This window comes from bacterium (genome assembly GCA_023150945.1).
Lineage (GTDB): Bacteria > Zhuqueibacterota > Zhuqueibacteria > Zhuqueibacterales > Zhuqueibacteraceae > Coneutiohabitans.
Genome location: JAKLJX010000001.1, coordinates 346,028 through 403,698, shown reverse-complemented (window position 1 = coordinate 403,698; position 57,671 = coordinate 346,028). Strand labels below are relative to the sequence as shown.

Here is a 57,671-nt window from a genome sequence, read left to right as displayed (position 1 = left end):
GGTTTGCACGACTTCGACAAACAGTGGCGTTGCGCCGACGGTGATGCGCTGGCGGCCTTCCGGGATCTGCGCCTCGGCTCCGGTTGCAGGCTTTGCTTCGGGTTGTTGTTTGCAGCCCAACCCGCCCAGCAGGCAGATCAGGCCACTGATGATGCTGGTGTAGAAAAATGCTGTGCTGGAATTTCTCACGTACGACTCCGCTCGCTGGAGGATTTCGTGTCGATCATTTCTGGCTGTGAAGCTAACCAGTGTCGGTCCGAAGATGTTGTCGCACAAGCTTCCGGCTTGCCGCCGTTGGCAGGTTGGTGGCCGGCGCTACGATCTGCGGGCGCGATATTGTTCGATGAACTCTTCCGGCTTGACGATTTCCACTTCGTGAAATTTCTTCAAAACCAACAAGTCCTTATCGCGAGAGATTAAGTAGCGGGCTTGGGCAAAAACAGCCGTTGCCAGGAAGGGATTGTCTGAGGGGTCACGGAGCTCGGGATAATGCGGCAAGTGAATGTGTACCGCGCTGATGAGAGCCGGGTGGGTGAGCCATTTCTGCCATCGTGACAGCACACTTTGATTCAAGAATTGACTTAGAACTTCGAGATACTCTTTCCGAATGTCCTCATTCAAGAAGAGCTGCAAATGGCCGTTTTTCCAGAGGCGGATGATCCTTCCCGGCGCGCTCGCCGGCCACAAGACGCCGCTCAAAAAGACGTTGGTGTCCAGCACGACACGCCAGTGCAGCAACCGGCTTTTCTTGCGGCTGCGCGGACTCATCACGCCTTGTGCTGTTTGGGTGAATTGCGCCTGCGACGCGTGGCCTGCACCAGTTGCTCGGCGTCCTCCGGAGTTTTGATGCCGGCACGACTGGCAGCTCGCCGCGTATCGCGCAGAAGCTTTTTGAAAGCGGGATCGGAGAAATCGCTCATCTCATCGAGCCAGCGGTCCAATCGCGCACGGCGCAACCGCCATTCCCCGGCGATTCTTGCGGCTGGAATCTCACCTGCACGCACTTTGCTCAGTACCACGTCGGAATCGAGCTGCAGATAGCGCGCCGCTTGTTGAATGGTGAAGACTTCGGAAATCATGGTGAACTCACTCCTCATCAAATCGAGCAGGCGACACAATTGCTTGCGATGATAGCGGTGCCTGCACCGCTATGATAGCAAAGCGCCGTGGAAAAGGCAACAATGGTTTTGTCCGCCGTTGCGGAGCTGAATCCTTCCGCGAACAGCGCGATCGTTGTCTTTCCAAGAAACGCAACCACCGAGGCGGCGCTTCTCAAGTTCTCGTTGCGCGCCATCACGCTGTAACGGCAGCACCTCATCGAAATCGATTCTGAAAACCACCGGGAATGAAACCGCGCGGTTTCGACGTTCATACGAGTGATTGCAATCCGGTTGGCACAAATCTCAGCGGAGAACACATGCAGGCTCGCATTCGTCTTCTGTTGTGCGGCTGGTGTGCGGCGCTGTTGCTGCCGCTCGCGCTCCGGCCGCAAAGTTGGCAACAAATGACCCCGGCTTCCGGCACCGCGCCCGTGCCGCGCCGCAATGCCGCCGCAGTTTATGATACCACCGGCCACCGCCTGATCATCTTCGGCGGCCGCACCACTGCAGGTGATCGCAACGACGTCTGGGCGTTGCATCTCACCACCAACACCTGGACGGAGCTAACGCCGGCAACCGGCCCTGCGCCAGCGCCCCGCTTCACGGCCAATGGCGTTTATGATTCGGCGCAGCAGTTGATGCTCATTTGGTCGGGCCAGGGCGCAGGCTTCTTCAATGATGTGTGGGCCTTCTCTCTAAAAGACCATTCTTGGTCACAATTCACCCCGCCTGATCCCAAACCCAATGTTCGTTACGGCACGGCCGCGGTGTTCGATCCCCGCCGCCGCGAGCTGGTGACGTTTGCGGGCTTCACCGATCAAGGCCGCTTCGATGACACCTGGCGCTTCAAGCCCGCGGAAAACGCCTGGCAGCAGCTCGGCCTGGCGATTCATCCTGAAAAGCGCTGCTTGCACACTGCCTGCTACGACAGCCGCGATCATCGCATGATCATCTACGGCGGCCAAACCAACGGGCCCCGCGGCGATATTTGGGCATTTGATTTGGATCAAAACCAGTGGCTGGATTTGACGCCGGCAGCAAGTCCGGCGGGGCGATGGTTTCCTGCGAGCATCTACGACAGCCGCAATCATCGCGTCATCAACTTTGGCGGCAATCTGGGCGCCAGTCAGACCAATGAGCTTTGGGCCTTTGCTTTGGAAAGCAGCCGGTGGCAACAATTGCATGCCGCCGGCGTTGCGCCCGCGAGCCGGGAAGGCGCGGCCGCCATCTATCTGCCGGATGAGGATCGCATGGTGATCTTCGGCGGGCGCGGCGGCGCAACTGATTTCAACGACGTGTGGTTTCTGAATGATCTCTCCGCGGCAACTTCGGTTGAGCAGGACGGCGGAACGAGTACTGCCCCACGTTCTCTGCGCCTGTTGGGCAACTATCCCAATCCTTTCAATCCGGAAACAGTGATTGTGTATGAATTGCCGCAACCGCAAGCCGTGACGCTGGAAATCTACAATGCCCTCGGCCAACGCACACGGCGTTTGGTGAATCAAACTCTGCCCGCCGGACGACATCGGGTGCATTGGGATGGCAAAGATGAAATGGGCAGAAAAGCAGCGCCGGGAGTCTATTTCTGCGTTTTGCGCTCGGGCAAGCTCTCTACGGCACGAAAAATGGTTTTGCTCGAATAGCGCGGCCAGGGCGCTGGATTTTCGACAGGATCAACAGGATTGACAGGACTCGAGGCTTATCCTGTCGATCCTGTTGCGACAGCGTCGAGCCGGGCACCACCCTGCATTTGTCACCCTGCAAGGGACTTTCCCAGCACTTGGCACGAGTGGTCTGTTACCTTAGTTCGTGGAAGTGATCTTTCGATATGTCATTCAGACGAATCTTGTGAAATACTCGGGACCGTGACAAAGTTGAGCCATCACTCCCACCGCAATGAGTTTGGGGAGTTGCCCGGCATTCGCCCCATCATCCTAATTCACAACTCCCGCGCCACCGGATACAGATTCGCTTCCTGATCGTAAAACGGCGTGCGTTGATAGAACCACTGCAGCCGTTGCTGGGGATTCTTCGCGAACAGCGAATCGCTCTGCAGCTTTGCCTCGAAGGCGGCTTTGAGCTGCGGCTCCGCGGCCAGCATGGCTTCAGCCATCGGCTGCATCACATAGTCTTCGACGTATTCCGTGGGCGCCAGACTCTCCAGAAAAAATCCCCACTGAAAAAACGAATCGCCGCAGGCCGGCTCCAGCAAGATGACGGCAAGCTCACCGAGCGGCTGGTCGGTGGAAACGCGCACCGCGCCCGCCGGAAAACGTCGCATCTTTCTCTCGGCAACGGGCGTGGCACTCACGCCTATGCGGCCTTCATAAGGCCGAGTCGCGAGCTTGACCTTCTCCAGGCGATACACTTCCACTGCGATCTCGCGCGGCGCGGTCAGGCGTTCCATCTCAATGCCGTGCATGGCCAATCGTTCGATCACCTCCTGCCATGCCGGCGGAATCCAGTAAGCTGCCGGCCGGCGTACGCTCAGCGCAGGCTCACTCATCTTGAGCAGCGGAATTTTCGCGGTGTATGGCTGGCCGGTCCACTGCGTGTAGTTGCTGTTCGTGATGGGCGAGAACACCTCGCGTGCTGCCACGCCGAGGAATGCGAGGCTGTCAGCCGGCGGCGGTTGCGGCACGCGCCAGGCGAGCGGCACCTCTTGCACGCGCCGGCGACGATCAGCCGCAATGGCCTCTTGCAACTTGCTGCCGTGCTTTCCGAGGGTGCGCAGCGTGCTCTCCAGCAGCAGATAGGTTCCCAGCACGCGCTGTTTGTAGGGTTTGAGCGAATGATTCTCGACGAGCACGGTGGGCAGGTGGCGCAGGTCGCCGTAGCCGGTGGAGAAGCGCGGCGAAGCAGTCCACTCGACCAGGCCGCTGCGAAAATCTTTGTCGTCTGCCGGGCCGCCGATCAACGGTCCGGGAATGTGACCCATCGCCTGTAAATCGCGATAGACGGCGGGCGTGAGAAACTGATCGAGCCACCTCGCGCTTGCCGGTGAATACGCGTGCGGCCCGTTGTAGCCAAAGGTGATGTCGTATTGATAATCCGCGCCGTCGGTGACGTGAATATCGAAATAAAGATCAGGATCATACTCATTGAGCGCGCGCACCAGGCAGCGCATTTCGACCGCGTCCAACTTGGTGTAATCGCGATTGAGATTGAGATTGCGCGCGGTAGTGCGCCAGCCCATTTCGATCGGGCCGCGTTGATTGATGCGATTGTACCGCGAAAAGCGTTCGTGCGCATCGACGCTGAAGATCGGCAGGAAGAGCAGATTGACGTGATCGAGCAGTTCGCGCTGCTTGCGGCGCACGGTCAGGTCGCGCAGCAGCATCATGCCGGCATCTTTGCCGTCGATCTCACCGGAGTGAATTCCAGCTTGTACGAAAAGGATCGGCTTGCTGCTGGCGCGCAAGGCGGCCGGCGTGAAAGCCTTCTCCTTGGAGGCAATCACCATCCAAATATCGCGGCCTTCGGGACTTTTCCCGAGCGAAACCATTTTCAACTCCGGTGCTGCCGCACAGAGTCTGCGCAGCCACTGCATGGTTTCCTCATAACGCGGCGTGCTCACCAATCCGCTTTTCTCCGCCGGCGTGATCCAGGGATCATCAGGCGCAACGATGAGCGCTTCACTCTTGCCGTGCCACGACAACTCCGGCGGGAGAAGGGGGTGGTGGGAGGGTTGGCCATACAAATAACCCTGCAAGAAGAAAAGGGTTATGACCGTCAGCCGCGGAAGGAGGGCGCACCAGCTCGAAAAAACCTTCTTTTGAATCATGATTCAATCCGTGGATAGTTTTTGATAATAGTGCTTGACATTTTCAGAATTATTCTGCAGAATTTCGCCAGGACAACTCGGTTCAGCGCGCGAGATTTGGACTGTTCTCTCCTTCATCCATTTTTGTTTTTCCAGTCAAACTTAAACTTTCAGAGGATTTTTCGCAAGCAATCGCTTTCGAAAAACTCGTGAACATATTCTTACCTGCCGGCAGTTTTGCCTTCAGCCTGCTGTCGTAGCAATTTTCGTTTTTTGACAACCCGGGAAAAATTGGACAAGCAGCGGTCTAGCATATGTTGACTACCGAGGTGGATCCCAATGGCATCAAATGCAAGTTCTGATGGAAGCAATGGCGAGAAATCACTCCGGCAGGCTGGAACAAAGGTGTATGGTGCATTGAAGCACCTTCCCCTGTGGGGGATCGGGGGCATATATGCCCTGTTCTCCACGCTGTACCTCATCATCAAGCTCTTTCCGATTTCGGAAGTATCCCCCTTTGCGCAGCCTCTATTCGATTGGCAAACTTGCTTTCACCCCCTGCAAGCCTTTCTGGCAAATGCGCGAGCCATTATCTCATCGAGTGATGTCGCCACGCCGGTGAGCTTGTCTCACCTATCCCAAGTTTCCTGGAGCTGGCTGGTTCTTTACGTTCTCTTGGATCTGGTCGCGATCATCACTCTCGCCGCCGGCATCAACGTCATCGCGCAAAAACTTTTTGAGCTCCCCTCGCGCTTCACGCAGGTGCTTCGAAAACTCTTCATCATCAATATCATCGTTTCATTGGTCTTCATCGCTCCGCTCTTTGCGTTCGCCTCAAATGCAACGCAAACGTTCATTCTTGCCGGCCTCGTGGCCTCAGTCTGGCTCGTGATAGAGCTCAAAAGCGTTTATCAGACGGATGTCAAACACGCGGGACTAATCTTTCTGGTAGCGATTCCGCTGTTCCCCTTTGCCGCCTTACTGCTGATCGTCTATGCATTTTTTGAGGTGCCAGGACTAAGACGCTATGCCCCAGCGGTTGAGCGCCATATTCGTACTTGGCTGGAACTCCTGCACACGCCAGCCAGGGCTTTCTACCAGATACCAAATGGCTATTCGACGTTGGCGGCTTTTGCGCTCGCGGCGGTGTTTGGCGCATTCGGCATCTACCTCCTGTCGCGTTGGGCTTTCGTGGCGCAGTTCTATCCCAGCTTCGAAACCTTGTGGTGGGGGTTTTCGGCTTTGTTCCACAAGACCGAGCTGGCAACGATTGCCGCCATGCAGAACTTCGATCTTGGACTTAGAGAATTCACAAGCTTCTCCTTGCCCACCGAACAGTTTTTTTACCTTTATCTTTCTTTTCTGCTTTCATTGCTCATCCAGGCCGGCCTCATCGATTTCACGGCATGGACGCTCCACAAAGAGAACAAGCACTTTGGTTTGACCTTGAATTTCGTCAGCCTCCTGATCGCTATGGCGATGCTGCTCTTTGTCGTTTTCGTGGGACTGGCGTTTCTGGTGCTCAAACTAAGCTCAGTCTCAGCGGGGCAGGGAGATTTGCCGCTGGCAGATTTGCTGGTGGCGCCAGAGTTGTTCAAAGGCCTGGCAGTGACAGCCGCGGTGTTCTGCGGCTTGTGGCTGGTGACCATGCAAATCCGTTCGTTCAAAGTCATTTATGGTTTCGACAACGCACGCAGCATTTTGCTGTGGCTCACCAGTTTGGTCTTTCTGCCCATCTCCCTGCTCGTTGTGCTGTGGAATGCATTGCTGGAAGTGGCGGGCTATTTGATGGCGCCGCTTCGCACCCGCATACTGCAATCGGATGCCGTCAAGCTCAGGGCCATAGAAGAGACGACCCCACCAGATCGCATCAATCATACCATCGATTCGTTCATCCAACACCTGACTGACCGCAACGGGTATAATGTCATTGCCCGGCGCCGCCTCGAGATCAACCCGGCTCTGGAAAATGTCATTCGCCACCAGCCCAAAGTCATGATCAACAATCTGCTGAAGCTGGCGGAAGACAGAAACCCTGATTTGCGGCAGGACGCGCTGCGCTGGCTCGCCGGCCTTTTCATCGGCCCGGCGCCCAGCCACACTCGCCTTTTTTACTACATGCTCGAAGGCCGCATCAGCACGCCGAATGTCGGACGCATGGCCCAACAGCTTCACAATCATCCGATTTGGCCGGAGTTGCTTCAGGGTTATCATGAGCTGCTGGGCGAATCGGCTTTTGGTGAGCAACATCAAAAACTGCTGTTCAATATCTCGGCTCTTTTTCGACAACTTGAAGGCGACGCTCAGGCCAGGGAATTCGCCAGCATCTACTCTATTCTGGGCACCTTGGCGCAACTGCGCAGCATTCGCGAGATTACGCGGTTGGATGAGCTGATCAAACAGCATTTGAAGTTGGAAGGGCTGCAGGAAACCCAGATGCTGGAAATCTTCAAGCTCTTTTTGCGTCTGAATAGCTATCAAGCCTTGTACGAACGCGTGGAGAAAGAGAATAAACAGCCCTTTCTTTCCGCACAATTGGCAATTATCGTGGAAATTCAGCGGGAGCTGGACAGTCTCAAGTATCGCGAGCTTGAGAGACGTATTCTCAAGGCCTACACCACCAAGATTCAAGAATGGGCCATGGCCCAGATCCGCCAGCATCGCGGCGAGATCAAGCTGGTGTTCAGCCTGAAAACGCAGAGCATTCCTCTCAGTGAGGGTGAAAGCACGATCGTAGTCAATCTGCGCAATGAAGGCAGCGGCTTGGCGCAAAACCTGAAGCTAACGCTAGTGCCGCAGCCCGAAGATCGCGATCGCTATGTGCTTGCCGGAACCGCAACCCAAACGACGCCCCTGTTGGAATCCAAGGAGAGCAAAGATTTCGAATTCATGATTCTGCCCCTGCAAGCCTGCTCGCAAAGGCTGCTGTTCCGCGTTGATTATGCCGATATTGAAAACCGGGTCATGGCGCTCGAATACGGCGATGTGCTGCAGTTCACCACCATGACCATCACGGATACGGCCGATCAGCAAGTCGGTGATGTCATCAACCCCTACATCGCCGGCACGGCGGTGGCCGAACCCAGAATGTTTTTCGGCCGCCAGGGAGAGTTTGACAGCATTCGGGCCAATCTGCAGGGCAGATACCAGGACAATATCATTGTCGTTCACGGCCAGCGCCGCACGGGCAAAAGCTCGATCTTGTTGCAGGCGGAAAACCACCTGGGACCGGATCACTATGTGGGCGTCTATATCGATTTACAATCCTTTACCTCCGCCGGCATGCCGGATTTTCTGCATCGCATGGCCACGCTCATTTGCCGGGAACTCGACAAAAAAGGTATAGCTCTTGCCCGGCCAGCATTGCCAGACTTTAGCCGCGACCCGGGCACTTATTTCAGTGATGAGTTTCTCTCTGGCGTCTTCAACCGCATTGGTGATCGCAAGCTCTTACTGCTGCTAGATGAATTTGAAGAACTAGAGATGCGTGTTAAAGAGGGGAAACTCAACCGGGAAATCTTTGCCTACCTCCGGTCATTGATGCAGCACACTCAAAAATTGAGCTTCATCCTGGCGGGCGCGCACCGCCTCCACGAGATGTCGAGCGAATATTGGAGCATGCTGTTCAACATCACGCGCTACGTCAAAGTCGGCTTTCTTGATAAGGCCAGCTCGGAGCGGCTGATTTGCGAGCCGGTGGCGCAACATGTCACTTATGATCCGCTCGCCATCGAGAAAATCTACCGGGTCACCAGCGGCCAGCCTTACTTTATCCAATTGATCTGTCACGAGCTGTTCAACAAATACAAGCGCGACCGGAAAAACTATCTCACCATTCAGGATGTGAATCAGGCCATGCAGCGGATCATCGAGGCCGGCTCCGGCCATCTGGATTACATCTGGAACTTGGCCACGCCACACGAGCGCATCGTGCTCGCCGCAGTCGCAGATGCTGCGGCCTACGACGGCGAACGCGTCACCCTGAGCGGCATCGGCAATCGCCTCAAGAGCCTCTTTTTTAGCTACGACGAGAAGACCGTGCGCGAATCATTGAACCACCTGGTTGACATCGAGATTCTGCAGAGCGACGCAAATTTTGATAATTTCACGTTTCGCGTGGATCTCATGGGCCATTGGCTGCGCGAAGCCCGTCCGTTGGGCAAAGCCATCGAAGAATATAAAACCCTTAGGCGGTGACATTGGATTATGAGACCTGACCTGTTTGTGGACCGGCAGCGCGAAATCGATGAGATCATTACGCGCATCAAATTCCAAACGCAAAGCTCTGCGGTGAGCGGCGACAGCGGCTTGGGCAAAACGGCCTTATTGCGCTACCTCGCCCACCCGCGCACCCTGAAGAAATACCAACTGCCCGGCGAAGAGTTCAAGTGCATATATTTCCGTTGCCCGGACGTGCGGGAGCGGCCGCAGTACGCGCCCATACAATTTTGGCAGGAGATTTTTTCCCGGCTGGCGCGACAAATCACGGATGCCGAGCTGGTCGAGCAAATACGAGGCTTTCAGTCGCTGCCGGCCTTCGATTACTATGCCGTCGAGGAGTTTTTCTATGGCGCCAAACGCAAGCACCTCAGCATCGTTCTTTTGCTCGATGATTTTGACAACTTGCTGAGTAATGCCGCATTTGACAAGTATTTTCTCTGGTCGTTGAAAAACCTGGCGCACAACAATGTTGATTACAGCTTTGGCCTAGTGATCGTCACGCTCCAGCGCCTTTCGGAGTTGTGTCAGGACTTGGGCATGACTTCACCGTTTTTCAATATTTTTTCGAGCCTGCCGTTAGCGCCATTGCCGGCGGCGGAATCAGGAACACTGCTACAGAACATGTGCCGCGTGCAAGGACGGAAGGTCGCCGCTGATCATAAGGAGCAAGAGCAGGCTTACAAACTAGCTGCCGGGATTCCCTTAATGATCAGACTGCTGGGCCAGACTTGCCGTGACACCAGCACGCTGGCGCAGCTTGTGAGCGGCCAGCGGAAGCCTGTCTGGAGAGCCGGCCACCGGCAGATCTTGCGTCGATTTGTGCAGCGTGTATGGGTTTGCTCAGGTGCGGGGGAAAAACAACTGCTGCAATATCTTGCCAAAGCGTGGCATGAAAACAAGGGGAGCCGCCTCAATCACGAGCAGGAAGAAACAATCATGCAGCACCATACTCGCGCCTGGCAGGCCCTGGAAAAACGCGGTCTGATGCAGCAAATGAATTCCGTATTCTCCCTTTTCCCGGATTTGTTTGCGGAATTCGTCCTGAAAGAAACGTTCGTCGTCGCTCCTTCAGGAGCCGGGCGTCTGGTACAGCATGGCGGCTGAAGACACTACTAAAATATGAAAGCTGAGACAACAGGCCGTTAAGAGTGAAATCTTTGCTTGAAAAGCAAAACTTTCACGCAAAGACGCGGCTCGACTGAGCTCGCCGAAGTCAGAGCCGCAAAGGTATCGCAAAGAAAAGCTTTGCGGTTTCTTTGCGTCTTCGCGTCTTTGCGTGAGGCTTTTTCTTTTTGGTTCCGGCTCGTCCGGTTTGGGTTTTCCTTCAAATGAAAAGTCATTGTTCTGGCACCTCAAAATCGGGCATGCTATGAAAAAACTGCTTGCTCAACTCGCCGATTTCTTCGGACACAAGCACCGGGCCACGCTCGTTGTGCTTTTGATTGTCCTCATGGCCTTCATGCCTTTCTATCTGCGCAAAGCCAGGCTGCAAACGGATTTTGCGCGGGCCGCACGCAACGTGGAAATGGCTGAGTTTTACCGAAATCGCAAAGAGAAACAAAAGGCATTATCAGCCATCGAGGACGCCATTCGCCTATACTCACCGGTACTTGCCAGACAGGATTCCGCCCTGGTGAAGGCAAACAGGCTGCGGACCGAAATTGCGCAGCTTCCGTAGGGAGACCTGACATGAAATCATTCGCGCGCCGGACTTCTGCAAATCAGAGCCACAGCGCCTCACGCTTCAATGCTTGGCTGATTTCCTACCAGACAACTGCAGTGGTACTGGCTGTTTTGCTCATTTTGACTTTTGCGCATCAACACTTCAGCTCCCTCAGCGCGTCGCGCAACGCCCGTGCTCGCGAGTTGCTGCAACAGGCCTCGGGATTGCTGCAGTCGCGCCAACTAGCAAATGCCGCGCTGCTTGGCGACAGCGCCCGAGCAACGGGAGGCTATCCTGATTCCACGTCCTATCTGCTGGGCAGGATCGCTCTGGAAAACGATTCGTTGCAGCGTGCTGCTGCCCATTTTCGCGCCGCGTTGCGTGCGAACGAAGATTACGCCGAAGCCTATGCCGGCATGGCGGAGGTGGCCCTGAGGCAAGCTCAAGGCCCAATAGCGCCAGGACAGGCGGAGAAAATCGAGCAGGCGCTGCTGGACTATCGCCGTGCGCTGCAACGCAAACCGAACTTGTTTGCAGCACAGTTCGGCCAAGCCAATGCCCTTTTCCGGCGTGGCAAAGCCGACACCACGCGATACTCTTCATTGATCGATCTGCAGGACGCCAACGGATTCTATGGCGGCCTGAAGAATCGCGCAGAACTCTACCAGTTGCTTACCCTGCAGCAATATCTCGAGCTACTGGACAATCTTGCCGATCTGCAGGAGCTGCCCATTCAAGAAGGCCCGGCGGATGATTCCTATATGCAAAAAGCGCCCATGGCGCGTGAGTTTCGGCGGCGAGTCGGCGACCGGCCCGGAGGCATAGAATTGGTTGAAGCGCAGTATGCCTTGCTGCAAGGGAACCGCACCAACGCCGCAGACTTACTGCAGAAAGCAATTGCCCGAAGCCCGGAAAACGCTGCTGAAGCAGCCCGAATTCAGCGACAGGACAGCCTGATCATGAATTGGCGGGGTCGCACAAGCAATCAGCTTGCCTATGAGCCGCAATTCAGATTCAATCGCTACCGTACTGGCGCGATTAATGGCGACGGCATTGTAATACCAACTACGAAGTGGCGTGTTCGAGTTGGGCAAGTGGGTATGATTTCCCCGGTGGTCTCAGGGAATTTGGTCATTCAAGTCGCCCCAAAATTGGGCGGAATTGCGTTTATAGACCGCGCCACCGGACGCCAAGCGCGACTTCTGCCGAAAGAAGAGGGTTTTACGCAATCGACTCCTGCTGTAAGTGAGGGAAATCTATGGATTGATGCGCCTCGGTCATATGTCTATGTTGTGCCGATGAGAAAGATCCAGACGCTCGGCAGCTTTGAAGCAAGTGATATCAAGAGGAATTTCTTTCAGGAAATCAAAGACAGTTCCCCGCTGGTTGTGGGCGGTCGAATTCTGTTCGGCACGACCAGTGGTCAATTGCGCAGCGCAAGTGTTTCCGGGCAAAGGATTGGCATTTGGAACTGGAGCTCGGCGCTTGGCGGGCAGATTACGGCGCCGGCAGCAGCAGGAGAATCCCTGGCCATGGTCGGCAGCTATGATAGCCGCTTTTACGGCATATCCTATAGAAACGTCGATCCCACAACCTTTGAGTTGAGCACTTCTTGGCTGTTTATCGCAGCGGACACCATCCGCGCCTCTGCTTGTTTTGCCAAAGGCGTCGTCTATTTTGGCGACCAAAGCGGGGTGATTTATGCCCTGCCGGAAAAGCTGGATGAGAGAAGAACGGAACGCGGGCAAAGTGTGCAGAGCGCGATTACGACATTTAGAAGAGCTAGCAGTATCGTTTCTTCACCGGCAATCGATGATTCTCTGGTTTATTTTTGCTCGCTGGATTCCACGATCTATGCGCTTCCGACTTTCGATCTCAAGAACCGAGACACGAAAGACGATGCGCCCGCCGGCGCCTGGCGGCCCAAGTTTGTCTACAAGACGAATGGCGCTATCGTCTCCTCGCCCTGCATCACCGGTGGTGTGCTTTATGTCGGCACAGACGTAGGTGAGATCTTGGCGATTGACCTAAAAAGCCGCGGCAAAAACCGCGAGGAAAACGAACCCGAACGCCTGCTCTGGCGACTCGTGGTTGGCGGTGCAGTGAAATCGTCGCCCGTTGTCATTGACAAAGTACTATATGTGGCGGCGGAAGATGGGTATTTGTATGCGATTCGCAAGTGAGTAGAAAGGAGTGGGAAAATGGATAGTGACATAGACAGCTCAAGTCATTCGGAGTTGAGACCCACAAGAATGGTTGCTATCAAAGTAACCATTGCCATTACCCCTTTGATTCTTGCATTACTTGTTGCACCTGTAAGAAGCTTCATGAATAATAACCCCTATATTTCATGGTCGCTCCTTATATTCTATGGGATTGGAGTCATTGTGTTTCCAGTGGCAAAAAAAATCTGGAAAAAGCTTGAACCCTTAATCGTAGAGGCTATCACGGATTATATCGAACATCATGCACGACTTATATTCTCGAAATTCTATAAACGCTACGTAACCAAACTACGCTCGCAGCATCGTTTCTTCAATGTAAAGGGCATTACCATCCAAAGTACGTTTTCTTTGGAACTGCAAAAGGTCTTTGTCGATCTTCAAATTTCGCCGCCAAGGCCATCCCGCCTGAAGACAGCAAAATCAAGTCTCGAAAGACCCAAAAACATCTGGGAGTTGTTGGAGAGCAAAGATCCAGGTTATCGGATCGTTGCTATCATAGGCAAACCTGGCTCTGGTAAGACGACATTGCTTCAATACGTTACGTTGCTAATTGCGATCAGAAAGGCAACCCGCAGGACCAAGCGCTATATTCCCTTTCATCTGCCTCTGCGAAAGTATGTCAAGGACGTCGTGGCTTCGTCAATTGAAGCACTAGACTTGGCCAGCCTGCTCGAAAGAGATTTACAGGAGTTGAAACCGCCAGTGGGCTGGGTTGAGCACAAACTAAAAAATTACGGTCATCGCTGTGTCGTTCTTCTGGACGGACTCGATGAGGTCGCTGATGCAGATAATCGTAAAAAATTAACAACCTGGGTGGAACACCAAGCAATACACTACGGCGAGACCCGATTTGTTATTACCTCGCGCCCTCATGGTTATGAGCCAAATGCTATTCAAGGCGCAACCGTCTTACATATTGAAGACTTCTCACAAGAGCAAATTTATGATTTCGTACAGAAGTGGTACCATACCACCGAAATAGCTGCAGCCAGCAAAACCGACAAGATGGCAGATATCATACAGCGCGCAGAAGACAATGCCACTGATTTGATACAAAGAATTTTTCAATCTGATATACTTTCAAAGTTGGCGGTCAACCCACTGTTATTGACTATGATCACCATGGTGCACCGCTATGTAGGTAAACTGCCCGAGATGCGCGCGGCGCTGTACGAGGACATCATCAGGGTTTTGTTGGGACGACGTGAAGAGACCTTCATTAAAGGCATTAGGCTGAGCTACTTTCAAAAGCGGGCAATTTTGCAGACATTGGCGCTTGTTCAGATGCAGCAACGCAAACGTGAAATTTCAACGAGCGAGGCCATTGCCATTATTGGACCGGATCTGCAAAGCGTCAATATAAAGCCTGAGGATGGCCCACACTTTTTGGAAACAATGATGAAAGAAAGTGGTCTCCTGATGGAAACCGATCCTGGGTTTATAGCATTTGCCCACCTAACCTATCAGGAGTTTTTGACGGCAGCGGAAATCAAGAACCGCAAAATGGAAGATTCCCTCGTTAATGATCTGGGCGACAGTTGGTGGCATGAGACTATTCTGCTTTACGCCGCCACCTCAGATGCCACCGGCATTGTTCAAGCCTGTTTGAATCAACCACAAAGGTCTCTTGAAAATCTGAAGTTGGCTTATGAGATCTCTCAGGAAGCAATGCAAATCGCACCAAAAGAAAGAAAGAGGCTGGAGGACCTCCTAGTGCTCGAAGCGGACTCTGCCGATCGCGAAGCCCAGCAATTCGCGGCTGATCTAATATTCGAGATTCGCCTAAAAAGAATGGTTCGTCGTGCCCCAAATGTCGACATCGATCGTTTTTTCATCAGTCACCTGGAGTATCAAAGCTTCATTCATAATACCAATCGTCGCCCCGACCACTGGTCGGGGCTACGTTATTCTTTTCGAGAAGGATTGAAGCCAATCGTTGGAGTGCGCAGAGATGATGCCGAAGCCTTTGCCCGATGGTTGACCGTCAGAGCAGCACGAGAATTGGGGCATCGCACCAGCAAATTCCGCTTGCCCACCGAGGAAGAGGCCTCGCTGGTCAAGACTGATCAAGAGGTGCAGGATCAAAATTTCAAACATTTGGCTAACCCAGAAGTGGGTGCTTGGGTCATGCCTGCGAACGTGCTGGTATTCTCCGAAAAAGAGAAAAGCGCGGCCAGTTCCTACTGGTTGCGTATGCGCGTGGTGGGAGAGAGTGAAACGCACCGCGTGGGGGATTATCATAGCTCAATTGATAGTTTGCTTGAAGAACTCGACAAGCAAATCGAAGATTTGCGCAAAGAGCTGCAAGCAGCACAAAAGCGACTGGATGATGCCATTCTGCCGTCAGTGCTTTCAGCCTTGCCAGTGGAAATCGATCGGTACATAGAAAGACTCAACGAAATCAGAAATGCCCTTCGAGATGCAGTCAGCCGCGCTCAGAAAAGAAGCTTTAACCTAACTCTTGACGATGGCATGATCAATGAATTGCCGGCTGATTTGATAGAACTGAATCGCTTGCGCTCAGGTCGAGCAGGTGCTGAAGAGTACCAAGACACCGACGCTGGAAAAATTCGCGGGTTTCTATCTAATGCCAGGGTCCGACTGGAAAGCCTGCGAGGAGTTCTCTATGACCCAGTCAGCCGGGCGCGGCAATGCCAGCAGAATTTGATGAACCTTCTGTCAACGGAGTTAAATAGCTTCGCTGGCAAACCCATTGACCTGGATCAACAACTGGCGTTTCTATCAAAGCTGGGTGACATACGGTTGAGCACGAATGAGATCCAAGCCGTGCTCAGGCGTGAGATTGGCAAGGACTACACCAAAGCTAAGTCGGAACTGTTGGCGCTGGCAGAGTATGCGCTTTATCAAAACAAAACGGAGCTGCTGCGCGAAATCTTGCGCGGTTTCTGGGCGGTGTTCTTCATAGAGCAGCGCGCCAACCGGCAAAACCCGCTGCCCGCCTGGGAAGGCATTCGCCTGGTGCGGGAAATTCGCAGGCCGGACGAAGAAACCACCATCATTTAGATTCCTCCCCTGATTCCTCCAAAAGGCCTCCTCGTGAAACCAACCACCGGCGGTGAAATTATTGCAGCGATGCTGGCCAAAGAAGGCGTGGAAAAAGTCTTTGGCATTATCGATGGCACCTACTTTGGCTTCTATTCCAGCTTGAAGAAATTCGGCATCGCGTTGATCAGTCCGCGGCATGAGGCGTGCGCGCTGCACATGGCGGGCGCCTATGCGCGGCTCACCGGCAAGCTGGGCGTGGCCATGGCGAGCAATGGTCCGGGCGTCGCCAATGCGCTGGCAGGCGTGGCGGTGGAAAACGGCGAGGGCAATCGCGTGCTGCTGATCACCAGCACACGGCGCAGCGGCATCGGCTATCCCGGTCGCGGCGGCACGTATCAATATTTCAACCAAGTCGGCGTGATCAAGCCGATGGCGAAATGGAGCGGCGCCGCGCTTTCGTTCGGCCGGCTGCAGGAGATGATGCGCCGGGCCTTCCGGCTGTCGTATCACGGCCGGCCCGGCGTGGTGCACGTCGATGTGCCGGAAGATTTGATGAACGGCAAAACCGAGGCGCAGCCGCTGCTGGCGCCCGGCCGCTATCGCCGTTTGGAGGCGATTTGCGCCGGCGATGAACAAATCGCCGCGGCAGCGGAGATGCTGGCGGTCGCCAAACTGCCGATGATTCATGCCGGCAGCGGCGTGATTCATGCCGCGGCTTACAGCGAGCTGCAAGCGGTGGCGGAGTTGCTGCACGCACCGGTGACCACGAGTTGGGGAGCACGCAGCGTGCTGCCGGAAACGCATGAGCTGGCGATTCCGATGATTTACATCAAGCTCAACCAGGCGGTGCGCACCAGCGCCGACGTGGTGCTCGCGCTGGGCTCGCGGCTGGGTGAAACCGATTGGTGGGGCAAGCCGCCGTATTGGGCGCCGGCGAGCGCGCAGCAGATGATTCAGGTGGACATCGACGAGGAAATCCTCGGACTCAACAAGCCGGTTGATTTGGCGATTCTCTCCGATCTCAAAGTCTTTCTGGCGCGACTGGCGGAGAAGCTGCGGCCGCGGCAGAACAAAATGCCGCTGGCGGAGCGCCGTAAAGCAGTGAAGAGGTTTCAAAACGCGAGAAGCAAATTCCGGCAAAAGCTCGATGGCGCTTTGAAAGACAACAGCGTGCCGATGAATCCCGCGCACGTGGCGCATGTGTGCCGCCGGGTGTTTGCCGAGGAGGCGATTTGCGTGATCGACGGCGGCAACACCGCGGTGTGGACTCATTTCTATCACGAAGCAACCGTACCCAACACCGTGCTGCACACCGCAAAATTCGGCATGTTGGGCGCAGGCGTAGCGCAGGCGCTGGGCGCGGCGGTGGCGTTTCCCGAACGCCAGGTTTATTGCATCATCGGTGACGGCGCGATGGGATTCAATTTGCAGGAAATCGAAACCGCGGTGCGCAACGATTTGAAGCCGATCTATCTCGTGTGCTGTGACCGGCAGTGGGGCATGGTGAAAATCAACCAGCAATTCGCGCTGAAACCGGTCAAGACGATGGTGAAGAAATCATTGCCGCCGGAGGAGACCATCAATGCGGATTTGGGGGAGATGCAATTCGACAAACTGGCGGAAAGCATGGGGGCGCACGGTGAGCGCGTCGCGGACCCGAAGGATTTGCAGCCGGCGCTGGAGCGCTGCCTGGCCGCGAACAAATGCAGCGTCATTCACGTAGACGTCAATCCGGTCAAGCACATGTGGGCGCCGGGATTGATTCACTTCAAAGCAATGCACCGCGAGCCGAAGGGCAAGTGACGCACCCGCTTGGGACACGCAAGCCAGTGCTGCAACGTTGAGTTGGCAGCCCTGAAGTTGTCGTTGGGGAAGAATCCTGCAAAGGCCTTGGCTCAGCCGAGGCCGAACATTTCCCGCACAGACACCAGGCCAAGTTTTGATCTCAAAGCGAACTCACCGCAACAGCCTCTCCCTGTGGAAGAATCCTGCAGAGGCCTCGGCTCAGCCGAGGCAGAACATTTCCCGGACAGACACCAGGCCAAGTTTTGATCTTAAAGCGAATTCACCGCAACAACCTTTCCCTCTCCTCCATCCCGCGCAGGGCGGCGAACAAGAGCAAGCCGCCCGCCAGCACCACGCCGATGCGATTCTGCCACATCCAGAGATTCCAGGTTTCAGGATCGAGCTGGCGCGGCATGTCATACGGATTGAAGTAGATGAAATAGCGCTGCGCAGCGGGCACATTCATTGAGTTGAAGATCATCATCATGATGACGAGCAGGCCGGCGGCCACCATGCCCGCGGCCAGACCGCTGCGAAACTTCACCGCAAAATACAGCGTCATTGCCCCGACAAAAAACGCCGGCACAAACCCGTGCACGGTCAGCGTGAGCACGGGCACTTCGACGATCGTGAAGAAAGCGAGCGTGCTGAGCGCGGCGGCCAGCAGCAACAGAATGGCGTTGAGCGCAGCCAAACGCAGCAGCCAGACTTTGTAACGCGAGCCGGCGGTGGTGAACATCACTTCGAGCGTGCGATTGTCCTTTTCACTGGTGATGAGCTGCATGTTCAGGTAGATGGCCAGCGCGGAAAGTGGGAACTCCAACAGCCAGGAGAGAACATCCGGCAGCGTCATGCGGTCCAGCATTTCCTGGTTGTAATTGATGACATACGCCACGATGAAATAGATCAACATTGCGGCCAGAAACCACAGCAACCGGTGCGAAAAGATGATGCGCGCCTGCAGGCGGAAAATTTCCCACACCACCGCCAGCCGCGCGCGCGGCGGCAGCTCGGCGAAACGCAGGTCGCGCACGGCCGCACGCGTCAAGGGCGGCGTTGCCGCGCGCGGGGATTCGGTTGGGATCATGAGCGTTTGCTCTCCTGCAAGAGATGAACGTAGGCATCTTCGAGCGAAGGTTCGAGTGCTTCCGCGGGCAGGCCGGGAACGGCATCGTCACTCAGGAAACGCAGGCGAATGCCGCCGTCGACTTTGCTGTGTTGTACGAGGTGCAACGATTCCCGCCAGGCCGGAAATTCTTCTTCCGGCACAATCGCTTCGAAGACCCTGCCTTGCGCGCGGCGCTGCATTTCCTCGGGCGAGCCGCGATAAATCAGGCGGCCGCCCTCGAGCACCGCGAGATCATGGCAGGTGCTGGAGATGTCTTCCACGATATGCGTGCTGAAGATCACGATGCGTTCTTTGGCCAGCTCGGCCAGGAGGTTGCGGAAACGGATGCGTTCGCGCGGATCCAGGCCGGCGGTCGGCTCGTCGACCACGATGATCTGCGGCAGATGCAGCAGCGTTTGCGCAATGCCAACGCGCTGTTTCATGCCGCCGGAAAAGGTTTTGATCTGATCATCGCGCCGTTCCCACAAGCCCACGCTGTGCAACAGATGCTCGATCAGCTCGCGGCGGGTTGCGGTTTCATAGATGCCGTTGGTCAGGGCGTGATAGTTGAGATGCTCGAGCGGCGTCATGTTTTCGTAGAGGCCGAAATCCTGCGGCAGATAGCCGATGGCGCCGTGAAACACCGCGCGATGCTCCGCCAGCATCCGGTCGTTGATCTTGATGCTGCCGTGACTCGCTTCCAGCACGCCGACAATCACGCGCATGAGCGTGGTTTTGCCGGCGCCGTTGGGACCGAGCAGGCCAAACATGCCCTGGCCGATTTCCAGATCGACGCCGTGCAACGCCCGCACTTGCGGCCGTGGCGGCCGTATGAACGGCAACAGACGAACGATCACATAGATCACCCGTTTGAGCTTGCGCAACCGGCCTGCGGGCAATTCCGGATTGATGCGGCCCTCTGCAATTTTGCGGCTGAGGCGGCGCAGTTGATAAAGCAGCAGCGCGATCACGGCGGCGATGGTGGTGAGCGCCGGCGCTTGCACACGCCACTGCAGATACACCAGCAAGAGCACGACCAGCCAGATACCGCCGGCCCGCGGGAAGTCGAGAATCGTGGCTTTCTCTTCGCTGCCAGCGTGCGCTTGCGCGCCGGCCGAGCGCGGCTTCCGGCGCAATCGCTTCAGCCAACTGGGTTGTGATCGCCGCGGCGGTTTGCCGTTCACAAATCGCCAGCGATAGTACAGCTCGCGCACGCCGAACAGCCAGGCCAGCGTCAGCAGGCTGAGGAGGGTGAGCCAGAAGCCGCTGCTGAAGAAGGTGTGCAAATAGATCAAGAGCGCACCCAGCGCCGCCATCCAGATGGCGGATTCGCGCAGGTTCTCGCGATCCCACGGCAATTGTCCGGCAACGGCAAGGCGCTGCCAGCGACGCTGCTGTTTGTTCCATTCACGCGCGAAGCGGCCGGGCGCGCCGTAGATCTTCGTCAAATTTCTGATGCGAATGTGCAGCTTCGCTTCCGCCAATTGCGCCCGCGCGCGGCGCACCGCAAAGAACTGTTGCACGCCGTAGATCAACCCGAGCACGCCGAACCACAGCGGCAGCGCAACCAGCGTGGTGTAGAGCTTGCTTTGATAGGTTTGATGAAACCAATACCCCAGCGCCACGGCGCCGGCCGTGCCCGCGCTCACCGCTTGCCAGCCCATGCGCTGCAGCCAGGCGCGGGTTTGTTCGAGGCCGACGTAGAGCACCGGCACGAACACCAGCGTCGACACGGTTGAGACCGCGAGTCCGCCGAGCACGGTGATGGCAAAGGGCGGCCACAATTCCAGTTCAGTGCCCTGCTTCAGAGCCAGCGGAAAGAGGCCGAGCACGGTCGTGCCGGAAGTCATGAGAATCGGCCGCACGCGGCTTTGCACGGCAAGCAGCACTGCGCGCTGCCAGCGCTGGCCGCGCTGGCGCAGGAGCGTGATGCGATCGATCAGAAAGATGCCGTTGTTGACGACAATGCCCAGCAACACGATGAAGCCGAGCAGGGCCATGGGCGCGCCTTCGCCGAGCGAAAGCGGCGTGCCGCTCAATGCCAGCGCGAACAGCGCGCCGATGACGGCGGTGGGCAGCGTGCCCAAAATCACGAACGGACTGAAAAAGGATTCGAATTGCGCGGCGAGCAGCATGAAGATGAGAATCGCGCCCAGGCCCAGCATCCAATAGTAGACCGTCTGCTTGTCTTCCGCGTCGACTTTTTCGATGACAAAGCCGCGCGGCAGGCGCAGCTCGCGCAGCATGCGATCGACCTGGGCCTCGGCCAGCTCCAGCCGGTTTTTCGAGTCCCTGGCCTCGCGCAAGAAATCGTAATGAATCTTCACTTCGCGCTCTTGATTGTAGCGCACGATGTTGCCCGGGCCTTCGTCGAGGCGAACCTCCGCCACTTCACGCAGCGGCACCGGCTGGCCGGCGGCATTGCTGACTTTGAGATTCTCGACTTCCTCCAGGCGCCGCTGTTCCGCGTCTTTCATTTGCAACTGCAAGTCAAGCTCGGTGGCGCCGGCATAGAAGGGCGTGCCAGCGCGCGCGCCTTCCGGCCGGGTGGCCCAGATCGTATTCATCACCTGCTGCATATCCAGCCCCCACTGCGCCAACCGCAGCCGGTCGCCGCGAATCTGCAATTCGGGCGCGCCGGTTTGCAGCTCGGAACGCACCGCTTCCTTCTCAACGTCCGGAATCGCACGCAACGTCTGCACGATCTGCTCGCTCAAGGCGCGCAGAGTGGACAGATCATAACCGCGCAAGCGCAGCGCCTTCTCGCTGCGCAAAGCGCCCGCCAAGCCTTCTTCCTGCACGATCCCTTCGCCGCGCTGCGGCCGATCGAAACTGATCTCGACGTGTTCCAGGCCGCGATTCAATGCTTTGATTTTTTCTTTGATCTTGTCGAGCTGCAGCGGCTCACGGCGCCGCTGCGGCTCCACGAACGTCAGCGCCAAATGCGCCTCTTCCGGCCGCACGCTGGCACGCACTTCCTCGAGATCAGGAAATTCGAGCATTTGATTCTCGAGACGGCGGGCAATGGTGTCGGTCGCATCGAGGGTGGCGCCCGGCGGCAGGCTGAGATAAACATCCAAGCGATCGGGCGGCGGCGGCGAGGCCGTGCCGATGATGTAGACCACGCCCATGAACAGGCTGATCAGCAGAAACACGACGACGGTGGCGATCGTGCGCACGCGATGGCGCAGGCAGGATTTGAGCAACAACCGGTAGATTTCGAGAATGCGGCCGCTGCCAAAGGGCCGCGGCGGCCGGCCGGTCAAAGTGAGCCGGGCGAGCAGCGGAATCACCGTGATCGCGACCAGCAGCGACACCAGCAGCGGAAAGATCACCGACAGCGCCAGCTCGCGCACGAACAGTTTGGCTTCACTCTCCACGAACAATACCGGCAAAAACACCAGCACAGTGGTGCCGGTGGCGGCAAGGATCGACCGGCTGACTTCGCGCGTGCCGTTGATGACCGCGGCCGCCGCCTCCTGGCCGCGCTGATAATGCGCGAACACGTTTTCCATCACCACGATGCCGTTGTCAACCAGCATGCCGACCGCCAGCGCCAGGCCGCACAAGGAGAGGATGTTGACCGAGAGCTGAAAGCCGTACATGAGATTGAACGTGACCAGCAGCGACACCGGAATCGCAATCATCAAAATGAAGACGAAGCGGACATTGCGCAGGAAGAGATAAAGCACGAGCAGCGCCAACAACGCGCCGGTGAGCGCCATTTTCTTGATGCGGTCAATGGCTTGCTGGATCAACTCCGCCTGGCTGAAATTTACCGTTAAGGTGAAGCCCTGGTTCGCCAATTCGCGGTTCAGACTCTCGATTTGCGCGAGCACGGCATTGGCCACCGCCAGCATGTTGCTGATGTTGTCCTTCTGCACGAAAATGCCGACTCCGGCTTTGCCGTTGACGCGATAGAGTTGTGTGCGTTCCGCTGGGCGGTAGCCGACCACCGCGAGGTCTTGCAGCCGCACCGGACCGCGCGGGTCAATGATCAAGTCTTTCAATTCGCGCAAGTCTTCGACGCGGCCCAGCAGATTGACATCGAGCAGGCGGCCGGCGGCCAAGACGCGCCCCAAGTGCTCCGGCTGACGGTGAAACGCCTCGACCTTCTGCTGCACCAATGCCAGTGGCACGCCCAGGGCCTCGCAGCGCTCGGGATCGATTTGAATGCCCACGGTGCGACGCTGGCCGCCGCCGAGGTTGACATTCACCACGCCGTCCACTTGCTCCAGCCGGGGGCGCACGCGCCGTTCCGCGACTTCGCGCAGCTCGTCGAGGCTGGCCTCGCCGCGAATACTGAGCTCCATCAAATAGGTGGAAAGATCGGCGGTGTCGAAGCGGTTGACTTCGATGCGCGTGCCCACCGGCAGCCGGTTCTCGAGCGCGTTCATCTTCTGCTGCAGCTTGAGCAGCGCAAACTTCATGTCCGTGCCGTGGTTGAAGGAGACCTTGGTGGTGGCATAATCGGCGAAGACCCGGCTCTCGAGATCGTGCACGCCCTCAAGCGTTGCCAGTTCCGCTTCGATGGCCACCACCAGCTCGGCTTCGATCTTTTCCGGCGAGGCGCCCGGCATGCCGGTGCCAACGTAGACCTCCGGCAGGATGAATTGCGGCAAGAGTTGCACCGGCAGGCGTTGCCAGGAGATCACACCCAGCAAGCACAAGCCCAGGGTGAGCATCAGGACGGTAATCGGGCGTTTGAGCGCGAAGGAAGTCATGAGATGGTTGAAATCGTTTCAGACGCGAGCCGGCAAACCCGCTGCACGGTGATCCTAAAAAGCATGTCCCTCCCTCCTATCATCCAGGAGGGACCCTGTGGAGATTGAGGTACAGCTCCATGTATTGCACCAAATTCCGCTGACTGACATTGCGACAGAGCTACTTCTTCAAACCAAATCCTGCGAATCCGAATCGATGCTGCAGTGCCCGCTCAACCGGCGGCTGCTTCACTCATCAGACTCAGGAGATTGTTTTCCGAATCGCGGAAGAACGCCAGCCAGAGATCATAGGCGGGCATGCGCGCGACGAGCTGCGGCGCGGCCTCGAAAGGCACGCCGCGACCGGCCAGAGTTTGATGGGCGGCGTGAATGTCTTCCACCTTGAAATAAATGATGGAACTGGGATGGTCGAACTCCGGTTTTTCCGGCAGGCCGAGCAGCAGGCGAATGCCGCCGCACGCAAAAAACGCCATGTTGGAAACGGAGAAGAGATGTTGCATGCCGAGCTGGTCGCGATAAAAGGCAGTGGCGCGGTCGAGATCATGCACGTTGACGGCGATTTGCCCGATCTGCGCCAGACCAAACTTTTCTTCAGCCATGAGAACTGCTCCCGAATAATGAGGACGATTGAATAGAGGGCCATTAAACGCAATTCTCGGCGCCGAGTTGCCTGCTCCGGCTTTCAGCCTCCGATTTGAATCGCAGGCGGCCAACCCGACCGAACGACGTTGCCCGCACGCAACGGACTTCTTGATGATGCCACTCAGTCCGCTTCAGCGGACTTCTGCTAACAGACTGCGATTTGAATCGCAGGCTGAATCTGAATCTGAATCGCAGGCGGCCAACCCGACCGAACGACGTTGCCCGCACGCAACGGACTTCTTGATGATGCCACTCAGTCCGCTTCAGCTGACTTGGGCTAACAGACTGCGATTTGAATCGCAGGCTGAATCTGAATCGCAGGCGGCCAGCCCGACCGAAAAGCGCTGCCCGCACACAACGGTCTTCTTGATGATGCCACTCAGTCCGCTTTAGCTGACTTGGGCTAACAGACTGCGATTTGAATCGCAGGCGACCACCAGACTGCGATTTGAATCGCAGGCTTTAGCGGCGGTCAACATACCAAGCGTCCCCGCCATTTTCAAGCTGAATTCCGCCACAGTGAACATTCCTCCGGCCTTGCTTTTCACTCGCAGAAGATTAGATTGACCTGCAACCTCTCAGGGAGAAATGAGTAAAAGCGGCGCATGTCCATCGACATTCGACATCTCTCCAAAACCTATGCGGGCGGCGTGCATGCCCTGCAGGACGTCACTCTCGAAATTGCCACCGGCATGTTCGGCTTGCTCGGCCCCAATGGCGCAGGCAAGAGCACCCTCATGAAGATTCTCGCCACCCTGGAAACGCCGACTGCCGGCGAGGTGTTGGTCGATGGCGCGGATCTGCGCACGCAGCGCCGGCAGATTCGGGCCTCGCTCGGTTACCTGCCGCAGTTTTTCGGCGTCTATCCGCAACTCACGGGCGCAGAATTTCTAACCTACATTGCCCGCCTCAACGGCGTGCCGGCGCGGCACGTGCGCGCCACCGTGCTGCAGATGCTGGAAAACGTCGGACTGGCCGAGGCCCGCGATCGCAAAGCCAAGACCTATTCCGGCGGCATGTTGCGCCGCCTGGGCATCGCGCAGGCATTGCTCGGCAATCCCCGCCTGCTCATCGTCGACGAGCCCACCACTGGCCTCGATCCCGAAGAACGCATTCGCTTTCGCAACCTGCTCACCGAGATCAGCCGCGACAAGATCATCATTCTCAGCACGCATATTGTGGGCGACATTTCGAGCACCTGCGAGGATCTTGCGATCTTAGCCAGGGGCCGGGTCGCTTATCGCGGCCGGCCGGAAGTGCTGGTCGCAAAAGCAGCCGGCAAAGTCTGGCAGGTGTTGATCGACGAGGCGGATTTCCCGCAGCTCGCCGCCCGCTTGCAGGTGATTTCGACGATTCCCAAACCGCCGCATCTGCTGCTGCGCGTGGTGGGCGAGCCGATCGCCGGCTATGACCTGCACAGCGTCACGCCCAATCTCGAGGATGCTTACATGCACTTCATGGAATCAGAGGTGGGACAGCGGGTGGAGGAGGAAGAGGAGGATTGAGCAGGCTTTGGGTTTTCCAAGAGTCTGTCGGGCAGCCGTCCCGCTGCCGCTGCTTGCTTCGCGTTCAGGGAGCTGCTCCAATCTCCTGCAAAAGTCGGTGCAACAGATCATCGGTTTGGAGGTCCTTCGACCAGCGGCGAAGGTAATCAATGTCAAGGGCTTTGCCTTGCACCTTGGCGGTGCCTACAGCATCGTTGAATTGGCGTTCTGACTCGCTCAGTTTGGACCACTCCAGCTTTGCCAAAATGGTGTCTTCGGCTGTGGCAAACCAGCAGCGACGTCCAAGGTAGTTGGCGGTTGTCCTTCTTTGGAATTCCGTTCGGCTAAATGGCCGTTGCTTCAAAACAATGAAATCAACTTTGAAGCCACTGTCATAATGAATCGTACTGAACATGCTGTTCCTTGCGAGGGCATCGCGCGCAGCATCGAGGTCAAAATAGAATTCTTCGGCGAGCGCGTGGGAGAATTTTTGCAGGCGCGGCTCATCAATTTCAACCACGATATCGGCATCGTGTGTGGTGCGCGGCATGCCGTGCAGATTGCTGGCAAAGGAGCCCGCGATCATGTACGCAATACCGTTTTGCTCGAGCTTGGCTGCGACGGCACCCAGCACTTCTTCGGGAGTCATGGCCGGAGGTCTTTCGCCTGGGGATAAGCTGCCAGAAACAGTTCTTCCGGTAGGGTGAGCCGAATCACAGCCAGGCGCACTTGCTCATCATCATATTCCGGATGACGCCGGCGTACGCCCATCGCCAGCAGGCGGCGCGAGGCTCGAGTCAGTTCGATGGCCAACTGCAGCCGCTCGGCGGGCGATTTCCGGCGCAGACATTCGATCTGAATCCGCTCCACTTCCGGTGAAGTGTCCAAGGGTCGTGCTGGTTTCATCATTCTGGTTCGCTCTTCGGTGCAGAGGTTTGTTCCTGCGAAGAGAGAAAATAGCTGCTCTCACGCATTTCTGCAACTGAATCTTTCCAACCGGCCAGGTCACTTTGCGCGAACCGCTTTTGGAATGGTGTCCATCAGAAAATGTTCCACCCTCGGCTGAGCCGAGGTTTTTGATGCAACGGCCAAGCCGTTACAGGAGCGCTCTTGTCAGAAAACCGCGATTTCGGACTGGCGCCAAATAAGTGATCAAGGATTCAACCATTCATTCGTCCATGAGCAAAAGCCTGCGCTACATTATGGCCGTGGCCGCGGTCGAGCGCGTGATGCTCTACCGCACCGCCAAATTCTGGGTGCTCGCCGGCCTCGGGGTGCTCATCATCGCACTGTTTCTGCTGGCCGTGACCCTGGGCCCGATTCTCGACACCGGCGCGCCCGGCGAGTTCCTGCTCACCGGCACCGATGCGTTCCTGGCAATCTATTTCTTCAGCTTCGTGCAGGCGGTTTTGATCATCTTCGTGGCCGGTGATTTTCGCAAGGCCGAGGAGAAAGCGCGCCTCGACCAAGTCATGCTCTCGCGGCCCATGACCACGGCCAACTGGGTGGTGGGCAAATATCTCGGCATCGTGAGCGGGCTGGTCTACCTCAATCTCTTCCTGCTCGGGCTGGCGGCCATCGCCCGCATCTTCAAAGTCATCTTTGCCGGCGCGGAGTTCAAGATCCTGCCCTTTCTCACCTACGCGCTGATTGCCTCGGTGCCCGCGATTTTGTTCATGACCGCCCTGGTGTTCTTTCTCGTCAGTCTGCTGCGCTCACAAGCGCTCGCCATCATTCTGCCGCTCGGCTACGTTGCCGCACTCTTGTTTCATTTCCATTTCAAGTTCGACGGCTTGCTCGACTATGGCGCCTTCTTCGCGCCTCTGTTTCACAGCGATCTCATCGGCTTTGGCGATCTCACGCCCATCCTGTGGCAGCGCCTCTTCTTCGCGCTGCTCGCCTGCGGCCTGCTGAGCTTTTCGGTCGTGCGCTATCCGAGGCTGGAGCAGTCGCCGTGGTCGCGGCGCTTCACCTTCGTTTCCGGCTTCACCTGTTTGCTGGCCGCGCTGATGATCGCCTTCAACCTCAGAGCAGATAGCCAGGCCCGGCTGGCTGCACGCGCAGCCGATTTCAAGCAGCAAGAGCAATGGCTCTCGCCTCCGCTGGCACAAGTGCGCCACTATGATTTGGAAATTTGGCTGCACGACAATGCCACGCCGCTGCGCGTCAACGCGCGGCTCGCGGTGGCCAATCCCCACAACGTTCCGCTGAGCCAGCTGGTGTTTGCCTTGAATGGCCGTCTGCGCGTCAGCCAGGTGAGCCGGCACGGTCAGGCCGCGGTGCCGTTTCAACAAGCCTCGCAACTGCTGGTGGTGGACTTGGGAGCGGCGGCTTTGCCGCCCGGCGCGAGCGACACACTCTTCGTCACGTATGCCGGCGACATCGAGGCTGACGGTTTCATGCTCGATCGCATGCCGCAGGCCACCAAATTGATTCGCCGCGATGACGGTCCGTGGGTCAAAGGCAACATTTCGGCCTGGCTCAGCGGAGAGTTGGCGGTGCTGCCGGCGCAATGCGGCTGGTATCCGGTGCCGGGCGCAGCCGCCGGCTATGCTTACGAAACGCCGCGGCCGCAGAATTTCGCCACCGCGCGGCTGCGCGTGCACACTTCGGCGCGGCTCAGCGTCATCAGCCAGGGCCGGCGGGTCTCCGAAAACCGCACGGCAAGCGGCAAAGAAACCGTGTTTGAAGTAGTGACGCCGGTGCCAGCGCTGTCGTTGAATGCGGGTGAATATCAACGTTTGGCACGGGACTTCAAAGACATCGCGATCGAGCTCTATTTCCGCGACAAACACCTGCGCGATTTGGAAGTGTTCACGGAGGTGGCCGACACCTGCTATGAAGCCATCACGCGCATGCTTGACATTTTCGAAGAAGTCGCGGGCGTGCCCTACCCCTTCGAGCGGCTGGCGCTGGTGGAGGTGCCGCTGCAGATGCAGGTCTACATGGGCCGCCACGGCGTGGAGAATGTCCTGCTGCAACCCGGCCTCGTCATGCTCGAGGAAGTGAGCCTGGCCGGCAGGCGCTTCAAGCGCGAGGTAGAAGAGCGCACCAAAGAAGCCCGGCGCCGCGGCCGCGACGATTCACCCGGCCGCATCAAACGCGATGTCTTCATCGAAGCGGTGCTCGATCTTTTGCTTCCCGACAACTACTGGGGCGGCGACGGCACGCTGCGTTCACCGCTGCGCAACTACCTGCACGCGCAATTGGACATCGCCGACCCCGTGCTCGACCGCGGCCTGGAGCTGCAGCTCTATGAAGAATGCGAGCGCCGCGTGCGCGACACTTTTTATCCCGATCGCTGGAGCGCCGCGCTCAGCAGCTTCGACCGCCTGCGTCAGATGGACGGCGAATGGGCCGTGCGGCACCGCTATGACGTGGAAGTCGATTCGGTTTTGGAAAAACTCAGCAAGACGCCGCTCACCGGCCTGCGGCCGCAGGGCAACGGCAACCTCTATCGCGCCTGCGTCGATTTCAAGGCGCCGCCGATTCTGCAAATGCTGCGCGAACGCCTCGGCGAAAAGAACTACGCTGCCGTGTTGCGCCGGCTGGTGGCGGAGCACCGCTATCAGCAAGTCAACCGCGATACCTTGTCTCGCCTCGTTCAAGCCGTTACCCCAACCGATCACAGCGAATTTTTGGAGCAGTGGTTCGAGCACGCCACGTTTCCGGGCTATCGCCTCACGCTCGCCGAGGCCGACAAACTCGACACCGGCAAGATGCGGGTGATGCACCAGGTGCGCGTGCGCGTGCAAAACGGCGAAAAGGGCGAGGGCTTCGTGCGCGTGGTGTGTGAAACGGAAAACGACAAGATTCGCCGGCCGCTGGCGCTGGGCAGTTATGAAGAAAAGGAAATGCAGCTCGCCGTCACCGAGCCTCCCAGAAACGTGCGCGTCATTCCCTATTTTTCACGCAACCGCGGCGAGATCAGAAAGCCGGTGACGCTCAACCATCGCATTCGCCGCGGCGCGCCGCGCGATACGGTTTTCACCACCGTGTCCTCGAACGATTCGCTGGCGTTTGTGCTGGATGATCAGGACGCGGGTTTTTTCACGCCGGTGAGCGCCGAGGCCAGGTATCTGCGCCCGCCCTCCAAGGGCCAGAGCTGGTGGGAAGACACCGACCCGATGGCGTACGGCAAGTACTATTTTGGCTGGCGCATGAAGCGCGGCGGTCGCGGCGACTACCCCGCGCGCTGGGAAACCAAAGTGCCGCGCACCGGCGATTATGAATTGAGTTTTCATTTGCCGATGGCCCGCAGTTGGTGGTCGCGCAATCTCAGCCGCTCGTTTCAAATCACGGTGACCAGTGCGGAAGGCAAAAGCCGGCTGGAGCTGCAGCCGCAGGAAACCGCCGAGGGCTGGCTGGCACTCGGCCGCTATCACTTCAAGACGGACCAGCCTGCCGTTATCGAATTGTCCGATGCCGGCAGCGGCTTTGTGATTGCCGATGCCGTGCGCTGGGAGTTCGTCGAGTGAGGCGCGGCCGCCCGCGCCGGTGTGAAGGCGGGAACGAATTTTCAAACGGGATTCGTCAATCAGACTTGGCGGCAAGCTGGAACCTTACAGATTGTCACTTTGAGTTGAGCAGGTCGTTCTCCGGACCGTCATTCCAAACAGAATTGCAGTGAACCTAAAGCACCTCCGACCGATGAAGCACAACACCGCCGTCGTTCTGCTGGCGCTGGCGAGCCTGCTGCTGGCCGGCGCGACCAACAGTCTGGCCCAGGTGATGCACCGGCTGACCCTGGATCAAAGCCTTGCCATTGGGCTGAACCGCAGCCAGCAGGCAAAACAGCTCGAACAATCGCTGCTCAATTCCCGCATGAGCTTGAAAGCCGCCGAGGCCAGTTTCAAGAGTTTTGGCGAGCTGGTGTTCTCCAGCCTGCCCAATCTCCGCCAGGGCATCAGCCAGACGCAAATCGGTACCGGCGAATTTGTCTTTCCCCGGCAGAACTTCGTGGACATGCAGGCGGAGCTGTTCGTCAATCAGCCGCTGGCCATGACCGACGGCGTGATTTCGCTGGTGGGTGTGATGCAGCGCTTTCATCAATCGATCACCACTTCGATCGACGTGGGCGGCACGCCGTTCGAGCAGCGGACTTCTTCCACCACCTATCTGCCGCAACTGCGGCTGCAATTCCGGCAGCCGCTGTTCACGCTCAACCGCCTGAAGACGAACTATCGCAAGGCCGATTTGAACCTCGAAAACACACTGCAGACCTACAGCCGCAGCCAGCTCGACATCATCTACAACGTCACCAGCGCCTTCTACAATCTCTTTCGCCTGCAGCAGCAACTGGCGATCGACCAGGCGCAGGCACAACAGTCCGAAAATGCCTTTCATCTTGCGCGCCTGAAGCAGCAGGCCGGGCTGTTTCCGGAGCTGGAGGTTTTGCGGCTGGAGGTCGAAATGGCGAACGCGCGCAACACTCTGGCCAACAGCCGCGCCAATCTGCAGCGCACCGAGGACAGCTTCAAGCTGCTCATCGGCCTGCCGATGGAGGACTCGGTGCGGGTGGTCACCGAACTAACCTATCGCCCGATTCAGGTTGTGCTGGAACGCGCGCTGGCCGAGGCGCTGCAGCGCCGCACCGAGCTGCGCTCCGATGAAATTGCCGTGCAATTGAGCGAAATCAGCGTGGCCGAAACCGACGCCGCCAGCGAAATCACCGGCGAGCTGTATGCGAGCTATGGCCTGTTGAATGAGGAGAAGAAATTCCGGGACGCGTTCCAGAAATTCGACACCGATCGCAGCGTCAAGCTTGCCTTGTCGGTGCCGTTGTGGGACTGGGGCAAGAACGGCGCGGAGGTGCAGGCGGCCCGCGCGGCGCTGCAAAGCGATCGTTTGACGCAGCAAAATCGCACCGAGGCCATCAAGCAGGAAATTCGCGACGCCGTACGCAATCTCGAATCCGCGCAGCAACGTCTGGAAATCACCCGCCGCAGTGAAGAATTGGCGGAGAAGAGTTATCGCATCAGCCTGCTCAAATTCGAAAGCGGAGACTTAAGCTCGCAAGACCTGGCGCTGGAGCAAAACCGCCTGACCCAGGCGCGCACCAATTCCCTCAACGCGATCATCGACTACAAGCAGGCGCTCGCTGATTTGCGGCGCAAGACGTTGTGGGATTTCGAACTGGAGGCGCCGGTGCAGGTCACCGCGCCGCCGGCGCGTTGACCCGAGGCGGCATCCAGTCACCATGCCTCGAACGAGCAGGAACCAAGGAAGGCAGAAGCGACCGCGAAGGCACGCAAGAAAAAGATTCGAGTTTTGTCTTTCATGATTGCCGACAAAAAGTGATCGGGAGAACTTTGCGGCTTTGCATCTCTGCGTGAATTCTTTCGCCCAAAGTGGAAGAAGGCGGAGATTTTCAGAATTGCTACAAGACCCGCAGCAATGCAGGTCGAGAAAGCAGCCACCGGACAAATTTTTGCTTTTTTTGCAACGAGTTTACTCTTTAGTGACCAAGGGCTAGAGGCAGCGATCACCAAGAGCTAGTCAAAAGGGCCAATACATGACTTGTAAAAGATTCAACACGCGATTTCTGCCCGTGGCATTGCTGCTGTGGGCTTGCAATCCCGGAGAAGACAAGTCCGCGGCAGACTTGACCATTCCGGTGGTGGTGGAAAAGGTCAAGCGCGGGCCGATCGCCGCCTATGTTTCCGCGACCGGCACGCTGCGGGCGCAGCGTGAAGAGCGGGTGATCGCGGAAGTCGACGGCATTCTGCGCCTCGCCAAACACAACGGCGTCAGCCTCGCTGCCGGCATGCGCGTGCAGGCCGGGCAACTGCTCGCGGAGATCGAAAATCAGGAATACCTGCTCACCGTGCGCGTGGAGTCGCAAAAGCTGGCCATGGCCAACGCCGAGCGCGAGCTGCAAAAGCAGGAAGCCCTGTTCCGCGAAGGCGGCGTCACGGAGAAGGAGCTCGAATTGGCGCGGCGCAATGCCTTGGACGCGCGCTTGAACTTCGAAGCGGCGCAGCTCAAGGCGGGTAAACTGCGGCTGACCGCGCCGCTGACCGGCTATCTTGCCAACTTGCAGAGCAATGCCGTGGGCACGCGCGTGCCAGCCGGCTTCCGGCTGTGCACGATCATGGACTATGCCACGGCGCTCGTGCCCGTCAACCTGCCGAATACCGATCTCGACCGCGTGCAAATCGGCCAGGAGGTGGTGGTGAGTAACTATGCACTGACGGATCAGACTTTCAAGGGCAGGGTGACGGCAATTGATCCGACGATTGATCCGCAAACGCGCACGTTCACCGCCACGATTACGGTGGAAAACGGCCAGCTCCTGCTGCGGCCGGGCATGTTCGTCAAGGCGGAGATCGTCATCCAAAACCGGCCGGAGGCCATTGTCATTCCCAAAACCGCATTGCAAACGCGCGACAACCGGCCGGTCGCCTTCGTGGTGGAAGGCGCGAGCGCGGAATTGCGCGAGGTGAGCACCGGCATCGAGACGCGCGAAGAGATCGAGATTCTCGAAGGCTTGAATGAGGGTGAACGTCTGGTGGTCAGAGGGCAGGAGACGCTGCGCGACAAATCGAAAGTCCGCGTAACGGAATAGCAGAACCCGCGTGATCGGCGCGAGGCCGCACCGGATCTTCTTCGGCACGCGCGCGCCGTGCCGGGACCGGTTTCCGGCAGTCGTGGCCGGACCGCAAACACGTTGCCAAACCAAGTGAGCTATGAACCTTCCGCAATTTTCCGTCCGCTATCCCGTCACCATCGCCATGCTCATGCTGGGCATCACGATTCTCGGCGTCATTTCGTTCAACCGGCTGGGCACGGACTTGCTGCCGGCGATCTACAATCCCCGCATTGTGGTGGAAATCCAGTCGGGTGAGCGTTCGCCGCAGGAAATGGAACAACGCTTCGCCCGCCGGCTGGAAGGCGAGCTGGGCACGGTGAGCAGAGTCGTGGACGTGCGCACCATTTGCGGCCTCGGCCGCGTGCAGGCCACGGCCACGTTCAGTTGGGGAACCGACATGGATTTCGCCCTGCTCGACGTGCAGAAGAAAACCGCCGTCTATGAATCCGACCCCGAAATCAGCCGCGTCACCATCGCGCGCTTTGATCCGCAGGAAGAGCCGATCATGGTCTATGCGCTGCAAAGCAGCGGCGAACGCGACCTCGACGAACTGCGCCGGATCGGCGAGAACGTCATCAAACACACGTTGGAGAGATTGGACGGCGTGGCCCGCGTGCAGGTGTATGGCGGCATCACAAACGAAGTACGCGTGGAGCTTGAACCCTACCGGCTGGCGGCCTTTGGTCTGACGCCCGCCGACCTCGCCGCCAAAATTCGCCAGGCCAACGCCAACGCATCCGGCGGCCGGCTGGTACAGCAGGACAAGGCCTATTTGATCAAGGGGCTGGGCGCTTACACCGGTGTGGAAGACGTGGCTGCCACCGTGGTCGGTTACCAGGCTGCGGCCAACGGCGGCAGTGCGGACAGCACGCTGCCCGGCAGCCAGCAAGCCGGCAGCCAGTATGCGCCCGACAAAGTGCCGATCTACCTTTCCGAGGTGGCGCGCGTCAGCCTCGCGCCCGAAGAGCGCACCGATCTCGTCCGGCTCAATGGTGAAGAAGGCATCGGTTTTTACATTTACAAAGAAGCGAAAGACAACACCGTGCGGGTCGCGGCACAAATCCGTGAGGCGGTGGCGCGTACGCAGGCCGAATCCCCGGATCTGCGCTTCACGTTGATCTCCAGCCAGGCGGATTTCATCGATCAGGCCATCGGGGAAGTGAAGTCCTCGGCGATCATCGGCGTGGTGCTGGCCGTGCTGGTGCTGTACTTTTTTCTGCGGCATTGGGGCGCAACCTTGATCATCGCGCTCGCCATTCCGCTGTCGATTCTGGCGACCTTCACGCTGATGTACTTTCAACATCTCACCTTGAACATGATGACGCTGGGCGGTTTGGCGTTGGGCGCCGGCATGCTGGTGGACAATGCCATCGTCGTGATCGAGAACATCTTTCGCCGCCGCCAAAGCGGAGAGGGTGCAACCGAGGCGGCCATTCACGGCGCCAGCGAAGTGGGCGTGGCGATTTTCGCCTCGACAATCACGACCATCGTCGTGTTTCTGCCGATTGTGTACGTGCAGGGCATTGCCGCAGAATTGTTCAAGGATCAGGCCTGGGTGGTGGCCTATGCCCTGCTCGCCTCGCTGGTGGTGGCGTTTCTGCTGATTCCGCCGCTTGCCGCCCGGCTGCTCGCGGAAGAGCGTCAGGCATTTCAGCACCGCCGGCTGCATGCGCCGGTCTACGAGCGCAGCCTGGCCTGGGCGCTGCAACATCGCGGCGCAGTGGTGGGACTTACGCTGCTGCTGATGGCGGTCGCAGCAGCTTTGCTGCCGCAGGTCGGATCGGAATTCGTGCCGCGCAGTAGTGCGAACCAGGTGCAAATCGAACTCGCTTTGCCGCCGGGCACACCCCTGGAAAAAACTTCGGCAGTGCTGGCCGGCGCGGAAACGCAGGTGCGCCAATTGCTGGGTGAGCAGGTGAGCAGCCTTTACGCCACGGTGAATGTGGCCTCGGCGCAGGCGCTGTTTGCGGGCATGAGTGAAGGCGAGCATCGTGCGTCGGTCACGATCAATCTCGCGGCCGATAAAAACACCGACCCGGCGGCAGTGATCCGCCGATTGCGGCCGCAATTGCATCTGCCGGAGGTGCAAGCCACGTTTCACCTTCACGCGACCAGCCTGCAGCAAACCATTGGCACCGGCAGCGCGCCCCTGGTGGTGGAAGTGCGCGGCAGCGAGCTGGCCATGCTGCAGCAAATCAGCGAACAGGTGGCGGCGGCGCTGCGGCCGCTCGACGGCCTGCAAAACATCGCAACCAGCTTTCAGAGCGGCCGGCCGGAGATCAATCTCCGCATCGATCGGCTGCTGGCTGCGAGCTTCGGTCTGGATGTGCAACAAATCGGCGAGCGCGTGCAAGCAAGGCTGGCCGGCGAAGTCGTTTCTGATTTCTACAGCGCCGGGGAAGACCGCAATATTCGCCTGGCCTACTCACCGGCAACCCTCGCTGAGCTGGCCGAGATGCCGATTCAGGCGCCCACGGGCGCGGTGTTGCGGCTGCGCGATCTCTCGCAACTGGTGCCGGGCGAAGGCCCGAAGGAAATCCAACGCCACAATCAATCCCGCATCGCGCATGTCACGGCGCAGCTCGAGAAGGACATGACCTTGAGCCGCGCCGTGGCCGCGGTGGAAGCCGCGCTGCGCACCATTCCCCTGCCGCCCGAATACGAGTTGCGTTTTGCCGGTGAAGAGGCGGCGCGCGCGGAATCCTTCGCGCAGATGAAATTCGCGCTGCTGTTGTCGATCGTGCTGGTCTACATGGTTATGGCGGCCTCGTTCGAGAGTCTGCTGCACCCGTTTACCATCCTGTTGACGTTGCCCTTTGCCGGCGTGGGCGTGGTGTTCGCCCTGTTGCTGGCGCGCGAGCCGCTCAGTGTCATGGCTTATATCGGCGCCATTCTGCTGGCGGGCATCGCGGTCAACAATGCGATCGTGCTGATTGATTACATCAACCGCCTCAGGGCACAGGGCTGGCCGCGCCGCGAGGCCATTCAGCAGGCGGGCCGGGATCGCCTGCGCCCGATCTTGATGACCACCGGCACGACGATTTTGGCACTCGCGCCGCTCGCCGTCGGTTGGGGAGAAGGCGCGCGCTTGCGGGCCCCCATGGCCATCGCCGTGATCGGCGGACTGCTCACCTCCACCGTGCTCACGCTGGTGGTGATTCCAGTGGTGTATGAATTGATCGACGACGTGCGCACCGCCCCAAGCGGCAGATGACCGCGGCCGGCAGCCGTGAAAGCGATTGACAAAAGAAACACGATTTCGTATATAGGGAGCGATTGCAACGTTCATTGACCAGGGGGTGGCATGCTTTCAAAAGTCTTGAGTGCCGCAGTGCTCGGCATCGATGCCTATGTGGTGACGGTGGAAACCCACCTCGAAGGCCAGTTGCCGGCCATTGCAACCGTCGGCTTGCCGGACGGCGCGGTGCGGGAATCGAAAGAGCGGATCGTGGCCGCGGTGAAGAATTCCGGTTTCACCTTTCCGCAAAAACGCATCACCATCAATCTCGCCCCCGCCGATGTGAGAAAAGAAGGCTCCGCCTTTGACCTGCCCATGGCCATCGGCATTCTCAGCGCCGCCGGCTTGGTCAGTGCGGCTCGGCTCGAAGACTATGTTGTGCTTGGTGAGCTTTCGCTGGACGGCGCGCTGCAGCCCATTCGCGGCGCTTTGCCCATCGCCCTTGCAGTGCAGCAGCAGGGCAAACGCGGCTTGATTGTGCCCGCGCAGAATTCCCGGGAAGCCGCGATGGTCAAGGAAATCGACGTGCGCGCCGCCAACTCGCTGACCGAAGTGGTGGCCTTTCTCGACGGCAAAAACGAGTTGCCGCGCTGCGGCTTGAATGTGGAGGAAGTTTTTTCCACGCATGGCAAATATGCCGTGGATCTGAGCGACGTGCGCGGCCAGGAGCATGTCAAGCGCGCCATGGAAGTCGCGGCGGCCGGCGGGCACAATCTCATCATGATCGGGCCGCCCGGCTCGGGCAAAACCATGCTGGCCAAGCGCTTTCCGACCATCCTGCCGGACATGACGCTGGCCGAGGCCCTGGAGACCACCAAGATTCATTCAGTGGCCGGCATCTTGCCGCCCGACGCCGCGCTCGTGGCCACCCGGCCGTTTCGCGCGCCGCATCACACCGCGAGTTATGCCGGTTTGATTGGTGGCGGCCATGTTCCGCGGCCGGGGGAAGTCAGCATCGCGCACAATGGCGTGCTCTTCTTGGATGAGCTGCCAGAATTCGAGCGCAATGTTTTGGAAGTGTTGCGGCAGCCGGTGGAAGACGGCAAAGTGACGATTTCACGGGCTTCGCTTTCGCTGACCTATCCGGCGCAGTTCATGCTGATCGCCGCGATGAACCCCTGCCCGTGCGGCTATGCCACGGATCCGAGCCATGCCTGCTCCTGCACGCCGTTGCAGGTGCAAAAGTATTTGGCCAAAGTGTCCGGCCCGCTGCTGGACCGCATCGACATTCACATCGAAGTGCCGGCGGTGAAGTTCGCCGAGTTGGCCGGGGAAGCCACCGGCGAAAGCTCCACCGGCATCCGCACGCGCGTGGAAGCGGCGCGCCAGCGGCAGTTGCACCGTTTCCGCGCGCGGCCGCATTTGTTCTGCAACGCGCGCATGGAATCCAAAGACATTCGCAACTTCTGCCGGGTCGAGGCCAAGGGTGAAGCGCTGCTGAAGACGGCGATTACCAAGCTCGGACTGTCGGCGCGCGCCTACGACCGCATCTTGAAAGTGTCGCGCACCATTGCCGATCTCGAAGGCAGCGAAGCGATCTTGCCGGAATACGTGAGTGAAGCCATTCAATACCGTTCGTTGGACCGCCAGCTCGGCGGTCAAGCGTGAACGCCCGGGCGGCGGCACAGGGGAAAGGACAATCTGGTGAACTTCATCACGTCGGAATTTGCCAGTTACTATCTGCTGCTGTTCTTTTTCACGATTCTGTTCGTGCTGCAGATTTGGGCGCTCATCAGAATCAAGAAAATGATCCGGCACATTTTGGAGATCTATCAAAAGCTGGAGCAAAGCCGGGCCGCAGTGCCGGCGGCCGCCCGGGGCAAGCGCCGTGAGCCGCCGCGCATTTGCCAGAACTGCCGCTACCGTGAGACTTTTCTCACGCCGGCCGGCAACGCGACGTTTGTCTATCGCTGCGCCTTGCACCAGCAAAAGATCAAGCTCAGCGACTTCTGCAGCAAGTTCGAGATGGACGCCCAAAATGCGGACATCTGATCGTTCGCCCGTGCAGTGAGCGCGCTGCCGGGCCGGGCATGACGGGCATCAATCCGATCGAGCCGGAGCAAACATGTCAACTTTTTCAACCATTGTTGTACGCCAGGAAGGTGAGATCACCGTGATCGAGGCGCTGCCGCGGCGGATTTATCTGCAGGTGGTGGAGGCCTTTCGCTCGGAATTGCAGGAAATCATCGCGAACACACGTGGCGAGGTGCTGATCGACCTGGGCAAGGTCAGCGTCATGAACAGCGCCGGTTTGGGGGTGCTGATCGCGGTGCATGATCAACTGCAGCGGCAAAATCGGCGGCTGGTGATCTGCAATCTGCTGCCGGTGATGATGGAGATTTTCAGCCGGATGAAACTCGAGACGTTGATTCCGGTGGCGAAATCGCAGGAGGAGGGCATCAAACTCTTGCAGGCGGGCCCCAAATAGAAATCCCTGCTTCCGAGATATGGGCCTTCAAAGAACCGTGTTGCACACGGTGGGTGCCGCCTTCTCGTTTTTTACTTCCACTAGATCCCGCCGAAACGGGATGAGGCATGTAATACACGAGAGAGAGCTAAGTTCCCAGTTTGAAGGTGTTGGCTCTTTGATTGTTACCCACACTACGGAACGCAGGGATTTTCAAACTCGCAACACATTCATGATTGCTTTCAAAATCCAGCGGCTAATCTAAGAGAATCGTTACAAAAGTCAAGCACAAAATCTCGCGGTCACGCGCGGTTGCCGCATGCATGTGATTTCAACCGCAGTCTGACTGCCTTTCCTCAGCATGATGGCGCGAAAGATTTTCTTTCGGCCCGGTCACACCGCCCTATGCAAGATCTCGGACGCCTGCTGCTCCTGCTCGGCACGCTGCTCCTCCTCGCCGGTTTGGTTCTGACGTACGGCAAATCGCTGCCGTGGCTGGGCAAACTGCCGGGCGACTTCCTCATTCGCAAAGGCAATTTCACATTCTATTTTCCCCTGATGACCGCGATCGTGCTGAGCCTGGTGCTCACGCTGTTGATGTATTTGCTCAGGAAACGCTGACATGAAACCAAGCCATACATTCCTTCCCCGCCTGTTGGCAGGTGCCGTGGTGCTGGCCGCTGCCTGTTGGAGGCCGGCAGCCGGCGCAGCGGAAGCGCCGGCAACCGTGGCCGTGATTCGCATCAACGGCGCGATCAATCCGCTGACCGCCGAATACATCGTCGATGCCATTGCCGCCGCGGCTGAGGAAAAACGCCGCTGCCTGATCATCGAGCTGGACACGCCCGGCGGACTGATGGAATCGACACGCATCATCACCAAGGCCATGCTCGCCAGTGAAGTGCCGGTGGTGGTTTATGTATCGCCGACCGGCGCCCGCGCCGCTTCGGCGGGCGTGTTCCTATCCTATGCCGCGCACGTGGCCGCGATGGCGCCCACCAGCAACATCGGCGCCGCGCATCCGGTCAATCTCGGCGGCGAAGGCGGCAAAGCCGATTCCACCAACACCATGATGGAGAAAGTGACCAACGATGCCGTCGCCCAACTCAAGGCGGTGGCGGAGAAGCGCGGCCGCAACGCGCAATGGGCAGAAGATGCCATCCGCAAAAGCGTGTCGATCACGGCGAAAGAAGCGCTGGCGCTCCACGTCATCGATGTCATCGCGCCGAGCGTGGACAGTTTGCTGACCCTTCTCGACGGCCGCTCAGTGGAGCTGGTCAATCGCGTCGACACGCTGCGTACCGCCGGCGCCCAAATCGTGGTACAGGAGATGAACTGGCGGCACAAGCTGCTCGACCGCATCTCCGATCCCAACATCGCTTACATCTTCATGCTGCTGGGCATCTACGGCCTGTTCTTCGAGCTCTCCAATCCCGGCGCGGTTTTGCCGGGCGTGTTGGGCGGCATTTTCCTGATTCTCGGGCTGTACGCGATGCAGACCCTGCCGGTGAATTGGGCCGGCGTGTTGTTGATTCTGTTCGGCGTCATACTTTTCATCATCGAGGTCAAAGTGACGAGCTATGGTGTGCTCACCATCGGCGGCATCGTGGCAATGTTCCTGGGCTCGCTGATGCTGTTCAAGGAGCCGACCACGGACTTTGAGCCGGTTGCCAAGCTGTCGCTGCAGGTGATTCTGGCGGCGACGCTTGCCACCGCCGCCTTTTTCGTGTTTGCCGTGGGCATGGTGGTGCGCTCGCAGCGCCGGCCGGCGGTGACCGGCGCGGAGGGCATGATCGGTGAAATCGGCGCAGCCCTCACGCCGATAGCGCCTTTCGGCCGGGTGAAGGTTCACGGCGAGATTTGGAAGGCCAAAAGCGCCACGCCGATTGCAGCGGGCGATACCGTCAAGGTCACCGCCATCGAGGGCTTGTTGGTCTCTGTTGAGAAAGTGGAGTGAGTAAAAGAATCTAATCGCTGGTGAAGGAGGAGAAAGATGGGTTTGCCAATCTGGATGATTTTTCTGATCGTGTTCGGCATCATGCTGCTGGCGATGGCGATCCAGGTGGTGCGCGAATACGAGCGGCTGGTGGTCTTTCGTCTCGGCAAGCATGTTGGCGCGCGCGGCCCCGGCTTGGTGTTGATCATTCCGTTTGTCGAGCGCTTCATCAAGGTCAGCACGCGCACCATCACCATGGACATTCCGCCGCAAGATGTGATCACGCGCGACAACGTCTCCATCAAAGTCAATGCCGTGCTCTATTTTCGCGTGATCGATCCGAATCGCGCCGTGCTGGAGGTGGAAGATTTCCTGTTTGCCACTTCGCAGCTTGCCCAAACCACGCTGCGCAGCGTGCTGGGGCAGGCGGAGCTGGACGAGCTGCTCGCCCAGCGCGAAAAGATCAACAGCGAGCTGCAAAACATCATCGACACGCACACCGATCCCTGGGGCATCAAAGTCAGCATGGTGGAAGTCAAACACGTCGATTTGCCGCCGGAGATGCAGCGCGCCATGGCGCGCCAGGCCGAAGCCGAGCGCGAACGCCGCGCCAAGGTCATTCACGCCGAGGGTGAGCTGCAGGCCTCTACCAAGCTCGCTGAGGCGGCGCAAATCATGAGCGCCAGCCCGATTTCGGTGCAGTTGCGTTATCTGCAAACGCTGACCGAGATCGCCTCCGAGCACAACTCCACCACGATCTTCCCGGTGCCGATCGATCTGGTGAAGATGTTTCTGGATCGCAAAGAGACGGACGCGAAATAGTGTCTGTCCAGAAAACGGGAAGCGCGCACTTCCCGTTTTTTTGTGGGGGGGCTGCGACGCCAATCATTCCATTGAGTGCCCATCGCCAGCGCTGGCCGACGAAGCCGAAATGGCGAAACAGCGCCTGCAAAACGACAGTGAAAAATTCAAAAGATCCTGAGCGTCCGGCCCCCAACCGGCCATCGGTGTCAAGCTAGGAATCGTGAAATTGTCCCGCAGGGACATCCTGAAGTAGCCCAGTGATTCATCACTGGGTTGGAGGGAATCTTCCATTTTTTAGTCCCGCCAGGGGCGATTGAACCAGTTTTCCCACCAATGAATTGGTGGGCTACCCTCGAGCGTCCCTACGGGACTCCGCTTGACGCGCTCCGCAACAGCCGAAGCTACTCACATTTCTTGGCTTGACACTTGTGCCCCAACCGGCTCTTGACACTCTGGACTAGATTCTTATCTTGAAGCGCTATTTGGCAGTCGTGCGCCGGTTCGAGCCGGATTTTGTCCCACCCTTACCCATCCCTCACGGCCTGTAGATTCCCGCTGCTTCGACCAGCACTGCCGTGCGGATTGGCCTGCAGACGACAACGCCGTAGATTTTTATCATATCAATTCAAGGATGCTCTGGCGGCCAGTGGCCGCGGTCGTGCCTATTGCCCGCGAGGACAGGCGCGCCCAAGGACGTATTCCCGCCAATCCGGTTCAATACGGTCCAGGCACTGTGATGACATTCGGATTTGCTGCTATCGCCAGGTCGTGTGCACTTCATCCGTGACCACAAGCTGCGTCAACCAGCGTCACCCATTTCACCATATTCTCGGAGGGCCTAATGAAAAAAGTCATACTGCCCCTTCTCCTCCTCCTGCTGCTGCCGCTGGCACTGACCGCCGGCACAGTCGGCAAAATATCCGGCCGCGCGATTGACCGGGAAACCAGGGAGCCGCTGCTGGGCGCCAGCATTCTGCTCGAAGGCACGAGCCTGGGCGCCGCCACCGCTGTGAAGGGCGTCTACTACATTCTGAACGTGCCGCCCGGACAATACACGCTGGTGGCGCGCATGATGGGCTATGCCGAGCAGAGAATCACCAACGTGCGCGTCAGCGCCGACCTCACCACTGAAATCGATTTCGCCATGAGCGCGACAGTGCTGGAGCTGGGTGAGGGCGTCGAAGTGGTGGCGGAGCGGCCGTTGCTGCAGAAGGACGTGACCGCGACGCAGAACATCGTGCGCGGCGAGGAGATCACCGCCGCCGCGATCAACTCCTTCACCGGCGCGATGGTGCAGACCGCCGGCTTCGTGGTGATGGGTGTGGGCGAAGGCGGTGCGGTCAATGACTCGGAGGGCGGCGGCATTCACGTGCGCGGCGGCCGCGGCGGACAGCTCGGTTACATGATCGACGGCTTCTATGTGGAAGATGCGCTCTACGGCGGGCTGGGCTCAGACGTGACGCGCAACGGCATTCAAGAACTTTCCGTGCTCACCGGCACCTTCAACGCGGAATACGGCGAAGCGCTTTCCGGCGTGATCAACCTGGTGACCAAAGAGGGCGGCCAAAAGTATGAAGGCCTGTTGCGCTACGCCACCGATGAGCTGATGATCGGCAAGCTCGGTGACATCAAACACAACAACTGGCACACGCGCCGCCAGGAGTTTTCGCTCGGCGGGCCGGTGCCGATGCTCGGCAACAAGTTCCGCTTCTACACCTCCTTCGATCACCACGTCACCAACACCTATCTCAACGTCACCAAGAGCGTGCTGCCGGAGGAGGCCCGGGTGTTTGGCCGTCCGGATTCGCTGGCGATTCTCTACCTGGACGAAGACGGCTTTGTGCAATTGCCGGAATACTACCTCGAAGTCGTCAACGGCGTGCCGCTGCTGCGTGAGCGCGCCGCGCCCGGCACCACGCCGCAGGTGCAGAAGGCCGGCGCGGTGCACTATCACAACAACAACACCTTCAACTTTCAATATCGTGGCAACGCCAAGCTCACGTTCACGCCCACGACGACCACGAAACTCATCTTCGGGGTGGCGCTTACCGATCAGCGATACAAGAACTACAACCATCTCTTCAAAGCGCTGCCCAACAACGCCAGCCGCATTCACACACAGAGCGCGCTCACCAGCGTGACCTGGAACCACGCGCTCTCGACCAGCACCTTCTACACCGTGCGTCTGGGCGATTTCCGGCTGTGGGAACGCGAAGGCCCGGGCAAACCCTACGATCAACTGGTCGTGCCGCGCGCGGTGAGCGACGCCTTCGGCGGCCAGTCCAATTATGAATTCTACGGCGCCTATATCGACTACACCGCCGCGGGCGACACGGTGGTGGTGCTCTCCGATGACGATTTCACCCAGGGTTACCGCTCGTGGACGCAGAGCCTCAACTTCGACATGACCTCGCAGGTCTCGGCGCATCACCAGCTCAAACTCGGCACGGAATTCAAGCGTCTGGATTTGCGCAACCACATCGTCAGCAGCCTCAACACCTATGACATCACCACCTACTACCGCTTCAAGCCGCTGCAGGCCGCAGTCTATCTGCAGGACAAGATGGAATTCCAGGACATGGTGATCAACCTGGGCCTGCGCTGGGATTATCTGGATCCCAAGAGCGACTATGTCGAATCGAAGCGCGATCTCACCGCCAACCGGGTGATCGAGAAGGCCAAGAAGAAAATCCACTTCAGCCCGCGCCTGGGCTTCGGCTACCCCGTCACCGACCGCGCCGTGCTGCATTTTGCCTACGGCCAGTTCACGCAAAATCCCGATTACAATTTCTTCTACCGCGGCTTGAACTTTGGCGTATCCACCGCCGTGCCCGAAATCGCCGATCATTTCATCGTGGGCAATCCCAACCTCAAGCCGGAGCGCTCGACCGTTTATGAACTCGGCACCAAAGTACGAATCGCGGATGATCTCGCCGGCGATGTGACGGTATACTACAAAGACATCTTCGACTATGTCTCGACCATCTACTTCGCCGACGCCACGCCGCAGGATTATTTCACCTTCGTGAACGAGGACTATGCCAACGCCCGCGGCGTCGAAGTGACGCTCGAAAAACGCTTCAGCCACAATTTCTCCGGCCGTGTGGCCTACACCTTCTCGCGCGCCGAAGGCAATTCGGCCAGCGAGTTCACCCATTACAACGAGTACATCAACCAATCCGTGCTGCAGGAGATTCCACCGAAGAAATCGATCACCATGGATTGGGATCAACCGCATACGCTCAGCTTCGTGGTGGATATTCGCCAGCCGCGCAACTGGGGCGTGAACATTTACGGCCGTTTCGGCAGCGGCCTGCCCTATTCACCAGTGGATGCCCGCGGCCGCCTGCTCGAGGAAAGCAACAGCGCGCGCAAGCCCTGGACCGGCACGGTGGACGTGCGGCTGTCCAAGGAATTCTTCTGGCAAAATCTTCATTTCGAGTTGTTCTCCGACCTCACCAATGTGTTCGACAAGCGCAACGTCATCAACGTCTTTCAAACCACCGGCACTCCCTACCAAAGCACGGTGCCCGGTATCAGCGTGGAAAACGAAGAACGGCCTTATTTCTTTGGGCCGCCGCGCCACGTCGAACTGGGATTGCAGGTGGAATTCTGAAGGCCGTACGGCGGGACTTCGGCATAACCGCAGGAAAGCCACGATCGGTTGCTGCTTCCCTGCCACACGCGTTTCGACCTGGCTTCAAGAGAGGGTGCCATGAATCTCAAAAAATACAGTTTGATTCCACTCCTGCTCACCGTGCTGTGGCCGCTGGCCGAACCGCCGGCGCACGCGCAAGCACCCGGCATGACCAAGCGTGAGTTTTTCGATCAAGTGCTCGCGCCGGCGCGCGGGCTGCAACCCTTGCGCGCGCTGGCGAAGCCGGAAGCGTTCATCGATCGCAAGCGCAGCGTGATGGACGTCGGCAAGCTGGTGGTGCGTCTCTCCAACGGTGCGGTGCTGGGCTATGACCGCTGGGGCCTCAACCATCTTTGGCCGGCCGGCGGCGATTTGACCTACTACTGGACGCTGGCGCCGATGGTGGGCGGCCGCACGCCGCGCGGCCTGAGCGTGGCGATCGGCACGCGCGGCGCGGCGCGCGATCATGAAGAAGAATACCAACCCCTGCCGGGCTATGACGCCGGCAAAGTCATTGACGAAGAAAACCTCGGCATTGCGATGAGCGATGTACCGCAAAGCTGGCCGGCAAACTGGCCGCGCGATCCGTACACCGACGGCATCACCAAGTTGAGTTTCAACATCGAGCAGCCGCTCGACCAGGATCACTCCGAAGGCCGGGGTTTGCGCTTTCCCGGCTCATTCAACGGCAAAGTCGTCGCCGATCGCGAATGCTATTTCGTGGTGACCGACAACGATCCCGCCGACGGCAATATCGCCAGCGCCAATGACGGCGTCGGCCCGCTCAACATTCGCGTGGATCTATGGGGCCTGCAGTGGAGCGACGTGTTGAATGAAGATTTTATCATCTGGAAGCAGATCGTCACCAACATCGGCGCCGACACGCTGAAGGACGTGTACATCGGCATGCACGGCGATCCGGATACGCCCGAGCAGGGCACCAACGAATGGACTGATGATTTCGCGCTGTTCATTCCGCCCAATTCTCCCACTCATGACCCGCTGTTGTGGAACACCGTTTTGGTGTGGGATGGCGATGACCGGGCGCAGGGCTTCATCGAGAAGAACGTGCCGTGGATCGCGATGAAAGTGCTGGAGACACCGGTTGATCCGGCCACCGGCCGGCAACGCGGCTTGACCACGATGTACTTGTTCGACTACAGCTCGGCAGCGCAAAGCGATCGCGCCGCCTACGCCGAGTTGAGCTTCGGCATTCAACCGCCCGACAACGTGGCGCCGCATCCCAATGATTTCACCCAGACGCCCAACTCCTACGGCCCGGACATCACTTTCGTTTTTGCCTCCGGTCCCTTTGACTTGCCGCCGGGCGAGAGCTTGCATTTCGTTTTGGCGGATATTCTGGGCGCCAACCGCGCCGACGTGCTCAACAATGCCGTGCTCGCGCAGGTGTTGTACAACAATGATTACAAAGCCGCCGAGCCGCCGAAAGAGCCGTGGCTGCGCGCCGTGCCCGGCGATGGCAGCGTGACGCTCTATTGGGATGCCGAACCGAGTGAGAGCAGCAGCGATCGCCTTACCAAGAACAACCGGTTTCAGGGCTATCGCATTTTCCGCAGCGATGACCGCGGCCGCACCTGGGGCACGCCCATCACCGATGTCAACGGCACGGTGGTCGCGTATGTGCCGCTGGCGCAGTTCGACTTGAATGACGACATCACCGGCATCGACCCGCTGTCGCCTTATTTGACTTTGGGCTCGAACACCGGTTTGGCGCACAAATACGTCGATAATAACGTCATCAACGGCTATGAGTACTGGTATGCCGTGACCGCCTACGATTCGCGCGATGAATTCAAAGTCAATCCCAATGATCCGAGCGGCATTCCGGTGCCGCCGCTGGAGAATTCGCGCAAGAACAATCCCAATTTCCCGGGTGACAACACCGTAGCGGTGGTGCCGCTGCCGCGGGTGGCGGGCTTCAAGCCCGGGCAGCTCACCGGTCCGGAGCGCGTGAGTGGCCACGGCACCGGCGACCTCCTGCTGGAATTGATCAATGAGGTGGCGGTCATCTCGCAGGAGTACACGCTGAAATTCGAAAGCACGGCCGGCGGCTTGCGGTTCAACCTCACCAACCAGGCCGGCGAAACCGTGCTCAGCAACGTCACCGCCGTCAACGGCGAAGAGACGATTCCGGTGTTCAACGGCATCCGTTTGCGCGTACTGAATGATCCCGACAATGTTTTGAATACACGGCTGGCCGGCTTCTTTGTGGGCAACACCGACCAGCGCGCGGCGACCAACTACACCGTCAGCATGCGGCCGCAGCAGGCCCTCAACGAGGGCGATTATGAAGTCCGCTTCACGGCTGCCGGCGACACTTCATTGCAGCTCGGCGCCAATCCCGCCATTGCGGTGCCTTTTGAGATTTGGAATGTGTACGACCGCTCCGCGCCGGTGCAGGTGGATTTCTTTCTCTCCCAGGCGAGCAGTGATTCGACGCCGGAGATGCGCCGGCAGTGGACGAGCGGCGATGAGATGACCATCCGCGAGAAGGTGGCCGGCCGCGACCGCTTCACCTGGAAGATCACGCTGAGTGCGCCCGTCGAGGGCGAAGCGGTGCTGCCGCAAACCGGTGACGTGGCGCGCGCCTATTTGACCCATCCCTTTCAAAGTGAAGATGCTTTCAAAATCACCACCAGCGCGGCAGGAGCCGAGGCCACGACCGCGGATTTGGCAGCGGTGCGCGTCGTGCCCAATCCCTATCGTGTCGCTTCAGTCTTCGAAACGACGTTGATCAACAAGGAAATTCAGTTCCGCCACCTGCCGGTGCAATGCACCATTCGCATCTACAACCTTGCCGGCGAATTGGTCAAAACCATCGCGCACACCAACGGCACCTCGATGGAACCGTGGAACCTGCGCACCTACAACGACCAGGAGATTTCGTTCGGCATCTACTTCTATCATATCACCCTGCCGAACGGCCAGCAGGCCATGGGCAAGTTTGCCGTGGTGAAATGAAGCAGGCGGGCGTGGCGCGGCGGCGGCGTTTTCTCAATAGAAAAACACCGCGCCTGACCGGCGGTTTGGAATTCTCGCTCTGGAGAACGTGCATATGAAATACCGATCCTTGTTCCTGGCTCTGGTGCTGCTGCCGGCGCTGGCACTGGCGCAATTCGACAATGCCGGCACCTCGGCCGCGAATTTCTTGAAGATTGGCGTGGGCAGCCGGGCGGAAGCCATGGCCGGCGCCTACGTGGCGCAGGCCAGTGACATTTCCACGATTTTTTGGAATGTCGCGGGGCTGGCGGATCTGCGCCAGCGCGAACTGATGGTCGCCCGCACCGATTGGATCCTCGACGTCAATCTCATTTCCGTAGCCGCCAACCTGCCGCTGCAGGAAAACACCACGGTGGCGGTGAGCGTGAACGCCTTGAGCATGGGCGACCTCGAAGAAACCACGCCGGAAGCGCCGGACGGCACCGGCATCAGCTTTGGCGGCAGCAATCTCGCGGTGGGGCTGGCCTATGCGCAACGCTTGACCGATCGTTTCTCCATCGGCCTGCAGGGCAAATATGTCGGCGAAACCGTGGCCAATTCCAAGGCGCATGGTTTCGCGCTCGATTTCGGCACGCTCTATCAAACTAATTTTCGCGGTTTGAAAATCGGCATGTCGATTTCGCATTTTGGCAGCAAAATGCAATTGGCAGGCCGCGAGCAACTCATCCGCGTGGACGTCGCTCCCGGTCAGGGCGCGAATCCTGATGAAACACCGGCCCGTTTGGAAACCGAGGCCTGGCCGCTGCCACTGGTATTCCGGCTGGGCGTCTCACTGGACGTATTTCGGTTTGAGCAGCAGGCGCTGGTCGCCAACGTCGATTACTTTGACTATCGCGATGTTGCGCCCGGCTTCTGCGTCGGCGGAGAATATTCGTTGAATCGTTTCGTCTTTGTGCGCGGTGGCTTCCGTGCCCTCACCAACGCCGACAACATCGATGATCCCGACAACCAGGCGTTTTTCCCGACCTTGGGCGGCGGCCTGGATCTGCACTATCCCAATTCCAGTTATCGCCTGCGGCTGGACTATGCCTATTCCGATTTGGGCCGCCTGAGTCAGGCCCATCGCTTCACCTTTGCCTTTGTGTTTTGAATGGTGCGGATCGGCCGGGACGCGGCGCGCCGGCCGATCCCGCTCATGACTTCGGTGCGGAGGAAATTTCCGCCCAGTCGTTGCGTTCGCGGGCTGGTGGCCGGCAGCCACACGGTTGACTTTTGCCTCATGAGATGATATATTGCCGGCGATGATGCCACCGCATGAAATCGGATGTTTGTTGCTTCACGGATTCACCAGCAGCCCCCAGGAAATGGCAGGGTTGGCAGCATTGCTTGCCGCAAAGGGCTTTACGGTTCGCGCCCCGCGTTTGCCCGGGCATGCCACTCATCCCCGCGATTTGCTCCACGTCTCCCATCACGATTGGCTGGTCGCCGCAGAACAAGGCCTGCAGGACATTCGCCGGATCACCCGGCAACAAGTGGCCATCGGCCTGTCATTGGGCGCCACACTGGCTTTGCATCTGGCAGCCAACTTCGATTTGGCGGGCGTGGTGGCGCTCGCGCCTGCACTCAAGCTTTCCTGGTGGGCCACCGCCACGGTGCATCTGCTCTCGCCCTTCAACTACATCCGCCGCAAAGCCGCGGGCCCGGATGTGAAGGATCGCGCCGGCAAAGCCCTGCTGCGGAGTTATCAATCCTATCCCATCGCGGCGGCCAAGCCGGCATTGCGATTGATGCGGCTGGTGCGCGCCGAGCTGGCTCGCATCACAGCGCCGTTGCTGGCTGTGCATGCCGTGGAAGATCACACCATACCAGTGAGTAATCTCGAGTATTTGCTCCAGCGGGTGCAATCAACGCAGGTGGACAAACTGATCGTCACGAATTCCTATCATGTGTTGACGGTGGATCATGATCGCGAAGAGATCTTTGCGCGGGTGCTGGCATTCATCAGCAGCGTGACCGTGCCGGCTGCGGAGGGGGCAACTGCGCGCTAGGCCATAGGGCGCGCAAAGCTAGAATAGAATTCTGAAAGATTCTTGCCCACCAAGCAAACGCTTGCACCGCGGAGAGTGCAGAGTTGCTACCTCAAAAAGGCCTTTCTCTGCGTCTCGGCGGTGAGCTTCTGATGTGAATGACACGGCAGTGTGCCCAAATCTCAACAAGATCCTGGCTGGATGACAGTGGCAGTGGATACATCGTGCAAGACAACAGGTTACCAATCGGTCTTATTGCTGCCCGCGGGCTGCGGGTTTCAGCTCGTCCGAAATCTGGCGTAGGGTGTCAATAGTCAAATGTGTGCAAACGAAACAAAGATTCTCGGGACGCAAAATGGAAAGCGCACAAAGTAATATTTGTGCCCTTTCCATTTTGTGTCCTCCATGGCTCCGGCTTGTCCGAGTCATGGCGCAAGGCTTGATCTTGCCTCGCGAACACCGCCGCCTGTGCGGTTTCGCCCATTCAGGTTGAACATTCATTCGGTATTGACCTTCTTCCTATGGCCGTCTCCTCCACTACCAAAACCGGTTTGCGCGAGCTGCGTGAGCTGGCGCCGCTGCTGCCCTATCTCAAGAGATATCGCGGCCAGATTGCACTGGGCGTGGTTTTCATCTTTGTGACCAACGTATTTGCGCTGCTCGGACCGAAGGTGTTGCAGCGCGCCATCGACATGCTGCGCGCCGATCTGTCCTCCGCGCGGCTGCTGCGCGCGGCGGGCCTGATTCTGCTGGTTTCGGCCGGCGAGGGCTTCTTCCGCTACTGGATGCGGCAAACCATCATCGTGGTCTCGCGCTTCGTCGAATACGATCTGCGCAACGATTACTTGCGGCATCTGCAGCGCATGTCGCGCGGCTTCTTCAACCGCCATCCCACCGGCGACTTGATGGCGCGTGCCACCAATGATTTGAACAGCGTGCGCGCGGTGCTCGGGCCCGGCATCATGTACGCCTCCAACACGCTGGTGGTGGGCGTGGGTGCCTTCATCTTAATGATGCTGATGAGCGTGAAGCTCACGCTGTTGGCGATGCTGCTGCTGCCGCTGATGGTGGTGATCGTGAAATTCACGATGGACCGCATCTACGCCGCCTACCACCAGATTCAGGAACAGTTTTCCAAGATCACTGCGCGCGCCCAGGAAAACCTCTCCGGCATACGCGTCATCAAATCGTATTTGCGCGAAGGGTTCGAAATCGAGCAGTTCGGCAAGCTCAACCGCGAGTACATGCAGCAGAACATTGCGCTCAGCAAGGTGGAGAGCCTGTTGTGGTCGGGCATGGGCACGCTCTCCGGCGGTGGCATTCTGCTGCTGTTGTGGGTCGGCGGCCGGGAGGTGATCTACGAGCGGCTGAGCTGGGGCGAGTTCGTCGCTTTCGTGGCCTACATCGGCATGCTGACCTGGCCGATGATCGCGCTGGGCTGGGTGATCAACGTGGTGCAGCAGGGCGCGGCCTCGATGGGCCGGATCAACCGCGTGTTGCGCGAGACGCCGGAGATTCGCGACACGGAGGAGACGGATCATGCCATCACCACGGTGCGCGGCGAAGTCGAATTCCAGAACGTCAGCTTTCGCTACAATGAATCCGCCTGGGCGTTGCGCCACCTCAATCTCAAGATGCCCGCCGGCATGACGCTGGCGATCGTGGGCCACACCGGCAGCGGCAAATCCACGCTGGTCAATTTGATCCCGCGGCTGTTCGATCCCACCGAAGGCCGCGTCCTGATCGACGGCGTCGACATCCGGCGGATTCCGCTGGCGGTGCTGCGCCGTCATGTCGGCTTCGTGCCGCAAGAAACCTTTCTCTTCTCCGACACGATTCAGGAGAATATCACCTTCGGCAGCGCGACGGACAACGGCGAATCGATGCACGCGGCCGCTACCATCGCGCGCATCCGCGAGGAGATCGAATCGTTTCCGGAGCGCTACGCGACGCTGCTGGGCGAGCGCGGCATCAATCTCTCCGGCGGGCAGAAGCAGCGCGTGGCCATCGCCCGTGCCATCCTGCGCCAGCCGCGCATCCTGATTCTCGATGATGCGCTGTCATCGGTGGACACCTATACGGAGGACGAGATTCTGCGCGGCTTGCGCGGGGTGATGCGCGAGCGCACCAGCATCATCATCTCACATCGCATTTCCACGGTGCGCGACGCCGATCTCATCATCGTGCTCAAAGACGGCATGATCGTGGAGCGCGGCACACACGAATTGCTGATCGAAAAAGACGGTCTCTATGCCGAATTGAGCCGCATGCAACAATTGGAAGAGGATTTGGAGAAGCTGTAGGAAGACCCCGATGGCCGGATTTGACGAAGACAAACTGACCAGGACCTATGACGCCGCGCTCATGCGCCGGCTGCTGCGCTACATCCGCCCGATGCGCGGCCGCATGACGATCGCCGTGCTGCTGCTGCTGCTCAGCAGCGGCCTGTCGGTGCTCGGCCCGATCCTGACCAAAATCGCGATCGATCAGCACATCGCCAACAAGAACATCCGTGGCCTGACCCTGGTGGCCCTGGCCTTCCTCGGCATTTTGCTGCTCGGCCTGGTGGTAAATTACTACCGCTCGGTTCTGATGGAGCGCGTCGGCCAGCGCATCATGTATGATTTGCGCATGCAGATTTTCGGCCATCTGCAGCGCCTGCCGCTCGCCTTCTTCAACCGCAACCCAGTGGGCCGGCTGATGACGCGCGTCACCAACGACGTCGAGTCACTCAACGAACTGTTCACTTCCGGACTGGTGTCGGTGTTCGGTGATGTCTTCATGCTCGCCGGCATCATCATTGCCTTGTTTCAGTTGAATTGGCAGCTCACCCTGCTCACGCTGAGCACGGTGCCGCTGCTCTATCTCGCCACCGCCATCTTCAAAAAGAAAGTGCGGGAGGCCGAGCGCGACATTCGCGTGCGCCTCGCGAAAATCAACGCCTTTTTGCAGGAGAACATCACCGGCATGCCGGTGGTACAGCTTTTCAACCGGGAGGGAAAAAACTTCGGGCAATTCGACGAGAAGAATCGGGACTATCTCGAGGCCTACCGCAAGACGATTTTTTACTATGCCGTCTTCTATCCGGTGGTCGAATTCATCGGCGCGCTGGCCGTAGCCTTGATCATCTGGTACGGCGGCGGCGAGGTGATCGCACAGGCGCTCACCTTCGGCGCGCTGGTAGCCTTCATCATGTATGTCGAGATGTTCTTCCGGCCGATCAGCGATCTCGCGGAAAAGTACGGCATTTTGCAGACCGCGATGGCGAGCGCCGAGCGCGTCTTCCGGATCTTGGACGAGCCGGACGAGCTCTCCACCAACGGCAAGAGCGTGCTGCCGCCGGCGACCGCGATGCCGGCGCGCTGGGCGCGGGGCGAAATCGAATTCCGCCAGGTGAGCTTCGGCTATCGCGAAGATGAAATGGTGTTGAAGGAAGTCTCTTTCAAGATCGCCGCGGGCGAAACCGTGGCGATTGTGGGCGCCACCGGCGCCGGCAAGACCACGATCATCAGTCTGCTGTCACGCTTTTACGCGCCGCAGCGCGGCCAGATTCTCATCGATGGCCGAGACGCGGCAACGCTGCCCTTGTATGACGTGCGCGGACAAATCGGCCTGGTCTTACAGGATGTTTTTCTGTTCGCCGACACGATTACAGAAAACATCCGGCTCGGCAATCCTGCCATTGCGCCGGAAGCGGTGCGCCAAGCCGCCGCCGAGGTGAACGCGCTGCGCTTCATCGAGCAATTGCCGGGACAGTTCCAGGAGCCGGTGCTCGAACGCGGCAATTCGCTTTCCGTCGGCCAGAAGCAGCTTATTGCCTTTGCACGCGCGCTCGCGTATGATCCGCCCATTCTCGTGCTCGATGAGGCCACTTCCAGCGTCGACACCGAAACCGAGTTGCTCATCCAGGCGGCGCTCGAGCGCTTGATGCAGGGTCGCACCTCGCTGATCATCGCGCACCGGCTGTCGACGATTCAACATGCCGACCGGGTGATCGTGATGCACAAGGGGCAGGTGCGTGAGATCGGCACGCACGAAGAGCTGATGGCGCTGCGCGGCATTTATTACCGGCTGTATCAGTTGCAGTTTGCCGCGCAGGAGGTGATGGCACGGCGAGCCGGGTGAGGGGACAAGGGGAGAAGGAGACAAGGGGACAAGGAGATGATGCGCTAAAGGGAGAAGCCGTTGGTTGATGCTGCGCCTGCGCGTGGGGGCTGGTGGCGTGAGGGACGTAATGTTCAAGTGGCGTTTTCGAGGGCGGCCAGTCAGGTCAATTGCGGCAGCAGCCAGCAGCCGACCTTTTGCTTGCATCTTTAGGCCGTTTTTATTAACATCCGCGTCAATTCAATGCGAGCGCCGCCACATGCCGGCGGGGAGATGCCACTGTCACGAAGATTCCTGATGAGCAGCCGCCGTTGCCGCATTCCCGTGAAACCTCTCCCATTTCTTGCTGCCATCATGCTGTCCAACCTTTGGCCAACAATGGCGCCCCTCGACGCGCCCCGCCAGGATTCCGGCCGCGCGGCATTGGAAAAGAGTTGGAGCCGGGGCTGGGATCATTACCAGCACCGGCGATATGCCGAAGCATTACCGCATTTTTGGCAGGTGGCGACGCACGACACCTCGCGCCGATTCGAAAAGGTTTTCAACTACCTCGGACAGGCTTATTTCAAGCTCGGCCGCGCGGACAGCGCGCTTCAGGTCTATGCACTGGGCGTTGCACGATTTCCCGCGGATGACAACCTGAGACGCAACCTGGCCTTTCTTCACACCAGCCGGGGCAATTACGCGGCTGCGATCACACAGTACCGCGAGCTGCAGCAACGCGGGCAGGCAACGCTGGAAGATTTGCGCAGATTGGCCGGGCTGTACCGCCGCGCCGGTCGCGAGCAGGAAGCGCTGCCGCTGTTTGAAACGCTGTTGGCAGCCAACCCGGGAGATGCTGAAGCGCGCCGCCAGCTCGAAGAGTTGTATCAATCCAGCGGCGAGACGGAAAAATGGCTGGCGAGTTTGGAGCAAACGCTGGCACGCCAGCCGGAAGACACGCTCAGCTTGCTGCGGCTGGCCGGGGCGCGCCTGGAGCGCCGCGAATACCAGTCCGCGCTGGCGCTGCTCGATCGCTATCTTGCGCTGGCGCCGTCGACAACGAAGGCGCTTGGCCTGAAGGGCGAGGCGCAGAAGAATTTGGGGCAATTTGCGGCGGCGCTCGCCACTTTCGAGCAGGCGCGCGCGCGCGCCGGGCATGATGCCACGCTGTTGGTGCAGATCGCAGCGTGCCATTGCGGCTTGCGGCAATACGCCGCAGCGCGTTCCTGCGCGCAGCAGGCGCTGCAGCGCCGGGCGGACTACGGTAGCGCGCTGCTCGTGCTCGGTGAGATTTACGAAACCTGCGCACGCGAGTGCGTGCGCGCCAAGGGCCGGGTGGAATTCGACGACAAGCTGGTTTTTCAACTCGCCTACGAGGCCTATGACCAGGCCCAACAGGATTCGGCGACGCGCACGGAAGCGAAACAACGGATGGCAGCTCTCGCTTCGCTGCTGCCCGGCAGTGAAGACTACTTCATGAACAAAAATCATGGCCAGGCAACCGGACCGTGCTACGCATGGCTCCGCCACTAGGCGGCCGCGCAGCCGCAAAAGGAGATCGTTTGTGCAGCATCTGAGCAAGACCGACCCGGAAGTGCATCGCGCGGTGCTCGATGAGATCAACCGGCAAAACGAGACGCTGGAGTTGATCGCTTCGGAAAATCACTGCAGTCTGGCGGTGCTGGAAGCGCTCGGCCAGCCGATGACGAACAAGTATGCCGAGGGCTATCCGGGCAAGCGCTACTACGGCGGCTGCGAATACGTCGACCGCGTCGAAGATCTCGCGCGCGAGCGGGCCTGCCGCTTATTCGGCGCGGAATACGCCAACGTTCAGCCCCACTCCGGCAGCCAGGCCAACCTGGCCGCGTACTTCACGTTTCTGAAGCCGGGTGACACGATTTTGGGGATGAATCTGGCGCATGGCGGCCACCTGACCCACGGCAGCCCGGTGAATTTCTCCGGCAAAATCTTCAATGTCGTCTTTTACGGCGTGGAGGAAGAAACCCAGCGCGTGGACATGAATCGGGTGCGCGATCTCGCCCGCCAGCACAAGCCGCAATTGATCATCGCCGGCGCCAGCGCCTATTCGCGCCAGTTCGAGTATGATGTCTTTCGCGAAATCGCCGATGAAGTGGGCGCAAAGCTGGTGGCGGACATCGCGCACCCCGCCGGCTTGATCGCCACGCGGCTGCTTGAAAGCCCGCTGCCCCATTGCCACGTGGTGACCACCACCACCCACAAAACCCTGCGCGGCCCGCGCGGCGGCATGATCTTGATCGGCAAAGACGAAGAAAACGACATGGGCCTCACCACGCCCAAGGGCCGCAAGAAGAAGTGGTCGGAGCTGATCGATTCCGCCGTGTTCCCCGGGTTTCAAGGCGGGCCGCTGATGCACGTGGTCGCCGCCAAAGCAGTGGCCTTCAAGGAAGCGCTGCAAATCGAGTTTCTGGAATACTCGCGCCAGGTGATCGCCAACGCCCAGGCGATGTGCAAAAAGCTCATCGATCTCGGCTACGACATTGTTTCGGGCGGCACCGACACGCATCTCTTTTTGGTCGATCTGCGCAATCGCGAGCTGACCGGCAAGGATGCCGAGGCCGCGCTGGAGAAAGCCGGCATCACGGTGAACAAGAACATGGTGCCCGGCGATTCACAGCCACCGACGGTGACCAGCGGCATTCGCATCGGCACGCCGGCGCTCACCACGCGCGGCATGAAGGAAAACGAGATGCGCGAAGTCGCCTTCTTGATCGACAAAGTGCTTTCCGACATTCGGAATGAGACCACGATCGCTCGCGTACGAGAACAGGTTCTCGACTTGAGCCATCGTTTCCCCCTGTACGCGGAGTTAACCTCGAGCGAATAGGTCGAACCATGCGTTGTCCCTACTGCAATCACGAGGACAGTCGCGTCATTGATTCGCGCACCAGCAACGAGGGCCGCGTCGTTCGACGCCGGCGTGAGTGTCTCTCTTGTCAAAAACGCTACACCACCAAGGAATACATCGAGGAAACGCCGCTCATCGTTGTGAAAGGCGACGGGCGGCGGGAGTCATTCAACCGGGAAAAAATCCTGCACGGCATTCAGATCGCCTGCAGCAAGCGGCCGGTCTCCATGGAAACCATCAACAAGTGCGTCGATGAAATCGAATCGCGCCTGCGCGATGGCAACCACGAGGAAATCAGCTCGCGGCTGATCGGCCAACTGGTGATGGAAAAGCTGCGCAAGATCGACGAAGTGGCCTACGTGCGCTTCGCCTCGGT

Annotated in this window: 38 protein-coding genes (2 of these 38 running past the window's edge); 27 read left to right on the top strand and 11 right to left on the bottom strand. The window is 58.7% G+C overall.

Annotated features, from left to right (window positions below; genetic code table 11):
* From L6R21_01575 to L6R21_01560, 4 genes are all read right to left on the bottom strand, one after another.
* Positions 1-189 carry the 5' portion of a DUF192 domain-containing protein gene (locus L6R21_01575; protein ID MCK6557861.1) on the bottom strand. The gene continues 294 nt to the left of window position 1, outside the view, so only the first 189 of its 483 coding nucleotides appear in the window; the start codon lies at positions 187-189; its stop codon lies off the left edge, out of view.
* Between the two features lie 126 nt (positions 190-315).
* Positions 316-768: a putative toxin-antitoxin system toxin component, PIN family gene (locus L6R21_01570; GenBank protein ID MCK6557860.1), complete on the bottom strand. Its 453-nt coding sequence runs from the start codon at positions 766-768 to the stop codon at positions 316-318.
* Positions 768-1,079, bottom strand: coding sequence for a helix-turn-helix domain-containing protein (locus L6R21_01565; protein ID MCK6557859.1), 312 nt, complete (start codon positions 1,077-1,079; stop codon positions 768-770). Before L6R21_01565 ends, L6R21_01570 begins: the two co-directional genes overlap by 1 nt.
* Positions 1,080-1,096: 17 nt before the next feature.
* Entirely contained in the window at positions 1,097-1,372 is a 276-nt protein-coding gene (locus L6R21_01560; GenBank protein MCK6557858.1) for a hypothetical protein, read from the bottom strand.
* A gap of 45 nt (positions 1,373-1,417) precedes the next feature.
* Here L6R21_01560 and L6R21_01555 point away from each other — a divergent pair, with 45 nt between their 5' ends.
* Complete coding sequence (locus L6R21_01555) at positions 1,418-2,743, top strand: T9SS type A sorting domain-containing protein (protein MCK6557857.1); 1,326 nt, start codon at positions 1,418-1,420, stop codon at positions 2,741-2,743.
* A gap of 296 nt (positions 2,744-3,039) precedes the next feature.
* Here L6R21_01555 and L6R21_01550 read toward each other — a convergent pair whose 3' ends face one another.
* On the bottom strand, positions 3,040-4,884 hold the full coding sequence (locus L6R21_01550; GenBank protein ID MCK6557856.1) for a M14 family metallopeptidase: 1,845 nt from the start codon (positions 4,882-4,884) through the stop codon (positions 3,040-3,042).
* Positions 4,885-5,280: 396 nt separating this feature from the next.
* Between L6R21_01550 and L6R21_01545 the strand changes: the two genes are divergently transcribed.
* From L6R21_01545 to L6R21_01520, 6 genes are all read left to right on the top strand, one after another.
* Positions 5,281-9,060: an ATP-binding protein gene (locus L6R21_01545; protein ID MCK6557855.1), complete on the top strand. Its 3,780-nt coding sequence runs from the start codon at positions 5,281-5,283 to the stop codon at positions 9,058-9,060.
* A 27-nt stretch (positions 9,061-9,087) separates the two neighbouring features.
* Positions 9,088-10,188: an ATP-binding protein gene (locus L6R21_01540; protein ID MCK6557854.1), complete on the top strand. Its 1,101-nt coding sequence runs from the start codon at positions 9,088-9,090 to the stop codon at positions 10,186-10,188.
* Positions 10,189-10,423: 235 nt separating this feature from the next.
* On the top strand, positions 10,424-10,762 hold the full coding sequence (locus tag L6R21_01535; GenBank protein MCK6557853.1) for a hypothetical protein: 339 nt from the start codon (positions 10,424-10,426) through the stop codon (positions 10,760-10,762).
* 11 nt (positions 10,763-10,773) lie between these two features.
* The gene (locus L6R21_01530) at positions 10,774-12,930 is read left to right on the top strand and encodes a PQQ-binding-like beta-propeller repeat protein (protein ID MCK6557852.1); all 2,157 of its coding nucleotides are present in this window, start codon (positions 10,774-10,776) and stop codon (positions 12,928-12,930) included.
* A gap of 69 nt (positions 12,931-12,999) precedes the next feature.
* Positions 13,000-15,996 (top strand): NACHT domain-containing protein, encoded by a 2,997-nt coding sequence (locus L6R21_01525; protein ID MCK6557851.1) that lies wholly within the window; start codon positions 13,000-13,002, stop codon positions 15,994-15,996.
* 33 nt (positions 15,997-16,029) lie between these two features.
* Positions 16,030-17,781: a thiamine pyrophosphate-binding protein gene (locus L6R21_01520; GenBank protein MCK6557850.1), complete on the top strand. Its 1,752-nt coding sequence runs from the start codon at positions 16,030-16,032 to the stop codon at positions 17,779-17,781.
* 262 nt (positions 17,782-18,043) lie between these two features.
* Here L6R21_01520 and L6R21_01515 read toward each other — a convergent pair whose 3' ends face one another.
* From L6R21_01515 to L6R21_01505, 3 genes are all read right to left on the bottom strand, one after another.
* A complete protein-coding gene (locus L6R21_01515) occupies positions 18,044-18,850 on the bottom strand; it encodes a hypothetical protein (protein ID MCK6557849.1) in 807 nt (268 codons plus the stop codon).
* The gene (locus L6R21_01510) at positions 18,847-23,595 is read right to left on the bottom strand and encodes an efflux RND transporter permease subunit (GenBank protein ID MCK6557848.1); all 4,749 of its coding nucleotides are present in this window, start codon (positions 23,593-23,595) and stop codon (positions 18,847-18,849) included. Before L6R21_01510 ends, L6R21_01515 begins: the two co-directional genes overlap by 4 nt.
* 212 nt (positions 23,596-23,807) lie before the next feature.
* The gene (locus L6R21_01505; protein MCK6557847.1) at positions 23,808-24,194 is read right to left on the bottom strand and encodes a VOC family protein; all 387 of its coding nucleotides are present in this window, start codon (positions 24,192-24,194) and stop codon (positions 23,808-23,810) included.
* 648 nt (positions 24,195-24,842) lie between these two features.
* On the opposite strand from L6R21_01505, the gene L6R21_01500 reads away from it, so the two are divergent.
* Positions 24,843-25,742, top strand: a complete 900-nt coding sequence (locus tag L6R21_01500; GenBank protein MCK6557846.1) for an ABC transporter ATP-binding protein — start codon at positions 24,843-24,845, stop codon at positions 25,740-25,742.
* A gap of 64 nt (positions 25,743-25,806) precedes the next feature.
* On the opposite strand, the gene L6R21_01495 is transcribed toward L6R21_01500, so the two are convergent.
* Complete coding sequence (locus L6R21_01495; GenBank protein MCK6557845.1) at positions 25,807-26,370, bottom strand: hypothetical protein; 564 nt, start codon at positions 26,368-26,370, stop codon at positions 25,807-25,809.
* Complete coding sequence (locus L6R21_01490) at positions 26,367-26,630, bottom strand: hypothetical protein (protein MCK6557844.1); 264 nt, start codon at positions 26,628-26,630, stop codon at positions 26,367-26,369. The genes L6R21_01495 and L6R21_01490 overlap by 4 nt, the downstream gene beginning before the upstream one ends.
* Before the next feature lie 269 nt (positions 26,631-26,899).
* Between L6R21_01490 and L6R21_01485 the strand changes: the two genes are divergently transcribed.
* Both L6R21_01485 and L6R21_01480 read left to right on the top strand, forming a co-directional pair.
* Positions 26,900-30,199 (top strand): hypothetical protein, encoded by a 3,300-nt coding sequence (locus L6R21_01485; GenBank protein ID MCK6557843.1) that lies wholly within the window; start codon positions 26,900-26,902, stop codon positions 30,197-30,199.
* Positions 30,200-30,371: 172 nt separating this feature from the next.
* Positions 30,372-31,898: a TolC family protein gene (locus L6R21_01480; protein ID MCK6557842.1), complete on the top strand. Its 1,527-nt coding sequence runs from the start codon at positions 30,372-30,374 to the stop codon at positions 31,896-31,898.
* A gap of 17 nt (positions 31,899-31,915) precedes the next feature.
* Here L6R21_01480 and L6R21_01475 read toward each other — a convergent pair whose 3' ends face one another.
* Positions 31,916-32,212, bottom strand: a complete 297-nt coding sequence (locus L6R21_01475) for a hypothetical protein (protein MCK6557841.1) — start codon at positions 32,210-32,212, stop codon at positions 31,916-31,918.
* Positions 32,213-32,235: 23 nt separating this feature from the next.
* Between L6R21_01475 and L6R21_01470 the strand changes: the two genes are divergently transcribed.
* From L6R21_01470 to nrdR, 17 genes are all read left to right on the top strand, one after another.
* Positions 32,236-33,288: an efflux RND transporter periplasmic adaptor subunit gene (locus L6R21_01470; protein MCK6557840.1), complete on the top strand. Its 1,053-nt coding sequence runs from the start codon at positions 32,236-32,238 to the stop codon at positions 33,286-33,288.
* A gap of 121 nt (positions 33,289-33,409) precedes the next feature.
* Positions 33,410-36,526 carry an efflux RND transporter permease subunit gene (locus L6R21_01465; GenBank protein ID MCK6557839.1) on the top strand — a complete coding sequence of 1,039 codons (3,117 nt, stop codon included), beginning with the start codon at positions 33,410-33,412 and terminating at the stop codon, positions 36,524-36,526.
* A 90-nt stretch (positions 36,527-36,616) separates the two neighbouring features.
* Positions 36,617-38,158 (top strand): YifB family Mg chelatase-like AAA ATPase, encoded by a 1,542-nt coding sequence (locus L6R21_01460; protein MCK6557838.1) that lies wholly within the window; start codon positions 36,617-36,619, stop codon positions 38,156-38,158.
* Between the two features lie 36 nt (positions 38,159-38,194).
* On the top strand, positions 38,195-38,542 hold the full coding sequence (locus tag L6R21_01455; GenBank protein MCK6557837.1) for a hypothetical protein: 348 nt from the start codon (positions 38,195-38,197) through the stop codon (positions 38,540-38,542).
* A 73-nt stretch (positions 38,543-38,615) separates the two neighbouring features.
* Positions 38,616-38,978: an STAS domain-containing protein gene (locus L6R21_01450; protein ID MCK6557836.1), complete on the top strand. Its 363-nt coding sequence runs from the start codon at positions 38,616-38,618 to the stop codon at positions 38,976-38,978.
* Between the two features lie 384 nt (positions 38,979-39,362).
* Positions 39,363-39,578, top strand: coding sequence for a DUF2905 domain-containing protein (locus L6R21_01445; GenBank protein ID MCK6557835.1), 216 nt, complete (start codon positions 39,363-39,365; stop codon positions 39,576-39,578).
* Position 39,579: 1 nt separating this feature from the next.
* Complete coding sequence (locus L6R21_01440) at positions 39,580-40,914, top strand: nodulation protein NfeD (GenBank protein MCK6557834.1); 1,335 nt, start codon at positions 39,580-39,582, stop codon at positions 40,912-40,914.
* A 36-nt stretch (positions 40,915-40,950) separates the two neighbouring features.
* Positions 40,951-41,715: a slipin family protein gene (locus L6R21_01435; protein MCK6557833.1), complete on the top strand. Its 765-nt coding sequence runs from the start codon at positions 40,951-40,953 to the stop codon at positions 41,713-41,715.
* Positions 41,716-42,538: 823 nt separating this feature from the next.
* A complete protein-coding gene (locus L6R21_01430; protein ID MCK6557832.1) occupies positions 42,539-45,313 on the top strand; it encodes a TonB-dependent receptor in 2,775 nt (924 codons plus the stop codon).
* Positions 45,314-45,412: 99 nt separating this feature from the next.
* Positions 45,413-48,316: a T9SS type A sorting domain-containing protein gene (locus L6R21_01425; GenBank protein MCK6557831.1), complete on the top strand. Its 2,904-nt coding sequence runs from the start codon at positions 45,413-45,415 to the stop codon at positions 48,314-48,316.
* Positions 48,317-48,410: 94 nt separating this feature from the next.
* The gene (locus L6R21_01420) at positions 48,411-49,445 is read left to right on the top strand and encodes a PorV/PorQ family protein (protein MCK6557830.1); all 1,035 of its coding nucleotides are present in this window, start codon (positions 48,411-48,413) and stop codon (positions 49,443-49,445) included.
* Positions 49,446-49,668: 223 nt separating this feature from the next.
* The gene (locus L6R21_01415; protein ID MCK6557829.1) at positions 49,669-50,343 is read left to right on the top strand and encodes an alpha/beta fold hydrolase; all 675 of its coding nucleotides are present in this window, start codon (positions 49,669-49,671) and stop codon (positions 50,341-50,343) included.
* Between the two features lie 500 nt (positions 50,344-50,843).
* Entirely contained in the window at positions 50,844-52,625 is a 1,782-nt protein-coding gene (locus tag L6R21_01410; GenBank protein ID MCK6557828.1) for an ABC transporter ATP-binding protein/permease, read from the top strand.
* 10 nt (positions 52,626-52,635) lie between these two features.
* Complete coding sequence (locus L6R21_01405; protein MCK6557827.1) at positions 52,636-54,447, top strand: ABC transporter ATP-binding protein/permease; 1,812 nt, start codon at positions 52,636-52,638, stop codon at positions 54,445-54,447.
* A gap of 357 nt (positions 54,448-54,804) precedes the next feature.
* Positions 54,805-55,941: a tetratricopeptide repeat protein gene (locus L6R21_01400; protein ID MCK6557826.1), complete on the top strand. Its 1,137-nt coding sequence runs from the start codon at positions 54,805-54,807 to the stop codon at positions 55,939-55,941.
* A gap of 31 nt (positions 55,942-55,972) precedes the next feature.
* On the top strand, positions 55,973-57,274 hold the full coding sequence (locus tag L6R21_01395; protein MCK6557825.1) for a serine hydroxymethyltransferase: 1,302 nt from the start codon (positions 55,973-55,975) through the stop codon (positions 57,272-57,274).
* Between the two features lie 8 nt (positions 57,275-57,282).
* On the top strand, positions 57,283-57,671 hold the 5' portion of the coding sequence (gene nrdR, locus L6R21_01390; GenBank protein MCK6557824.1) for a transcriptional regulator NrdR. The gene runs 67 nt beyond the window's last position; only the first 389 of its 456 coding nucleotides appear in the window; its start codon is at positions 57,283-57,285; the stop codon falls past the right edge of the window.

What these genes read in the sequence shown, in the direction of transcription:
- L6R21_01550 (MCK6557856.1), bottom strand. Translation starts at nt 4,884, where the DNA reads ATGATTCAAAAGAAGGTTTTTTCGAGCTGGTGCGCCCTCCTTCCGCGG.
- L6R21_01450 (MCK6557836.1), top strand. Translation starts at nt 38,616, where the DNA reads ATGTCAACTTTTTCAACCATTGTTGTACGCCAGGAAGGTGAGATCACC.
- L6R21_01525 (MCK6557851.1), top strand. Translation starts at nt 13,000, where the DNA reads ATGGTTGCTATCAAAGTAACCATTGCCATTACCCCTTTGATTCTTGCA.
- L6R21_01445 (MCK6557835.1), top strand. Translation starts at nt 39,363, where the DNA reads ATGCAAGATCTCGGACGCCTGCTGCTCCTGCTCGGCACGCTGCTCCTC.
- L6R21_01430 (MCK6557832.1), top strand. Translation starts at nt 42,539, where the DNA reads ATGAAAAAAGTCATACTGCCCCTTCTCCTCCTCCTGCTGCTGCCGCTG.
- L6R21_01500 (MCK6557846.1), top strand. Translation starts at nt 24,843, where the DNA reads ATGTCCATCGACATTCGACATCTCTCCAAAACCTATGCGGGCGGCGTG.
- L6R21_01515 (MCK6557849.1), bottom strand. Translation starts at nt 18,850, where the DNA reads ATGATCCCAACCGAATCCCCGCGCGCGGCAACGCCGCCCTTGACGCGT.
- L6R21_01470 (MCK6557840.1), top strand. Translation starts at nt 32,236, where the DNA reads ATGACTTGTAAAAGATTCAACACGCGATTTCTGCCCGTGGCATTGCTG.
- L6R21_01460 (MCK6557838.1), top strand. Translation starts at nt 36,617, where the DNA reads ATGCTTTCAAAAGTCTTGAGTGCCGCAGTGCTCGGCATCGATGCCTAT.
- L6R21_01425 (MCK6557831.1), top strand. Translation starts at nt 45,413, where the DNA reads ATGAATCTCAAAAAATACAGTTTGATTCCACTCCTGCTCACCGTGCTG.
- L6R21_01435 (MCK6557833.1), top strand. Translation starts at nt 40,951, where the DNA reads ATGGGTTTGCCAATCTGGATGATTTTTCTGATCGTGTTCGGCATCATG.
- L6R21_01560 (MCK6557858.1), bottom strand. Translation starts at nt 1,372, where the DNA reads ATGAACGTCGAAACCGCGCGGTTTCATTCCCGGTGGTTTTCAGAATCG.
- L6R21_01465 (MCK6557839.1), top strand. Translation starts at nt 33,410, where the DNA reads ATGAACCTTCCGCAATTTTCCGTCCGCTATCCCGTCACCATCGCCATG.
- L6R21_01570 (MCK6557860.1), bottom strand. Translation starts at nt 768, where the DNA reads ATGAGTCCGCGCAGCCGCAAGAAAAGCCGGTTGCTGCACTGGCGTGTC.
- L6R21_01495 (MCK6557845.1), bottom strand. Translation starts at nt 26,370, where the DNA reads ATGACTCCCGAAGAAGTGCTGGGTGCCGTCGCAGCCAAGCTCGAGCAA.
- L6R21_01480 (MCK6557842.1), top strand. Translation starts at nt 30,372, where the DNA reads ATGAAGCACAACACCGCCGTCGTTCTGCTGGCGCTGGCGAGCCTGCTG.
- L6R21_01510 (MCK6557848.1), bottom strand. Translation starts at nt 23,595, where the DNA reads ATGACTTCCTTCGCGCTCAAACGCCCGATTACCGTCCTGATGCTCACC.
- L6R21_01490 (MCK6557844.1), bottom strand. Translation starts at nt 26,630, where the DNA reads ATGATGAAACCAGCACGACCCTTGGACACTTCACCGGAAGTGGAGCGG.
- L6R21_01410 (MCK6557828.1), top strand. Translation starts at nt 50,844, where the DNA reads ATGGCCGTCTCCTCCACTACCAAAACCGGTTTGCGCGAGCTGCGTGAG.
- L6R21_01530 (MCK6557852.1), top strand. Translation starts at nt 10,774, where the DNA reads ATGAAATCATTCGCGCGCCGGACTTCTGCAAATCAGAGCCACAGCGCC.
- L6R21_01400 (MCK6557826.1), top strand. Translation starts at nt 54,805, where the DNA reads ATGGCGCCCCTCGACGCGCCCCGCCAGGATTCCGGCCGCGCGGCATTG.
- L6R21_01485 (MCK6557843.1), top strand. Translation starts at nt 26,900, where the DNA reads ATGAGCAAAAGCCTGCGCTACATTATGGCCGTGGCCGCGGTCGAGCGC.
- L6R21_01405 (MCK6557827.1), top strand. Translation starts at nt 52,636, where the DNA reads ATGGCCGGATTTGACGAAGACAAACTGACCAGGACCTATGACGCCGCG.
- L6R21_01420 (MCK6557830.1), top strand. Translation starts at nt 48,411, where the DNA reads ATGAAATACCGATCCTTGTTCCTGGCTCTGGTGCTGCTGCCGGCGCTG.
- L6R21_01505 (MCK6557847.1), bottom strand. Translation starts at nt 24,194, where the DNA reads ATGGCTGAAGAAAAGTTTGGTCTGGCGCAGATCGGGCAAATCGCCGTC.
- L6R21_01555 (MCK6557857.1), top strand. Translation starts at nt 1,418, where the DNA reads ATGCAGGCTCGCATTCGTCTTCTGTTGTGCGGCTGGTGTGCGGCGCTG.
- L6R21_01440 (MCK6557834.1), top strand. Translation starts at nt 39,580, where the DNA reads ATGAAACCAAGCCATACATTCCTTCCCCGCCTGTTGGCAGGTGCCGTG.
- L6R21_01565 (MCK6557859.1), bottom strand. Translation starts at nt 1,079, where the DNA reads ATGATTTCCGAAGTCTTCACCATTCAACAAGCGGCGCGCTATCTGCAG.